Below are 57,374 nucleotides of genomic sequence, written 5' to 3' on the forward strand. Positions count from 1 at the left end.
TCTCGCGTCATGACGCTGATACGGCACGTGATGCCGAATGCCGCTGCCCCGATCATCGTGACGGCCACGGTGTCGCTGGGGATCTTCATCGTGGCCGAGGCGACACTGTCGTTCCTGGGCATCGGTCTGCCGCCCCAGATCACCTCGTGGGGCGCCGACATCGCGAAGGCGCAGGTCTCGCTCCGCAGCCAGCCCTCCATCCTCTTCTACCCCGCCGGGGCGCTCGCGCTGACGGTGCTCAGCTTCATCATGATGGGCGACGCCGTGCGCGACGCCCTCGACCCGAAGGCGCGCAAGCGATGACCCAGACCTCGAGCACGGCGACCGGCGCCCCGCTACGCCCGAACGGCGACACGCCGCTGCTCCAGATCCGTGACCTCGAGGTCTCGTTCTCGACCTCCACCGGCCTGGTGCCCGCGGTGCGCGGGGCGGACCTGACCATCTATCCGGGCCAGACGGTCGCGATCGTCGGCGAGTCGGGCTCGGGCAAGTCGACGACAGCGCACGCGATCATCGACCTGCTCCCGGGGACCGGGAAGGTCACGGGCGGCTCGATCATGTTCGACGGCACCGAGATCACGTCGGCCGACAAGAAGACGATCGTCGGGCTGCGCGGCAGTCAGATCGGCCTCGTGCCCCAGGACCCGATGTCGAACCTGAACCCTGTGTGGAAGATCGGGTTCCAGGTGAAGGAGGCGCTCAAGGCGAACAACGTCGCCTCGGGCGCGGCCGCCAACGCCCGGGTCGCGGAGCTCCTCGCCGAGGCAGGGCTCCCTGACGCCGAGCGGCGGGCCAAGCAGTACCCGCACGAGTTCTCGGGCGGGATGCGTCAGCGCGCGCTCATCGCGATCGGGCTCGCCGCACGGCCCAAGCTGCTCATCGCCGACGAGCCGACGTCGGCGCTCGACGTCACGGTCCAGCGACAGATCCTCGACCACCTCCAGGGCCTCACCGAGGAGCTCGGCACGGCCGTGCTGTTCATCACGCACGACCTGGGCCTCGCCGCCGAGCGTGCCGAGCACCTGGTGGTCATGTACCGCGGCAAGGTCGTCGAGTCGGGTCCGGCGCGGCAGATCCTCGCGGCACCGCGCCACCCCTACACGCAGCGGCTGGTGGCCTCGGCGCCGTCGCTCGCGTCGCGCCGCATCCAGAGCGCCAAGGAGCGCGGCGTCGAGTCGAGCGAGCTGCTCGCGACGACGCACGGCGACGGCGTCAGCGCCAAGCGGGACGACGTCGTCGTCGTCGAGAACCTGACCAAGGTCTTCAAGCTCCGCGGCAGCCGGCCGGGGGCCTCGACCGCGTTCAAGGCCGTCGACGACGTGTCGTTCTCGATCAAGCGCGGGACGACGATGGCGCTCGTCGGGGAGTCGGGCTCGGGCAAGTCGACGGTCGCGAACGTCATCCTCAACCTGCTCGAGCCGACCGAGGGCACGATCTACTTCGACGGCGTGGACCTCGGCACGCTCGACAAGCGGAAGCTGTTCGAGTTCCGTCGCCGCGTGCAGCCCATCTTCCAGAACCCCTACGGCTCGCTCGACCCGATGTACTCGATCTTCCGCACGATCGAGGAGCCGCTGCGCACGCACCGGATCGGCGACAAGAAGTCGCGCGAGGCACGGGTCCGCGAGCTGCTGGACATGGTCGCGCTGCCGCAGTCGACCATGCGGCGCTACCCGAACGAGCTCTCGGGCGGCCAGCGGCAGCGCATCGCGATCGCCCGGGCGCTCGCGCTCGAGCCCGAGGTGATCGTCTGCGACGAGGCCGTCTCGGCCCTCGACGTGCTGGTCCAGGCGCAGATCCTCACGCTGCTCAACGACCTGCAGGCCGAGCTCGGGCTGAGCTACCTGTTCATCACGCACGACCTCGCCGTCGTCCGCCAGATCGCCGACCAGGTGTGCGTCATGAAGAGCGGCAAGGTCGTCGAGGCGTCCACCACGGACGAGGTGTTCGACAACCCCCGCGAGCCGTACACGCGAGAGCTGCTCGCGGCCATCCCGGGCGCCGACCTCGACGTCGTCCCCGCCGGGCCCGAGGAGGGCCTGACGGCCTGACGACGCTCGTCGCCCGCACGACGACCGGCCCCCGCAGCGTCCAGCCGCGGGGGCCGTTCCCGTGCCCGGCTCGGGTCGGGCTCGACATGCCGTTAAGATGAAGGTCGCGCCCCACGACGGCGCGCCCCCCATCTCCGAAATGAGTTCTTCATGTCTGTGCGCTCCGACCTGCGCAACGTCGCCATCGTCGCCCACGTCGACCACGGCAAGACGACTCTCGTCGACGCGATGCTCAAGCAGTCCGGCGCGTTCGCCGCGCACGACGCCCACGCCGACGAGCGCTCGATGGACTCGGGCGACCTCGAGCGCGAGAAGGGGATCACGATCCTCGCGAAGAACACCGCGGTCCGGTACCACGGGCCGGCGGCGACTGCCGCGGGCGAGCCCGACGGCGTGACGATCAACGTCATCGACACGCCCGGGCACGCCGACTTCGGCGGTGAGGTCGAGCGCGGCCTGTCGATGGTCGACGGCGTCGTGCTGCTGGTCGACGCGAGCGAGGGCCCGCTGCCGCAGACCCGGTTCGTGCTCCGCAAGGCGCTCGAGGCCAAGCTGCCGGTCGTGCTCCTCGTCAACAAGGTGGACCGGCCCGACTCGCGGATCGCCGAGGTGGTCTCCGAGGCGACCGACCTGCTGCTCGGGCTCGCCAGCGACCTGCACGAGGACGTGCCGGACCTCGACCTCGACGCGATCCTCGACGTCCCGGTGGTCTACGCGTCCGCGAAGGCGGGTCGCGCGTCGCTGACCCAGCCGGCCGACGGCCGGCTGCCGGACAGCGAGAACCTCGAGCCGCTGTTCGCGACGATCCTGGAGAAGATCCCGGCCCCCACGTACGACGCCGACGCCCCGCTGCAGGCGCACGTCACCAACCTCGACGCCTCGCCGTTCCTCGGCCGCCTCGCGCTCCTGCGCGTCTTCAACGGCACGATCCGCAAGGGCCAGACGGTCGCGTGGGCGCGGTCGGACGGCTCGCTCCAGAACGTCCGCATCACGGAGCTGCTCGAGACCAAGGCGCTCGACCGCGTGCCCACCGAGTCCGCGGGCCCGGGCGACATCGTCGCCGTGGCCGGCATCGCCGAGATCACCATCGGCGAGACCCTCACCGACCCCGACGACCCGCGCCCGCTGCCGCCCATCACGGTCGACGAGCCCGCGATCTCCATGACGATCGGGATCAACACGTCCCCGCTCGCGGGCAAGGGCGGCAAGGGCCACAAGGTCACCGCCCGGCAGGTCAAGGACCGGCTCGACAAGGAGCTCATCGGCAACGTCTCGCTCCGCGTGCTCCCGACCGAGCGCCCGGACGCGTGGGAGGTCCAGGGCCGCGGCGAGCTGGCCCTGGCGATCCTCGTCGAGCAGATGCGTCGTGAGGGCTTCGAGCTCACCGTCGGCAAGCCGCAGGTCGTCACCAAGGTGATCGACGGCAAGGTGCACGAGCCGATGGAGCGCATGACGATCGACGTGCCCGAGGAGTACCTCGGCAACGTGACCCAGCTCCTCGCTGCGCGCAAGGGCCGCATGGAGACCATGGCCAACCACGGCACCGGCTGGGTCCGCATGGAGTTCAAGATCCCGTCGCGCGGCCTCATCGGCTTCCGGACGCAGTTCCTCACGGACACGCGCGGCACCGGGATCGCGGCGTCGATCGCGGAGGGCTACGAGCCGTGGGCCGGCCCGATCGAGACCCGCGTCAACGGCTCGCTCGTGGCCGACCGTGCCGGCGTCGTGACGCCGTTCGCCATGATCAACCTCCAGGAGCGCGGCTCCTTCTTCGTCGACCCGACGCAGGAGGTCTACGAGGGCATGATCGTCGGCGAGAACTCCCGCAACGAGGACATGGACGTCAACATCACCAAGGAGAAGAAGCTCACGAACATGCGCGCTGCCAGCAGCGACACGTTCGAGAACCTGACGCCTCCGCGGCACCTCACGCTCGAGGAGTCGCTCGAGTTCGCCCGCGAGGACGAGTGCGTCGAGGTGACCCCCGAGAAGGTCCGCATCCGCAAGGTGATCCTCGACCAGTCGGACCGCGCCCGCGCCACCGCCCGGGCCAAGCGCGCCTGACGCCGCGTCCTCGGTGTCCTCCGGCCTCCTGGCGGTTCACGCGCACCCGGACGACGAGACCCTCGCGACCGGTGCCCTCCTCGCGACCTGGGCGGCCGCCGGCCTGCCGGTGACGGTCGTGACATGCACGCGGGGTGAGCTCGGCGAGGTCATCGGCGTCGAGCTCGCGCACCTGGAGGGGGACGGGCCCGCGCTGGCCGCCCGTCGTGAGGGAGAGCTCGCGGCGGCCCTGCGGGCCCTCGGCGTCGCGGACCACGTGTTCCTGGACGCGGTGCCCACGCGGACGTCCCGTGGTCAGGTCGGCGCCGCCGCCGGGAAATTCTCGGACTCGGGCATGGCCTGGGCGACGCCCGGCCGCGCCGGCCGGCTCGACGACCTGCCCGACGGCGCCTTCGTGGGCGTCCCGCTCGACGACGCCGCCGGCCGGCTCGCGCAGGTCGTCCGCGAGCGCCGACCCGCCGTCGTCGTGACCTACGAGCCGGGCGGCGGGTACGGGCACCCCGACCACGTGCGCGCGCACGAGGTGACGACCCGCGCCGTCGAGCTGGCCGCCGACCCGTCCGTGGTGCTCGGCGGGCTCACGCCGCACGAGCCCGCCGAGGTGCTCTGGGCCGCGGTCGCCGCCGAGGACCTGCGCTCCGGCCGAGTGGGGCTGCCCGCGCTCGCGCCGGTCGCCGCCGAGCTGGCGGCCCACCGGGAGCTCACCGTCCCGCGCCCGGAAGGGCCGTTGCCGTCGGTGGCCGTGCCGCGCAGCGCGATCGATCTCGTCGTCGACGTCACCGCGGTGCTGGACCGGGTGGTCGGGGCGCTCCAGGCGCACGCGACGCAGGTCCGCTCGGTGGTGGTCGATGACGCCCGCGCCGCGACGGTGCGCGCGGGGGGTGGTGAGGATGCCGGGGGAGCGGCCGTCGTCGTCGGCTGCTACGCCCTGAGCAACGACGAGCTGGCGCCCCTGCTGTCGAGCGAGGCGTACCGACGCGCACCCGCTTCTCGCGCACCAGCGTCTCGCGCACCCCGCGCCGGCCCGCGTGTGGTCTGGCCCGGCGGGGTGCGCCCGGTACCCTGACCGGCATGGTGACGCGCATGCCCGGGCTGCTCGCTCGGTGCGCCGCCTCCCTCGTGCTCGGCGTGCTCGTCGGTGCCGTCGGGACGGTCATGCAGCGCGCGCTCCCGCCCGTCGGGGTCGCCCTGTGCCTCGCCCTCGTGGTCGCGTCGTGCGCCGTCGCGCGCGCGTGGGCGGGGCTCCTCGGCGTCGCGGCCTACGGCGTCGCGTGGGTCGTCGTCGTGCAGGTCCTGTCGCTCACCGGCCCGGGTGGCGACGTGCTCATCCCCGCCGGGCAGGCGGTCGGGTACGCGTGGATCGTCGGCGGCATGCTCATGGTCGCGGTGGCCGCGTTCCTGCCAGCCCGTTGGTTCCGCGACGAGCGCACCCTCCCGCTCGATACCGCCCCGCTCGACCCACGTCCGGGCGCGGGCCCGACGGCGTGACCCCCGACCCGACGCCCGCCCTCGCGGACCCCGACGACTTCCGGGCCGCGATCGCTCGGCTCGCCGCCGGCGTCACCGTGGTCGCGGTCGAGTGGCGCGGCGTCCAGCACGCGATGACGGCGAGCGCGGTGGCCTCGGTGTCGCTCGACCCCCCGCTGCTGCTCTTCTGCGTCCACGAGGACTCCCGGTTCCGTGAGGCGCTGGACCACGTGGACCGGTGGGCGCTCACCGTGCTGTCCGACACCGCCGCACCGGCCGCCGACTGGCTCGCGTCCCCCGGCCGCCCCGCGGTGGGTCAGCTCGGGCGGGTGCGGCACACGCTCGGGCCGCTCACGGGCGCCGCGCTGGTCGACGACGCCGCCGCGTGGTTCGAGTGCCGGACGTCGACGATCCACCGCGCCGGGGACCATGACATCGTCGTCGGCGAGGTGCTGTCCGCCCGCCAGGGCGAACCCGGGCGGGGCGGGCTCGTTCACCTGCGTGGCCGAATCCGGCCGGTTCGCTGAGCGCGCCCGCGGGAGCCGCGGGTGCTGCACCGTACAATCACCCGCGCGGGGGACCCCGCAGCGTGTCGGCAGCGGTGGAGAGATTCGCAGATGGTGGAGAAGACCGAGCACGACGGCGACGTGCTCGACGACGCCCTCGTGCCCGTGGACGCGGCGCTGCCCGCGGACGGCCCCACGACCCAGGGCCAGAACGGCCACGACGCAGACGCCGGAACGGGTCATCGGGGCGCGGACGGAGCCGCCGAGCCCCCGGTGGACGAGGCGTCGGCTGACGAGACGGTGGCCGACGAGAGCACGGACGACGAAGGCGCCGCGGACGGTGCCGCAGCCGAGACGACAGCAGGCGAGCCCGAGCCCGAGCCCGAGCCCGTGGCAGAGCAGCAGGCAGCAGCTGACGACGCTGCGCGACCTGCGGACGAGCCGCGCCACGACGGCGCGCCGGCCCCGAGCAGCGACCTCGCGGGGGACGCCGCTCCCAGCAGCCGCCCCGCTGACGACGACGCGGCCACTTCGCCCGCTGCCCGATCGCACGACCACACGACCGAGGTCATGCCTCCGGTTCGGCACGACGACGTCCCGGCCCGCCGCGACGACCTCCCGACGCCACCCCCGCCGGCCGAGCCCGCGCCCTCGGCTGCGGCGCCCGCCCCGGGCGTGCCCGTCCGCACCTCGACCGCAGCGGCTGCCCGCACCGCGTCCCTGCCGCCCGTCGCCTCGCGGGACACCGACCCGGACGACGGTCACGACCTGCGGGGCGGGTCGCCGCTCGACGTCTTCGAGGACGACGACCGGCGGCGTCGGTGGCTGCGCCCGCTCCTCACCACCCTGGCGATCGTGGTGGTGCTCGCCGGCGCCTACGTCGGTGCGTCGTGGGCGCTCGCCGACCGTGTCCCGCGCGGTGCGACGGTGGCGGGCGTCGACATCGGCGGGCAGGACGCCGACGCCGCGATCGCGCAGCTCGAGTCGGAGCTGTCCCCCCTCGTGGGCGAGCCGCTCCCGGTGGTCGCGGGCGCCCAGAGCACGGTGATCCGGCCGGAGGACGCCGGGCTCGCCCTCGACGCGGAGGCGACCGTCGACCGGCTCACGGGCTTCGACCTGCAGCCCGGTCGGCTCTGGGGTCAGGTGTTCGGTGTCGCGGAAGCCCCAGCCGTGACGTCGGTCGACGACGAGGCGCTGGACGCAGCCGTCGCCGAGCTCGACAGCAGCCTCGCGACCGCGCCGGTCAACGGCGAGGTCGTCTTCGCCGACGGCGCCCCGCACGGGACACCCGCGGTCGACGGCTCGGAGCTCGACACCGAGGGCGCGGCCGACGTCCTGCGCACCTCGTGGCTCACCGGGTCCCGCCCGCTCGAGCTGCCGACGCGCGTCGTCGAGCCCGACATCACGCAGGAGGAGACCGACCGCGCCCTGAGCGCGGTCGCGCAGCCGCTCGCGCGTGCCCCGATCGCCGTCGCCGTGGCCGACCAGACCGTCGAGCTCCCGGCCGAGGTGGTGACCTCGTTCGCGAGCTTCACCCCGCAGGACTCGGACCTCGTGCTCGAGCTCGACGGGCCGGCGCTCGTCGAGGAGGTCGTCAAGCGCACGACGAACCTCCTCACGCCGTCGGCCGACGCCCGGTTCGAGTTCGTCGACGGCGCCCCGGTCGTCGTGCCCGGAGCCGCAGGCACGACGATCGACCCGGCGGCCCTCGTCGCGGCCGTCGCGGCGGCCGGCACGGGCGACGACCGGACCGCACGCGTCGAGCTCGTGCCGACCGACCCCGTGCAGTCGACCGAGAAGCTCCAGGCCCTCGGCATCACCGAGGTGGTCTCCGAGTTCTCCACCCCGTTGACCAACGAGCCGCTGCGCACCGAGAACCTGCGGATCGGTGCGGCCAAGATCACGGGGGTTCTCGTCGAGCCGGGCGACACGTTCAGCCTGACCGAGTCGCTCGGCCCCGTGACCGCGGCGGCCGGGTTCAGCGAGGGCAACGTCATCGTCAACGGCGAGCACGTGAAGGGCGTGGGCGGCGGGCTCTCCCAGCTGTCGACCACCGTGTTCAACACCGCCTACTTCGCCGGGTTCGAGGACGTCGAGCACACGCCGCACTCCGAGTGGTTCGCCCGCTACCCGGAGGGTCGCGAGGCGACCCTCTACACCGGGTCGATCGACCTCAAGTGGAAGAACACCAGTCCGTACGGCGCCCTGGTCCAGAGCTGGGTCGCGGACGGTCGGCTCTACGTGCGGCTCTGGGGCACCAAGTACTGGACGGTCGAGTCGACCACCAGCGGGCGGTCGAACGTCGTGGCACCCACCACGGTGCGCTCGACCTCGCCGACCTGCGCGCCGCAGAGCGCCGGGAACCCCGGCTTCACCGTGACCGTGACGCGCAAGCTCTTCCTCGGCGGCGAGCTCCAGGACACCTCCAGCCGCACGACGCGGTACAAGCCGCAGAACGCCGTGGTGTGCGACGCGCCGGCGCCGGCGCCGGCGCCGGCCACGCAGGGCTAGCGTCGACGCGGCGGCGCGGGCTAGCGCCGCCGGGGCGCCGCCGGCGGGACGACCTTGCCGAGCGCGATGTCCGCGGCGTCGACGCGGACCGGGCCGCGGCGGGTGGCGACGTCCACGCCGTCGTCGTCGGCCCTGAGCAGCTCGCCCAGCACGTCCGCGTAGCCGCCCTCGGCGAGCCGGCGGCGCACGACGACCCGCACCCCCACCGGCCAGGCCAGCCAGGGGCGGGTGACCGGTCCGCGAGCCGTGCCGGCGGCGTCGCGCGTGGGCGGGGTCACGACGACCGGGTCCGACGGATGGCCTCCACCTGGTGGATACTAGGACGAGCAGCCGACCGAGGTATCCCGTCCCGACGGCTTCAGGAGGACCGACCGTGACGTATGTGATCGCCCAGCCTTGCGTGGACGTCAAGGACAAGGCGTGCATCGAGGAGTGTCCCGTCGACTGCATCTACGAGGGCGAGCGCTCGCTGTACATCCACCCCGACGAGTGCGTCGACTGCGGGGCGTGCGAGCCGGTCTGCCCCGTGGAGGCCATCTACTACGAGGACGACGTCCCGGAGCAGTGGAGCGAGTACTACAAGGCGAACGTCGAGTTCTTCGACGACCTCGGCTCACCCGGGGGGGCGGCCAAGATGGGCATGATCCCCAAGGACCATCCCATCATCGCCACGCTCCCGCTCCAGGTCGTCAGCGAATAGCGGCGGTGCACCGGACGGCGACCGCCGGCTGATGGGCCTGCTGACCGGGGCCCTCCCTGACTTCCCCTGGGACACGCTCACCCCTTACGCCGCCATCGCGCGCGCCCACCCGCGCGGCATCGTGGACCTGTCGGTCGGGACGCCCGTGGACCCGACCCCCGCCGTCGTCCGGGCCGCGCTCGCGGCGGCCGCCGACTCACCGGGCTACCCGACGACGCACGGGACGCCTGCGCTGCGCCAGGCGGTCGTCGACTGGTTCGCGCGGCGGCGCGGCGTCGTGGGCCTCGACCCGGCCGCCGTGCTGCCGACCGTGGGCTCCAAGGAGCTCGTGGCGCTCCTGCCGTCGCTGCTCGGGCTGGGGCCGGGTGACGTCGTCGTGCACCCCGAGACGGCCTACCCGACCTACGACGTCGGGGCGCGCCTCGCCGGGGCCCGGCCGCTGCCCGCGGACGACGTCGCGGCGTGGGTGGGGGCCGACCCGAGCCTGGTCTGGGTCAACTCGCCCGGGAACCCGGACGGCCGGGTCCGCTCGGTCGAGCAGCTGCGCGAGGTGGTCCACGTGGCCCGGGCGCGCGGCGCGGTCGTCGCGTCCGACGAGTGCTACGCCGAGCTCGCGTGGGACGAGCCCTGGGCCGGCTCGGGAGTCCCGAGCGTGCTCGACCCGCGCGTCACCGGGGGCGACGTCGCCGGGCTGCTGGCCGTGTACTCGCTGTCGAAGCAGTCGAACCTGGCGGGGTACCGCGCGGCATTCGTCGCCGGCGACCCGGGGCTCGTGGCGCGGCTCCTCGAGGCGCGCAAGCACATGGGGATGATCGTGCCCGCCCCGGTGCAGGCCGCCATGACCGTGGCGCTGGCCGACGACGCGCACGTCGACTCCCAGCGCGAGCGTTACCGTGCCCGCCGCCGACGGCTCCGGGAGGCGTTGGACGCGGCGGGGCTCGAGGTCGACGGGTCCGAGGCGGGCCTGTACCTCTGGGCGCGACCCGCCGGCCCGCCGCAGGACTGCTGGCGCACGGTGGCCGACCTGGCCGAGCTCGGGATCCTGGTGGCGCCCGGCGCCTTCTACGGCGCCGCCGCGGCGGGGCACGTGCGGATCGCGCTCACGGCACCGGACGAGCGCGTCGCGGAGGGCGCCGCGCGGCTCCTCGGCGCTTGACTGTAGGGTGGCCTCGGTATGACCACGCTTTGATGTGAGCCTTATCACATCGTGACGGGTGGATCGAGACCGTCCCGATTCGTCCCCGCCCGCGCCGCGCGGGTACCGTAACGCCGGGCCGACGACGGCCGTCAGGTCCGACCGACTCCGGTCGCAGCCACACCAGTCGTGCCCGGGCCGCAGGAATCGGCGCAGCCCGGGCGACGCAGGAGGGAACCGCATGTCCGACGCCGTCAAGGCCTCCGCCAAGCTCACCGTCGGGGACTCCGCCCTCGAGCTGCCGCGGATCAACGCCACCGAGGGCAACGACGGCATCGTCGTCTCCTCGCTGCTCAAGGAGACGGGCGTCGTCACGGTGGACCCCGGGTTCATGAACACGGCGTCGTGCGAGTCCGAGATCACCTACATCGACGGTGACGAGGGGATCCTGCGCTACCGCGGCTACCCGATCGAGCAGCTCGCGCAGAGGTCGAGCTTCCTCGAGGTCGCCTACCTGCTGATCCACGGCGAGCTGCCGTCGCCGACCGAGCTCGACGCGTTCGTCGAGCGGGTCAACCGCCACACGCTGGTGCACGAGGACTTCCGGACGTTCATGGGGACGTTCCCGCGGAACGCGCACCCGATGGCGGTGATGTCCTCGGCCGTCAACGCGCTGTCGACCTTCTACCCCGAGTCGCTGGACCCGTTCGACCCCGAGACGGTCGAGCTCGCCACGGTCCTGATCCTCGCGAAGACCCGGACCATCACGTCCTACCTGCACCGCACGGCGGTGGGGGAGCCCCTGCTCTACCCGGACTACTCGCGCGGCTACGTCGAGGACTTCCTCCGCATGACGTTCGCCAAGCCCTACGAGCAGTACGAGTCGGACCCGACGACGGTGGCCGCCCTGGACAAGCTGCTCATCCTGCACGCCGACCACGAGCAGAACTGCTCGACGTCGACCGTCCGGATCGTCGGGTCGAGCCACGCGAACCTGTACGCGTCGGTCGCGGCCGGCATCAACGCGCTCTCGGGCCCCCTGCACGGCGGTGCCAACGAGGCCGTGCTCAAGATGCTCACCGAGATCCAGGCGCAGGGTGGCGACGCGTCCGACTTCATGCGGCGCGTGAAGAACAAGGAGCAGGGCGTCCGCCTCATGGGCTTCGGTCACCGGGTCTACAAGAACTACGACCCGCGCGCCGCCATCGTGAAGAAGAGCGCCGACGCCGTGCTCCAGCAGCTCGGCAAGCACGACCCGCTGCTCGACCTCGCGATGAACCTCGAGGAGATCGCGCTCAGCGACGAGTACTTCATCGAGCGCAAGCTCTACCCGAACGTCGACTTCTACACGGGTCTCATCTACAAGGCGATGGGCTTCTCGGAGCAGATGTTCACGCCGCTCTTCGCGCTCGGCCGGATGCCCGGCTGGATCGCGCAGTGGCGCGAGATGATGAGCGACCCGACCACCAAGATCGGCCGCCCGCGGCAGGTCTACACGGGCGCCGTCGAGCGGGACTACGTGGGCGTCGACGCCCGCTGAGCCACCACCGCAGCGTCCGCACCCCGTCGGGGCATCACCCCCACGAGTGCGGACGCTGCCGTCTTCCCCACCGTGGCGCGAGCCCGGTCAGCCGGGTGCCAGGGTCAGGCGCACGTCGCCCGGTGGGAGGGGGGCGGTGCCCGACGGCGCCCACGCGGCCTCGGCGCGGGTCCACACCTGGTCGGCCGTCGCGACGGCGTCGAGCTCGAGCTCGCCCGCCACGGCGACCGACCACTGTGCCAGCGCCCAGCCCAGCCGCGCGTCGTCGTCGGCGTCGCCGTCGCTGAGCGCGCCCGCCGCGACGACCACGGTGCCGTCCGGGCCGACGCTCGTCGGCACCTCCCCGTAGTCGCGCTGGAGGCGCGCCTGCACGGCGTCGGCCCCGCCGGCGCTCTCGGCCGGGCCGAGCTCGCACGTCAGTGCCGCGGGGGAGTTCCCGGTCAGTGCGGACGCCCACGCGCGCGAGCGCGCCTCGTGCTGGGCGTACGCGTCCGGGAACCCGGAGCGCTGCACGCGCTGCGCGGCGACCGTGATCTCGAGCTCCTCGTACCCCGCCACCTTCACGAGACCGTCGTAGAAGGCGTTGGTCGAGTACACGGGGTCCATGATCTGCTCGACCGTGCCCCAGCCCTGGGACGGACGCTGCTGGAAGAGCCCGACGGAGTCCCGGTCGCCGTAGTCGATGTTGAGGAGCTTGGACTCCTGGAGCGCCGTGGCGATCCCGATCGTGACGGCCCGCGCCGGCAGCCCGCGTCGCTCCGCGGTCCCGGCCAGCAGCGCCGCGTTGCCCGCCTGCGCCGGGCTCAGGAACCAGCTCGTGCCGTCGTTGATCGCGGCACACCGCGCCGTCAGCGTGGACCCGCCCGTGACCCGGTCGAGCGCGACCACGACCCCGACGACCCCGATCACCAGGACCACGAGGAGGGTGACCGAACGGCGCCAGGCGCGGCGTCGACGCAGCCGCGAGGGCGTGCCGGACCTGCTCACCCGCGTCACCGGGCTCAGTGGTGGTGCAGCGCGGCGTTGAGCTGGACCCCGGCACCCGCGCGGGAGAGCGCCTCGACCGCACCGGTCACCGAGTTGCGCCGGAACAGGAGGTTGTCCAGGCCGGACAGGTCGCGCGCCCTGACGGTGCGATCCGCGGCCCTCCCCGCCGGACCCGTGACCCCGTCCGGGTCGGTCGCGTCGAGCACCGTGACACGGGTGCCGCCCGTGACGTAGAGCCCGGCCTCGACCACGCAGTCGTCGCCCAGCGAGATACCGATCCCGGCGTTCGCGCCCAGCAGCGAGCGCCGACCGATCGAGATCACCTCGCGGCCGCCGCCCGAGAGCGTGCCCATGATCGAGGCGCCGCCGCCGATGTCGCTGCCGTCGCCCACGACCACCCCGGCGGAGATGCGTCCCTCGACCATCGAGGCCCCGAGGGTGCCGGCGTTGAAGTTCACGAACCCCTCGTGCATGACCGTCGTGCCGGGGGCCAGGTGGGCGCCGAGCCGCACGCGGTCGGCGTCGGCGACCCGGACGCCTGCGGGGAGCACGTAGTCGACCATCCGTGGGAACTTGTCGACCCCGTGGACGGTCACGGGGGTGCCGGTCCGGGCGCGGAGCCGCAGCCGGGTGGCCTCGAAGTCCTCGACCGCGCACGGCCCGCGGTCGGTCCAGACGACGTTCGCGAGCCGTCCGAAGATCCCGTCGAGGTTCTGGCCGTTCGGGGCGACGAGGCGGTGCGAGAGGAGGTGCAGCCGCAGGTAGGCGTCGGCGGCGTCGGTCGGCGGGGCGTCGAGGTCCACGACGGTGCGCACGACGACGGTCCGCACCCCACGCGCGGGGTCCTCCGTCTCGAGGGCTGTGAGCCGCGCGAGCTCCCCGGCCGTGGCGGCGTCGTCGGCCGGAGGTGCCCCCAGCCGCGGCGCGGGATACCAGACGTCGAGCGTCGCCTGCCCGGTGCCAGATCCGGTCGCTGAGCCGGCCGCGGTGGTCGTGGTGGCCAGGCCGAGTCCCCAGGCGGTGCGCGTGCTCATGGCGTCAACCCTAGACGTGCGGACCGACGGCCCGGCCCTTGCGGGGACGCTCGCCGCACAGGTCGGCTCGCCGCACAGGTCGGCTCGCCGCGTAGGGTCGGGGCGTGACCGCGCCGTCGACCCCCGCCACCGTCCTCGACCCCGCCGGTGACCTGATCGCCCTCACCCGCGCGATCTGCGACCTCGAGTCCGTGAGCGGTGGCGAGACGGCGCTCGCCGACGCGATCGAGGCGGCCCTCACGCCCTGCCCGCACCTCGAGGTCCTGCGCGACGGCGACGCCCTGGTCGCGCGGACCCACCTGGGCCGCCCGGCCCGGGTGGTGGTCGCGGGCCACCTCGACACCGTCCCGGTCGCGGCCAACCTCCCGACCCGCCTCGAGGGCGAGGGGGACGACGCCGTGCTGTGGGGGCGCGGGACCGTCGACATGAAGGGGGGTGTGGCGGTCCAGGTCGCGCTGGCGGCCGCGCTGCAGGCGCCGACGCGCGACGTCACCTGGGTGTTCTACGACCACGAGGAGGTCGAGGCGGAGCACAACGGGCTCGGCCGGGTCGTCCGGAACCACCCCGAATGGCTGACGGCCGACTTCGCGGTGCTCGGCGAGCCGACCGCGGCGGGCGTCGAGGGCGGCTGCAACGGCACGATGCGGGCCGAGGTGCGGGTCCCGGGCGTCACGGCGCACTCCGCGCGGTCCTGGACGGGGACCAACGCGATCCACGGCACGGCCGAGGTGCTGCGCCGGCTCGCCGGGTACCGGGCGGCCGAGCTCGACGTCGACGGTCTCGTCTACCGCGAGGGGATGAACGCGGTCGGGATCCGGGGCGGCGTCGCCGGCAACGTGATCCCGGACGAGTGCGTGGTGACGGTCAACTACCGCTTCGCCCCGGCGCGCTCGGTGGCCGACGCCGAGGCGCACGTCCGCGAGCTGTTCACCGGCTACGACGTCACGATCACCGACGCGGCCCCGGGCGCGCGCCCCGGGCTCGACCACCCGGCCGCGGCCGACTTCGCGGCGGCGGTGCTCGCGTTCACGGGCGGCGCGCCCGCCCCCAAGCTGGGGTGGACGGACGTCGCGCGGTTCGCCGAGCTCGGGATCCCCGCGGTGAACTTCGGGCCGGGCGACCCGCTGCTCGCCCACAAGGACGACGAGCGCTGCGCCGTGGGGCAGATCCGCCTCTGCCATGACGCGCTGCGCGCCTGGCTCACAACTTAGAGTCGGGGCATGAGCGACGACGGAGTGCCCGCCCCGGGGAACGGCTACCGCAAGGGCCCGGTGCTGCTGCGCCGCGGGCAGATCCCGACGACGACCACGGACCAGCGCCTCCTCGCCGACAAGGACGACTCGAGCTGGCTGCACAGCGACCCGTGGCGGGTGATGCGGATCCAGAGCGAGTTCGTCGAGGGGTTCGGCGCGCTCGCAGAGGTCGGGCCGGCGATGAGCGTCTTCGGCTCGGCACGCGTGAAGCCCGGCTCGCCGGAGTACACGCTCGCGGAGCAGGTCGGACGCGGTCTCGCCCGCGCGGGCTACGCGGTCATCACCGGGGGTGGGCCGGGGGCGATGGAGGCCGCGAACAAGGGTGCCCAGGAGGCCGGCGGGCTGTCGGTGGGCCTGGGGATCGAGCTGCCGTTCGAGCAGGGCATGAACCAGTGGGTCGACCTCGGCGTCAACTTCCGCTACTTCTTCGCCCGCAAGACGATGTTCGTCAAGTACGCGAAGGGGTTCGTCGTGCTGCCGGGCGGCTTCGGCACGTTGGACGAGCTGTTCGAGGCGCTCACCCTCGTCCAGACCCACAAGGTCACGGAGTTCCCGATCGTCCTGATCGGCACCGACTACTGGCAGGGCCTGCTCGACTGGCTCCGCGGGCCGGTCCGCGACCGCGGCATGATCGGTGCGCACGACGTCGACCTGATGAAGGTCGTCGACGACCCGGACGAGGCCGTCGCCCACGTCGTGGAACGGGACGCGCAGCTGCGCGCGGAGGAGCAGGCCGCCGCTGCCGAGGCCGCCGCCGCGCAGCAGGCGGCCGCGCGCGCGCCCGAGCCGGCGTGAGACCCGAGGGTCCGCCGAGCACCGCGCCCGCCTCGGCACCCACCCGAGCACCCGCGGTGCCGACCGGCGCGGCATCGTTGCGGCTGCGCGACCGCACCTTCGGCGCGGACCACCCCGTGGTCATGGCCATCGTCAACCTCACGCCCGACTCGTTCTACGCGCCCGCCCGGCACGCGTCGGGATCCGCGGCCCTCGACGCCGTCGCGCGCGCGGTCGCGGACGGCGCGGACATCGTCGACCTCGGCGGCATCCGCGCGGGGAGGGGCCCCGAGGTCGACGCGACCGAGGAGGCCCGCCGCGTCGTCCCGGTGGTCGAGGAGGTCCGCGTCCGGCACCCCGAGGTGCTCGTGAGCGTGGACACGTGGCGCGCCGACGTCGCGCGCCACGTGGCACGCGCGGGCGCCGACCTCCTCAACGACACGTGGGCCGGCCACGACCCGCGCCTGGTCGAGGTCGCGGGCGCCGAGGGCGTCGGCGTCGTGTGCTCGCACACGGGCGGGGCCCTGCCTCGCACCGACCCGTTCCGGGTGGCCTACCCGGGCCGCCCGGGCCGTATCGCGGGCGCGGACCCCCGCGACGGAGTGGTCGACGACGTCGTGGTGACGCTGGCGGCGGCCGCCTCGCGCGCGGTGTCCCGCGGCGTCGACCCGGCGAGCGTGCTCGTCGACCCGACCCACGACTTCGGCAAGAACACCTGGCACTCCCTGCACCTCGTGCGCCGGACGGCCGCGCTCGTCGAGCTCGGGTACCCCGTCCTCATGGCGCTCTCGCGCAAGGACTTCGTGGGCGAGACCCTCGACCTCCCCGTGGACGAGCGGCTCGAGGGGACGCTCGCGGCCACCGCGGTCGCGGCGTGGCAGGGCGCGCGCGTGTTCCGCACGCACGACGTGGCCGCCACTCGCCGCACGCTCGACATGGTCGCGGCGATCCGCGGCGACGCGGCCCCGGCCCGGGCCGTGCGCGGACTGGCGTGAGCGCGCCCGGGCCCGGGTCGGCGGTGGGCACCACGGCAGCACGGGGACCGGCCGCACCGGCGCCCGACGTGCCGCGCCGCCCGTGGCCCAGGTCCGGCACGTGGCCGTGGTGGGCACGGGTGCTCGCGGTCTACGTCCTCGCCCGCGCCTGGAGCGTCGCCGTGCTGCTGGTCGTCGCGCAGTCCCAGGAGGAGAACCTCTGGACCCCCGCTGCGCCGTCGTACGGCGAGTTCGTCGGGCTCATGTGGGACGCGAGCTGGTACCGGCAGATCGCCACCGAGGGCTACCCCGCCAGCCTGCCGGTCGGCGCGGACGGCGCGGTCCAGCAGAACGTGTGGGCCTTCTTCCCGTTGTTCCCGGCGCTCGCGCGCGCCGCGATGCTCCTCACGGGCGCGCCCTGGCACGTCGCGGCACCCACGCTCGCGCTCGTGCTCGGCGCCGCGGCGGTGCTCGTCGTCCACCGGGTCGTCGAGGCCGGCGCGCCGCGCGCGGTGGCGGCTCGTCCCGGGCTGCCGCTCGCGACGGCCACCGTGGTCGCCTGGTTCCCGACGGCGGTCGTCCTGCAGGTGGCCTACACCGAGTCGCTCGCCCTGCTGCTGATCGCGACGGTGCTCCTGCTGCTCGTCCGGCGGCGGTACGGGCTCGCGGCGGTCGCCGTGCTGGCGCTCGGGTTCACGCGCGCGGTGGCCCTGCCGCTGGCGCTCGTGGTGCTGGTGCACGCGGTGACCCGTTGGCGTGCGGCGCGGCGGGACGCCGCGACGGTGAGCCGACGGGACGTGGTCGGGATGGGCGTGCTGCTGGCGGCGAGCGTGGTGGCGGGGTTCGCGTGGCAGGTCGTGAACGCGGTCGTGACGGGCCGCACCGACGCCTACCTCGTGACGCAGGCGGCGTGGCGCGCCCGCCCCGACGTCGTGCCGCTGCTGCCGTGGCTGGACGTCGCGCGCTGGCGGTTCGGCGAGTGGGGGCCGGCAGTCCTCGTCGCCGCGATCGCCCTGATCGTGACGTTGCTCCTCGTGCCGGCCGCCCGGCGCCTCGGCCCGGAGCTGCGTGCGTGGCCGGCCGCCTACCTCGCGTACCTCGTCGCGGTGGTCGAGCCCGGAACGAGCCTCGCGCGGTTCCTCCTGCTGGCCTTCCCGCTCGGCGCCGTGACGGTCGGGCTCGTGACCGGCCCGGCCGTCCGACGCCGCGCCTGGGTCGCGCTGCTGGTGGTCGCGTTCGCGGCGCTGCAGGTCGGCTGGGTGTGGCAGCTGTGGCGGCTGACGCCTCCGTCCGGATGGCCTCCGTGACGCGCGACCAGCCCAGACCGCCGGTGACCTAGAATGATCCTGGACATCCGCCCCGAACGCCCGTGCACGCCGCTCGACGCGACCGTGCCGCGGCCCTGCTCGGGCCGGCAGCGACAACCGAAGGAGAGCCACGCATGGCCGCCATGAAGCCGCGTACTGGCGACGGCCCGCTCGAGGTCACCAAGGAGGGCCGCGGGATCGTCATGCGCGTGCCGCTCGAAGGTGGCGGTCGGCTCGTCGTCGAGCTCAACGCGACCGAGGCGCGTGAGCTCGGCGAGGCGCTCACCTCCGTCGTCAGCTGACCCGTTGGCCGCTCGTGGCAGCGCGTCGCGTGTGAGCACGCCCAGCGCGCGCCCCTTCCCGGTGGTCGTCGCCCTCCGCGGCGACGTGGCGTCCGCGACCCTCGCGACGGACGACGTCGCGGCCCTCGCCGTGCCGATCGCCCCGCCCGTGGAGGGCGAGTCCGAGGTGCAGCCACGCGCCGGCACGGCCGACGCGGCGGCCCGCTACGGGATCGACCTCGGGGACCTCGCCGAGCGCGCAGGTCTCGGCGGTACGGCCGGGGAGGCCTGGACCCTGCACCTGCCGCGGCGGCTGGTCGCCGCGGGGGCGGAGCTGCCGTGGGGCGGCCTCCCGTCCCGGCTGGTGCTCGTCGGCACGGGGGCGGGCACGCCCGACGACCTGCGCCGGGCCGGGGCGGCGCTCGCGCGCGAGACCCGCGGCCTGACGCGCGTGGTGACCACGCTCGGCTCGGGCGGCGGCCCGCAGTCCACGGCGGTGGTGCGTGCGCTCGTCGAGGGGTTCCTCCTGGCGGCGTACCGCATCCCCACCCAGGCCACCGGGACGCCACCCAAGGACGCCCCGCAGGAGCTCGTGCTGCTGGGGCACCACGACGGCGCGGTCGACGAGCTGATCCGGCGCGCGGCGGTCACCGTCCGCGGCACCTGGCTCGCCCGCGACCTCGCCAACACGCCGTCGAGCACCAAGAACCCCGCCTGGCTCGCGCAGCGGGCCCGCGAGCTCGCCGACGACCAGCGCCTCGACGTCCGTGAGCTCGGCGTGCCCGAGCTCACGGAGCAGGGCTTCGGCGGGATCCTGGCCGTCGGTGGAGGCTCCGCGAGCCCGCCACGCCTCGTCACCGTCTCGTACACCCCTGCCGACGTCGTCGCGCCGCGCCACGTCGTCGTCGTGGGCAAGGGCATCACCTTCGACACCGGCGGGCTCTCGATCAAGCCCCGTGAGTCGATGGTCACGATGAAGACCGACATGGCGGGCGCGGCCGTCGCGCTCGCGACGGTGCTGGCCGCGGCCGAGCTCGGGCTCGGGCACCGCGTCACCGCCGTGCTGCCGCTCGCGGAGAACCACGTCGGCGCGGACTCCTACCGGCCCGGCGACGTCGTCCGGATGTTCGGCGGGCGGACGGTCGAGGTCGCGAACACGGACGCCGAGGGGCGGATGGTCCTCGCCGACTCGCTCGCCTACGCCGACGCCGAGCTCGACCCGGACCTCATGATCGACGTCGCGACCCTCACCGGTGCCGCCACCGTCGGCCTGGGCAAGCAGTACGCGGCGCTCTACACCGAGGACGCGGACCTCCGCGCCGGGCTCGAGGCGGCGGCCACAGCGTCGGGCGAGCGGGTCTGGCACATGCCGCTGGTCGCGGAGTACGCGGAGGCGATCCGGTCGGACCTGGCGGACCTCCGCCAGGTCCCGCGCACGTCCCCGGGCGGCGGGTCCATCACCGCCGCGCTGCTGCTGCGCGAGTTCACCGGCGCGCGCCGCTGGGCGCACCTCGACATCGCGGGTCCGGGCAGGTCGACGTCCGACAAGCACGAGCTCACCGAGGGCGCGACGGGGTACGGGGTCCGGCTGCTCGTGCAGTACCTCGAGACGCTCGCCTGACGCGACGCGCGCAGGCCTGACGCGGCGCTGGGCCGGTGCGGCGCTCGCCGCAGGCACGCGCACCCCGCGCCGCGGCAGCTCCGTCCCTACCGGCGCGCCCCGAGGAGCAGGCCGTCACCCGTCGGCAGCATCGCCGGGAGGACGCGCTCGTCGTCGCGCAGGGTCCGGCCCACCTCGCGCAGCACCGTGGTGACCTCGTCCCGGCGCGCCGGGTCCGCGACCCGGTCGTGCCAGAGCGCGTTGTCGAGCGCGACGACGCCCCCCGGCCGCAGCAGGCGCAGCGCCTGCTCGACGTAGCCCGGGTAGCTCTCCTTGTCGGCGTCGACGAAGACGAGGTCGTAGGCGCCGTCGGTCAGCCGGGGCAGGACGTCGAGCGCGCGGCCCGAGATGGTCCGCGTCCGGGTGCTCCGGATCCCCGCTTCCGCGAACGCCTCCTTGGCGGCCCGCTGGTGCTCGACCTCGACGTCGATGGTGGTGAGCACGCCGTCGGCCGGCATGCCACGCAGCAGGTAGAGGGACCCGACGCCTGCCCCGGTCCCGATCTCGACCACCGCGCGCGCCTGCACCGCGGCCGCGAGCACGCTGAGCACCGCGCCGGAGCCGGGCAGCACGGGCGCACAGCCGAGCTGTCCCGCCCGCTCGCGTGCGCGGAGCAGCACGTCGTCCTCGGGCAGGAACTCCTCGGCGTAGACCCAGCTCTGCGTCTTGTCGGTGGAGATGGTGGCCTCCCAGGGCGGCGGTGCAGCGGGACGGGCGTCGGACGGTGCGCCGATGCTACCGCCGCGGGAAGTTCGGCGAACGCCGGGGCGTTGCCCAGGTCGTGGAGCCCGGTCGAGGGAATCCCTCGCGCCTGGGAGGATGGACCACGGTCGGCTGCATCGTTCGGTGGAGCTGACGCCGTCGACGCCGAGGAGCTGATCCACGAATGCACGTGGCCATGCCGGGTCCGGCACGCCGCTCCTCCGCGCCCGCTGCTGCGGCACAGGGCGTCGAGCCGCACGGTGCTGGGCCCGAGCCGTGGACCGCCCCCACCTGGGAGCAGATCGTGCGGGAGCACTCCGCCCGCGTGTACCGCCTCGCGTACCGCCTGACCGGCAACCAGCACGACGCGGAGGACCTGACGCAGGACGTGTTCGTCCGCGTCTTCCGTTCGATCTCCGGCTACACACCCGGCACGTTCGAGGGCTGGCTGCACCGCATCACGACCAACCTCTTCCTCGACCAGGTCCGCCGCAAGAAGCGGATCCGCATGGACGCGATCGGCGAGGACGCGGAGCGGTACGCGGCGACGGGTGAGCTGCACAGCCCCGAGCGCCGGTTCGAGCACGCGAACCTCGACAACGACGTGCAGCGAGCGCTCGACGAGCTGTCGCCCGAGTACCGTGCCGCCGTCGTGCTGTGCGACATCGAGGGGCTCTCGTACGAGGAGATCGCGGTGACGCTGGGGATCAAGCTCGGCACGGTGCGCTCGCGCATCCACCGTGCCCGTGCGCAGCTTCGTCGCTCGCTCGCGCACCGGGCTCCCGGTGCGCTGGTGGCGGCCGAGGAGATCGACGCCCCCGGTGGGATCGGTCTGCCCGACGCCGCGGGGGTGGGCGAGCGATGAACCACCACCTCGGGAGCTGGGTCAGCGCGCTGGTCGACGGACAGCTGCCGCCGGCGGAGGCCGAACGCGCCCTCGCGCACGCCGCCGCCTGCCCGCTGTGCGCCGAGGAGGTCGCGGCCGCCCGGCAGGCGCGTCGTGCGCTGTCGGTCGCGCGCGACGTCGAGCCGGCGCCCGACCTCACCGCGCGACTGCTCGCGCTCGCGGCCACGGCCGATCCCCAGGACGTCGGACGGCAGGAGGTGCGCGGGCGTGGGGCGCGCGTGCTGCCGCTCGGCTCGTCGGCCTACGCGGTCCCGGCTCGTGCCCTCACCGGGGAGCTGGCCTCGCGCCGGCTCCCGCGGATGCGCCTCGCGGCGGGCTCGCTCGTGGGCGTGGGGGTCGTGACGGCTGGGCTCTTCCTGCTCGGCGAGCAGCCGCGCGTGGTGCCGTCGACGGACCCGGCCGAGGCGCTGTCGCAGCTGGCCCGCGCGCAGGGGCCCGGCACCGGCAGCGCGTCGGTGGTCGAGGTCGAGGTCGAGGTCGAGGTCGAGCAGACGCCCGGGACGACCTCGCCGTCGACCGGGGCCGCGTTCGGGAGCGCGCACGACGAGGCCGTCCTCGCATGGCTGCGCCGCGAGGGCTGGACCGGTCCGGCGGCGCTGCCGGAGGGGTACGAGGTGACCAGTGCGCGGTTGACGCACGGCGCCACGGGGAGCGTCGGCCTCGAGCTCGACCTCGACGGGCCGGACGGCCGCGTCGTGGTGACCGAGGAGCACGGTCGGCTCGACGTCTCCGGTCTCGACGGCGCCACCGCGAGGACGATGGCCGGGTACGAGGTCTACGAGCTGTCACGACAGCCGTGGCACGTCGTGTGGCAGTCGCAGGACACCGTGGTCTCGCTCGTCGCGGGTGCCCCTGCCGACAGCCTGACCGATCTCGTGGCGGGCTTCCCTGCCGACGGCTACGACGACCGCTTCCCGGCGCGGATCACGCGCGGCTGGGACACCGTGACAGGAGCTCTCGCCCGCCCATGACGCCATTCGACCAGCCGGACCGCGCCGACCAGCACCCGCCTGCGGGGAACCCCTTCGCGCCCCCCGTGGACAACCCGTTCGCCCCGCCGTCGTCGCGACCCGTCGCCGCGCCGGGGGCGGCGGCGCCGTCAGGGGCGCCGGCCGCGCCGGAGACCTCGATCTCGCGCGCGCCCGGTGCCCCGTTCGGCCCGCCCGCGCCGGCACCGGCGGGCTGGGGTGCCGCGCCCACCCCTTGGCCCGAGCGGCAGGTGCCGCAGCCCGCGCCGCTGCCCTCGGGTGCCCCGGGGCGTCGGGGTGCTCGCGGCCGGCTGCGCGCTGTCTGGGTGGCGCCGCTGCTCGTGCTGGCAGTACTCGCCGGTGCGCTCGGGGGAGCCCTCGCGGAGCGTGCGCTGGACCAGGGCGACCGCCTGGTCGACGCGGGGCTGCCCGTCACGGCGCAGCCCGGCGGCGCCGCCCGCCCGCCCGAGTCGGTCGCCGGGATCGCCGCTGCGGTGCTGCCGAGCGTCGTCTCGATCCAGGTCGAGAGCGCCCAGGGTTCGTCGAGCGGCTCCGGGTTCGTGCTCCGGCAGGACGGGTACCTCCTGACGAACAACCACGTGATCGCCGCGGGCACCGCCGACGGGGCCCGGATCGACGTCCTGTTCGCGGACGGGTCGGAGGAGCCCGCGACCGTCGTCGGCTCGACGCGCGACTACGACCTGGCCGTGCTCAAGGTCGACCGCGCCGGGCTCGTGCCGCTCGTGCTGGGTGTCTCCTCCGAGGTCGCGGTCGGTGACCCGGTCGTCGCGGTCGGCGCCCCGCTCGGGCTCGAGGGCACCGTCACCACCGGCATCATCAGCGCTCTCAACCGGCCGGTGTCGGCCGGGGGCCAGGAGGGGCCCGCGTTCATCAACGCGATCCAGACGGACGCGGCGATCAACCCCGGCAACTCGGGCGGCCCCCTCGTGAACACCGCCGGCGAGGTGATCGGCATCAACTCGGCGATCGCCCAGCCGCCAGGGATCCCCGGGGCGGCCCCCGGCAGCATCGGCCTCGGGTTCGCGATCCCGTCCGACCAGGCGCGACGCACCGCGGAGCAGCTCATCGAGACCGGTGCGGCGACCTACCCGATCGTCGGCGTGCTGCTCGACCAGAGCTACCGCGGCGAGGGGGTCCAGGTCTCGTCCGAGTCCCAGAACGGCCAGCAACCGGTGAGCCCCGACGGTCCGGCCGCCGATGCCGGCATCCGCGCCGGCGACGTGATCGTGACGATCGACGGACGGCCGGTCACCGAGCCCGACGAGCTCATCGTGGCGATCCGGGCCAAGGCGCCCGGCGACACGGTCACGCTCGGGGTCCGGACCGGGGACGAGGGCACGCGCGAGGTGCGGATCGTGCTCGACGAGCGGACCAGCGAGTAGCGGGCCGCCGGCTCAGGAGCGCCGGGTAGCCTGACGCCGTGTTCGACATCAACGGGGGCGAGTTCCTGCTGATCCTCGTGGTCGCCATCGTCGTCGTCGGCCCTGAGCGGCTGCCGAGGTACGCGGAGCAGCTCGGCGGCTGGGTGCGGACGCTGCGGCGCTTCCTGCGGACCGCCAAGCAGCGCGTCGACACCGAGCTCGGGGACCAGGCGGGTGACGTCGACTGGGCCGCTCTGGACCCCCGCCGGTACGACCCCCGCCGGATCGTCCGCGAGGCGCTCCTGGACGACGACTCCCCGCCGGCCACGACCACGACGGCGGCTCCGGGACGCGCGGCGTGGCCCGCCGCGGCCGCGCCCGGCGCCGGAGGGGCGGGCACCGGCGCGGCCGGCACAGGCGGCGCGGCGCCGGCGGCGCCGTACGACGACGAGGCGACCTGACGGTTTCGGTCGGCGTCGACCCACCTGCCAGAATGGCGCGATGTCCACCGTGCCGAGCCTCGTGCGCCCTGCCCAGCGACCCCGCATCTTCTCCGGGATGCAGCCGACCTCGGGGTCGCTGCACCTGGGGAACTACCTCGGTGCGCTGACGCAGTGGGTACGGCTTCAGGAGGACCACGACGCCATCTACTGCGTCGTGGACCTGCACGCCCTCACCGTGTCGCCCGACCCCGCCGACCTGCGCGCGCGCACGCGGCGGACGGCGGCGCAGTACCTGGCGGCCGGCGTCGACCCGGCCCGCTCGATCCTGTTCGTCCAGTCGCACGTGCCCGAGCACGCCGAGCTCGCCTGGATCCTGAGCTGTCAGACCGGCTTCGGCGAGGCCGGCCGCATGACCCAGTTCAAGGACAAGTCGGCCCGGCACGGCAGCGAGGGCACGACTGTCGGCCTGTTCACGTACCCGGTGCTCATGGCCGCCGACATCCTGCTGTACGACACGAACCTGGTGCCGGTCGGCGAGGACCAGCGCCAGCACCTCGAGCTCTCCCGCAACCTGGCGCAGCGGCTCAACGCGCGGTTCGGTGCGGGCACCGCCGTCGTCCCCGAGCCGTACATCGTCAAGGAGACCGCGAAGATCTACGACCTGCAGGACCCGACGGCGAAGATGAGCAAGTCGGCCGCGAGCCCGAACGGCATCATCGAGCTGCTCGACGACCCGACGGTCGTGGCGAAGCGGATCCGCTCGGCCGTCACGGACGCCGGACGTGAGGTGCGGTTCGACGTCGACGCCAAGCCGGGCGTCTCGAACCTCCTCACGATCTTCGCCGCCCTCACCGGTCGCCCGCTGCCGTCGATCGAGGCCGACTACGAGGGCAAGGGCTACGGCGACCTCAAGAAGGACCTGGCCGAGGTCGTCGTCGACCTCCTGGTGCCGTTCCAGGAGCGGTTCGCGGGCCACCTGGAGTCACCCGAGGCGCTCGACGACCTGCTGGCCGAGGGGGCGGAGCGGGCGCGCGCGCTGGCGAGGCCGGTCCTGGCCCGGGCGTACGACCGCTTCGGGCTGCTGCCCGCCCGCGGCGCGCGGTCGTGAGGCTTCCGGAGCGGACCGGCGACCAGCTCAGGATCGGGGTCGCGATCACGGTCCCCGAGCCCTACGGGACCGCGCTCCAGCAGGCGCGCGCCCGGTTCGGCGACCCGCTCGCACGGGAGATCCCGCCGCACATCACGCTGCTCGGGCCCACCGTCATCGACCCCGAGGACCTCGACGACGTGTCGGCGCACCTCGCGCGCGTCTCGACCACCGCGCGGCCGTTCGTCGTGCACCTGCGCGGTACCGGCTCCTTCCGGCCGGTCTCCCCGGTGGTCTTCGTGCAGGTGGTGCAGGGCATCGCGGAGTGCGAACGGCTCGAGTCGGCCGTCCGCTCGGGCCCGCTCGCGCAGGAGCTCCGCTTCAACTACCACCCGCACGTGACCGTCGCGCACGAGGTTTCCGAGCCGGCCCTCGACCGGGCCTTCGACGAGCTCACCACGTTCGAGGCACGGTTCGTGGTGAGCCGCTTCGAGTTCTACGAGCACGGGGACGACAGCGTCTGGCGACCCGTGCGTGACTACCTCCTCACCGGCTCGGGTGCCCGTGCCCGCACGACCGCTCCGGATGCCCGCGCGGACGTCCGCTCGTAGGGTCACGGCATGGGCCGTGCGCGCGGGCGTGACCAGGTGCCCGGCGCCGGCGCCCCGATCGGCGCCGGCGCCGCGCACGTCGCCTCGGCGTCGACCGCCGACGTCGCAGCGAGCCGGCCGCGGCGGTACCCGCCCGGCGTCGCGGGCCTCGTCGCCCGCGCCAAGGCGCTCTTCACCTGGTGGCAGGAGACCCGGCCGGCACGGGCGTTGGCTCGGTTCGGCTCCGTCGGTGGCGGCGTGCTCACCGGCGGCATCGCCTACAGCGCGCTGTTCTCGGTGTTCGCCGCCGTGACCCTCGGCTACACCGCGTTCATGACCGTGCTCGGCGGGAACGAGGCGTTGCGCGCAGAGGTGCTCGCGACCGCGGACAGCTACCTCCCGGGGCTCATCGGCGGCGAGGGCAAGCGCGGGCTCATCGACCCCCGCGACCTCGTGGTCGGCTCGGGGCTGAGCCTCGCCGGGATCGCCGCCGTCGTGGTGCTGGTCTACAGCGCGACCGTGGCGATGGCGGCCCTGCGGACGGCGGTCCGTGCCGTGTCCGGGGTGGGCGCCGTCGGCACGAACCTGCTGCTCGGCAAGGCGCGGGAGCTGGCGGGGATGGTGGGGGTCGGGCTCGCTGTCCTGCTCTCGACGATCGTCACCCTGGCCGTCACCGCCGCGTCGGACTGGTTGCTGCGGCTGCTCGGGCTCGAGGCCGTCAGGGGAGCGGTGTCCTGGGCGGTCGGGGCCGGTGTGGCCCTCGCGGTCGACGCCGGCATGTTCGTGCTCGTCGTGGTGGTGCTCGCCGGGGTCCACCCGGGCCGTCGCGACCTGCTCGAAGGGGCGGTGCTCGCCGGCGTCGGGATCGGCGTCGTGCGGCTGCTCGGCACCAGCGTCGTCGCGGGGACCGCCGACCGGAACGCCCTGCTGGCCTCGTTCGCCGTGCTCGTGACGCTCCTGGTGTGGATCAACCTGATCGCGCGCATCGTGCTCCTCGCGGCCGCCTGGACCGCCGACCCGCCGCGCGTGCGGCCGCCGGGGGAGGACGGCGCGACGCGGGAGGCAGGGGAGAGCACCGGCTGACGGGCTCGCCTCGGCTCCTCACCGGAGTCCTTCTCGCGCCTCACGTCCGCGAGCCTGGTGGTCGATCAGAAGGCGCGCCGGATCATCGCGCGCTTGACCTCCTGGATCGCCTTGGTGACCTCGATGCCGCGGGGGCACGCCTCGGTGCAGTTGAAGGTCGTCCGGCAGCGCCAGACCCCCTCCTTGTCGTTGAGGATCTCGAGGCGCTGGGTCGCCCCCTCGTCGCGGCTGTCGAAGATGAAGCGGTGCGCGTTGACGATCGCTGCCGGGCCGAAGTACTGCCCGTCGGTCCAGAACACGGGGCACGAGGAGGTGCACGCCGCGCAGAGGATGCACTTGGTCGTGTCGTCGAACCGCTCGCGCTGCTCGGCCGACTGCAGGCGCTCCTTCGTCGGCTCGTTCCCGGTCGTGATGAGGAACGGCATGATCTCGCGGTAGGAGGCGAAGAACGGCTCCATGTCGACCACGAGGTCCTTGATCACGGGCAGGCCCTTGATCGGCTCGACCGTGATCGGCTTGTCGGGGTTGAGGTCCTTGAGCAGCGTCTTGCACGCGAGCCGGTTGCGGCCGTTGATCCGCATCGCGTCCGAGCCGCACACGCCGTGCGCGCACGAGCGGCGGAACGTGACGGACCCGTCGAGCTCCCACTTGATCTTGTGGAGGGCGTCGAGGAGCCGGTCGGTGCCGTGCGCCGTGACGGTGTACTCCTGCCAGTACGCCTCCTCGCCGTGCGTCTCGGGCGTGAAGCGGCGGACCCGCAGGGTGACGTCGAAGCTCGGGACGACGCCGAGGGCCGAGCCCTCCTGCGCGCCGGTGGCCTGGTCGAGGGTGGCGGTCATCAGTACTTGCGCTCCATCGGCTCGTAGCGGGTCATGACGACGGGCTTGTAGTCCAGGACGATGTCGAACACGCCGGGGGCGGTCGCACCGGGCCCACCGGCCACCGCCGTCGTCGCGGTGGGCACCTCGGGCGCCGGCTCGGGGTGCGTGAGCCCGTCGGGCTCGACCGACGACGTCGCCACGGCCTTGAGGGCGGCTGCGGCGGCGGCCGCCTTGGACTGCCGTGGCTTGCGGGCGGGCTTGGGCGGCCCGGTCACCCCCGGCCGACGGCGGTACGCCATCGTGTGCTTCATCCAGGCGGCGTCGTTCCGGTCGGGGAAGTCCTCGCGGAAGTGGCCCCCGCGCGACTCCTCGCGGTTGAGGGCGCCGACGACGACGACCTCCGCGATGTCGAGCAGGAACCCGAGCTCGAGCGCCTCGAGGAGGTCGAGGTTGTACGAGCGGCCCTTGTCCTGGACGCTGACGTCCCGGTACCGCTCCTGCAGGGCGCGCACGTCCGCGAGCGCCTGACGGAGCGAGTCACCGGTGCGGAACACCTGCGCGTTGGCGTCCATGGTGTTCTGCAGGTCGCGGCGGATGTCCGAGACGCGTTCGCCTGTCGGGCTGGTGCGCATCCGCTCGAGCTCGGTCACGACACCGACCTCGGGCTCCGACGGCATCTCGACCCAGTCGGCGCCGACCGCGTACTCGGCCGCGGCGATCCCCGCGCGCTTGCCGAACACGTTGATGTCGAGCAGCGAGTTCGTCCCGAGCCGGTTCGAGCCGTGGACGCTGACGCACGCGACCTCGCCCGCGGCGTAGAGGCCCTGCACGATGTCGGTGTTGTTGCGGAGCACCTGCGCGGTGATGTTCGTCGGGATGCCGCCCATCGCGTAGTGCGCGGTCGGGTAGACCGGGACCGGCTCCGTGTACGGCTCGATCCCCAGGTACGTGCGGGCGAACTCGGTGATGTCCGGGAGCTTCGCGTCGATGTGCGCCGGCTCGAGGTGCGTCAGGTCGAGGAGCACGTAGTCCTTGTTGGGTCCCGCGCCACGACCCTCGCGGACCTCGTTGGCCATGGAGCGCGCGACGATGTCGCGCGGCGCGAGGTCCTTGATGGTGGGGGCGTAGCGCTCCATGAAGCGCTCACCCTCGCTGTTGCGCAGGATGCCGCCCTCGCCCCGCGCGGCCTCCGACAGGAGGATGCCCAGGCCTGCGAGCCCCGTCGGGTGGAACTGGAAGAACTCCATGTCCTCGAGCGGGATGCCGCGGCGGTAGGCCAGGGCCATGCCGTCGCCGGTCAGGGTGTGCGCGTTCGAGGTGGTCTTGAAGATCTTGCCCGCGCCACCGGTCGCGAAGACGACCGACTTCGCGCGGAAGAGGTGGATCTCCCCGGTCGCGAGCTCGTAGGCGACGACGCCCGAGACGCGGACCTCCTCGCCCGCCTCGACCGAGCCGGACGTGAGGTCGTGCGAGAGGAGCACGTCGAGCACGTAGAACTCGTTGTAGAACTCCACGTCCTGCTTCACGCACTGCTGGTAGAGGGTCTGCAGGATCATGTGGCCGGTGCGGTCCGCGGCGTAGCACGAGCGGCGCACGGCGGCCTCGCCGTGGTTGCGCGTGTGGCCGCCGAAGCGCCGCTGGTCGATCTTGCCCTCGGGGGTGCGGTTGAACGGCAGCCCCATCTTCTCGAGGTCGAGAACGGCGTCGATCGCCTCCTTGGCCATGACCTCCGCGGCGTCCTGGTCGACCAGGTAGTCACCGCCCTTGACGGTGTCGAAGGTGTGCCACTCCCAGTTGTCCTCCTCGACGTTCGCGAGGGCGGCGCACATGCCGCCCTGCGCCGCACCGGTGTGCGAACGCGTCGGGTAGAGCTTGGAGATCACCGCGGTGCGCGTGCGCCTGGAGGACTCGAGCGCCGCGCGCATCCCGGCGCCGCCGGCCCCGACGATGACGACGTCGTACTGGTGGGTCTGCATCTGGGGTCGTTGTCTCCTGTGGCGGGTGGGATCGGCCGGTGGTCGGCCCGTGAGAAGAGCGGGGGTCAGGCCGTGCAGAACGAGGGCAGCAGGTTCGCCGGGCTGTTCGGCGGGCACGGGTCGAACGTGAAGATCACGAGGGTCCCGAGGACCACCACGACGACGAACGCCGTGTAGAGCGCCAGCTTGAGCACCAGGCGGGTGCCGTCGCGCTCGGCGTAGTCGTTGATGATCGTCCGGACGCCGTTGGTGCCGTGGATCATCGCGAGCCACAGCATGAGCAGGTCCCAGATCTGCCAGAACGGCGACGCCCACTTGCCGGCGACGAAGCCGAAGTCGACCGCCTTGATGCCCTCGCCGGCGACGAGGTTGACGAAGAGGTGCCCGAAGATCAGGAGGACCAGCACGACGCCCGACGCGCGCATGAAGACCCAGCTGTACAGCTCGAAGTTGCCGCGCGTGGTCCGCTTGCGCTGGTACGACGCGCCGGGCTCCTCGATGGGCGAGCGCGCCTCGGCCCGTGCCTGCGTGCTCATGCTCAGCCCCCGAAGACGTTCATCAGGTGACGCGGCAGGAAGCCCGCCATCGTCACGACGAAGAGACCCATGACCACCCAGAGCATGACGCGGTGGTACTTCGTGCCCCGGGACCAGAAGTCGACCAGCACCAGGCGGATGCCGTTGAACGCGTGGAACACGACGGCGGCGACGAGGCCGGCTTCGCCGAGCCCCATGATCGGGTTCTTGTAGGTGCCGATGACGGCGTTGTACGCCTCGGGCGAGACCCGCACCAGCGACGTGTCGAGCACGTGGACCAGCAGGAAGAAGAAGATCGCGACACCGGTGACGCGGTGCGCGACCCACGACCACATGCCTTCACGGCCGCGGTACAGGGTGCCGGCGGGAGCGCTGGGCACGGGGGCCTCCTGGGATGCGAGGTGGGGACGACGGCGTCCGGTTGCTGACCCACTGTAGTGACCCGGACGACGTCGTCGGTCCCCGGCGTCCGCGCGGGCGGCCGGATGCTGACAGTTTGTGACCAAGTCTACACGGCTCACGACGGCGGGCCGGGAGCGTCACCGGTGCGCCGGCGCGGGTCACTACCCTGACGCCATGACGCTCGCCTCGCACAGTGCCGGTGCCGTGCCCGGGTTCCACGCCGTCGTCCCCGCGGGAGGGGCGGGCACCCGGCTCTGGCCGCTGTCGCGCTCGGGCGTGCCGAAGTTCCTGCACGACCTGACCGGGTCCGGCCGGACCCTGCTCCAGGCGACGGTCGACCGCCTCGCGCCGCTCACCGGGCCGGGTGCCGTCCTGGTCGTCACGGGGCAGCGGCACGTCGAGGCGGTCCGGGCGCAGCTGCCCGAGGTGGGACCCGACGCCGTGCTGGCGGAGCCGTCGCCGCGGGACTCGATGGCGGCGATCGGCCTCGCCGCGGCGGTGCTGCTCGAGCGGCACGGCGCCGACGTCGTGCTCGGCTCGTTCGCGGCCGACCAGGTGATCCACGGCGCGACGGCGTTCCAGCGTGCGGTTCGCGAGGGCGTCGAGGCGGCGCGCGCCGGGTACGTCGCGACCGTCGGGATCGCCGCCTCCGGCCCGTCGACCGCGTTCGGCTACGTCCGCTCGGGCGAGCTGCTCGACCTGCCCGTCGCCCCGAGCGCGCGGCACGCGCTCGGGTTCACGGAGAAGCCCGACGCCGCGACGGCCGCCGCCTACCTCGCGACGGGGGAGTACCGGTGGAACGCCGGCATGTTCATCGTGCGGGCTCAGGTGCTGCTCGACCACCTCGCCCAGCAGCGCCCGGCGCTGCACGAGGGCCTCCGGGCGCTCGGGGCGGCATGGGACACCGGCGACCGCGACCGGCTCCTCGCCGACGTCTGGCCCGGCCTCGAGAAGGTCGCGATCGACCACGCGATCGCCGAGCCGGTCGCCGCGGCCGGCGGGGTCGCCGTCGTCCCCGGGGACTTCGGCTGGGACGACATCGGCGACTTCGCGTCGCTCGGCAACCTGCTGACCCCGCTCGAGCACGGGACGGACGACGGCGCGCGCGTCCTGGGCGACGACGCGTCGGTCGTGCGGGTGGACTCGGTGGGCTCGCTCGTGGTGCCCGGGTCGGGACGCCTCGTCACGGTCCTGGGTCTCGACGACGTGGTCGTCGTGGACACCCCCGACGCCCTGCTCGTCACGACGCGGGCGCGTGCCCAGCAGGTCAAGGACGTCGTCGAGGCCGTGCGGGCCCGGGGGCGCGACGACCTGCTGTGAGGCCACGGGGCTAGGCTCGACGACGTGCCTGTCGATGTCGCCCTCGTGACCAAGCTCGCCGACTCCTTCCGTGCGGAGCTCGTCGAGATCCGCCGCGACCTGCACGCCCACCCCGAGCTCGGCCGGACGGAGCAGCGCACCACGCGGGTCGTCGCCGACCGGCTGCGCGCCGCAGGGCTCAGCCCGCGGCTCCTGCCCGGCACCGGGCTCCTGTGCGACATCGGACCCACGCCGACGGAGTCGGGCCGGCGGCGCCTCGCGCTGCGCGCCGACCTCGACGCGCTCCCGGTCCAGGACACGTGCGAGCTGCCGTGGAGCTCGACGGTCCACGGCGTCGCGCACGCGTGCGGCCACGACGTCCACACCACCGTCGTGCTGGGCGCGGGGCTCGTGCTCGCCGAGCTCGCGAACCGCGGCGAGCTGACGACCGGCGTCCGGCTGATCTTCCAGGCGGCCGAGGAGCTGCAGCCCGGGGGGTCGCTCGACGCGATCGCGGCGGGCGCGCTCGACGGCGTCGAGCAGATCTTCGCGCTGCACTGCGACCCCAAGGTCGACGTCGGCCACGTCGGCACGCGGATCGGCCCGATCACCTCGGCGTCGGACGAGGTCACCGTCACCGTGTCGAGCAAGGGCGGCCACACGTCGCGGCCCCACCTGACCGGCGACGTCGTGTTCGCGCTGGGCCAGGTCATCACGCAGGTGCCGGCCGTGCTCGGGCGGCGCCTCGACCCCCGCGCGGGCGTGAACCTGACCTGGGGAGCGGTGCAGGCGGGGTCGGCGCACAACGCGATCCCGTCGTCCGGCACGGTGCGCGGCACGCTGCGGTGCCTCGAGGTCCGCGCCTGGGAGCGCGCCTCGAGCGTGTTCCACGCGGCGGTCGAGCAGGTCGTCGCGCCGTACGACGTCGAGGTCGAGGTCCGGCACGCACGGGGAGTACCGCCGGTGGAGAACGCGGGGCGCTCGACCACCGCGCTCGAGTCAGCGGCCCGCGACATGCTCGGCGAGGGGGCGGTGGTCCTCACCGAGCAGTCGCTCGGCGGGGAGGACTTCGCGTGGTACCTGACCAAGGTGCCCGGCGCGATGGCCCGGCTCGGCACGCGCAAGCCGGGGGGTCGCACGTTCGACATCCACCAGGGCGACTTCCGGGTCGACGAGCGGGCGATCGACGTCGGCGTCCGCATCCTCGCGCGAACGGTCCTGACCGGGACCGAGGTGCCGCCTCCTCCGCTCGGCGTAGCGAACATTCCGAATCCATAACGAAGACGCGACGTTACCGATCAGTAACGCGGGGGTGCCCCGGGTGGCTACTAGGGTGCGGGACTAATCAGCCGGCCAGCTCTGGACCGGCGTCACGCGACGACGCGCGGCTCCTTCCGGGGACGACCTGGACCGGCTCGGCGTCAGTAGAGCAACAGGAGTTCCACGTGAAGAGAATGACGCGGGTCGCAGGTCTGGCGGCAGCGGCCGCCCTGGTTCTGGCAGCGTGCGGGAGCGCGCCCGAGGAGAACGACGGTGGCACGGCCACCGCAGGGGGCGGCGGCGAGGGCGGCACCGACTACACCGCGTGCATGGTCTCGGACGAGGGCGGCTTCGACGACGCCTCGTTCAACCAGTCGGGCTTCGAGGGCCTCACGCAGGCCGAGTCGGAGCTGGGCATCCAGGTGCGGACGGCCGAGTCGACCGACCCGGGCCAGTACACGGCCAACGTCGACTCGATGGTCCAGGAGGGCTGCGACCTCATCATCGGCGTCGGCTTCGCGCTCGAGGACGCCATCCAGGCGGCCGCCGAGGCGAACACCGACCTGAGCTTCGCGCTCGTCGACAGCGCCTTCTCGGCCCCGGACTTCTCGCCGGTCACGCTCGACAACGCCAAGCCGCTGCTCTTCAACACGCAGGAGGCCGCGTACCTCGCCGGCTACCTGGCGGCGGGCCAGAGCCAGAGCAAGACGCTCGCCACCTACGGCGGCATGCCGTTCCCGTCGGTCACGATCTTCATGGACGGCTTCGCCGACGGCGCGGCGCGCTACGCGGAGGACACCGGTACGGCCGTCACCGTGCTCGGCTGGGACAAGGCCGCGCAGAACGGCTCGATGACGGGGAACTTCTCCGACACCGAGGCCGGCCGCACCACGACCGAGCAGTTCATCGCGTCGGGTGCGGACGTCATCCTCCCCGTGGCAGGCCCGGTCGGCGCCGGTTCGCTCAACGCGGCGAGCCAGAACGAGGGCGTCTCGGTCATCTGGGTCGACTCGGACGGCTACCTGCAGCCTTCGAACGAGCAGTACAAGTCGCTGATCCTGACCTCGGTCATGAAGCAGATCGGGACGGCCGTCTTCGACACCATCGCCGCGGCGGTGGACGGTGACTTCAGCGCCGACCCCTACGTCGGCACCCTCGAGAACGGCGGCGTGGACCTCGCGCCCCTGCACGACTTCGAGGGCAAGGTCGACGCCGAGCTCGTCGCGACGGTCGACCAGCTGCGCGAGCAGATCATCTCGGGCGAGCTCGTCGTGGAGTCCCCCTCCGCGACGCCGGTCGAGTGAGCGGTTCCCACCCCGTCGAATGACCGACCGGTGGCCCGGGGCGTGACGCGTCTCGGGCCACCGGCCTGTCCGGTGCGCGCCCGTCCCCGCCCGCCGCGAAGTCACTAAGGTCGGGCGGAGCTATCGAAGTGGAGGCGACGAGTCGTGAAGCTTGAGCTGCGGGGCATCACCAAGAGGTTCGGTCCGCTGGTCGCGAACGACGACATCCACCTGACGTTCGAGTCGGGTGAGATCCACGCGCTGCTCGGCGAGAACGGTGCGGGCAAGTCCACGATGATGAACGTCCTGTACGGGCTGTACGAGCCCGACGGCGGCGAGATCCTCGTCGACGACGCGCCCGTCGTGTTCGCCGGCCCGGCGGACGCGATGAACGCCGGGATCGGCATGGTGCACCAGCACTTCATGCTCGTCCCCGTCTTCACCGTCGCCGAGAACGTCGTCCTGGGTCATGAGCCGACCGCAGCAGGCCTGGGCGGCCTCATCGACCTCACCGAGGCCCGCCGCCGGGTGCGGGAGATCTCGGACCGCTTCGGGTTCGACGTCGACCCCGACGCCCTGGTCGAGGACCTCCCCGTCGGCGTCCAGCAGCGGGTCGAGATCATCAAGGCGCTCAGCCGGGACGCGAAGGTCCTCATCCTCGACGAGCCGACGGCAGTGCTCACCCCGCAGGAGACGGACGAGCTCATCGCGATCATGCGGCAGCTGCGCGAGGCCGGCACGTCGATCGTCTTCATCACGCACAAGCTCCGCGAGGTCCGGGCCGTCGCCGACCGGATCAGCGTGATCCGGCGCGGCAAGGTGGTGGGCACCGCGACGCCCGACGAGTCGGAGCAGCAGCTCGCGTCCCTCATGGTCGGGCGGTCGGTCAACCTCGGCGTCGAGAAGGCCCCGCCCGAGCGCGGCGACGTCACCTTCCGCGTCAGCGACCTCACCGTGATCGACCCCGTGGGGACGCGCGTCATCGACGACCTGTCGTTCGAGGTGCGCCGCGGCGAGATCTTCGCCATCGCCGGTGTCCAGGGCAACGGGCAGTCGGAGCTCGCCGAGGTGATCGTCGGGCTCCTGCGCGCGACCTCGGGATCGATCACGCTGGACGGGAAGGAGCTCCTGGGCCGCAGCGTCGCGGACGTGCTCGACGCCGGGGTCGGGTACGTCCCCGAGGACCGCAGCACGGACGGCCTGATCGCGTCGTTCTCCATCGCGGAGAACCTCGTCCTCGACCTGCACGACGACGCGCCGTTCGCCCGCGCGGGCTCGCTCAGCCCCGCGCGCGTGGCCGAGAACGCGCGTCGGCGGACCGAGGAGTTCGACGTCCGCCTGACCTCGATCCAGGACCCGGTGAGCACGCTGTCGGGCGGGAACCAGCAGAAGGTCGTGCTGGCGCGGGAGATGTCCCGTCCCCTGCGCCTGCTCGTCGCGTCGCAGCCCACGCGGGGGCTCGACGTCGGGTCGATCGAGTTCGTGCACAAGCGGATCGTCACCGAGCGCGACGGCGGCACGCCGGTCGTGATCGTCTCGACCGAGCTCGACGAGGTGCACGCGCTCGCGGACCGGATCGCCGTGATGTACCGCGGCCGGATCGTCGGCGTCGTGCCCGGCGACACGCATCGCGACGTCCTCGGCCTCATGATGGCGGGCGTTCCGCTCGAGGACGCGGAGCGCTCGGCGAACGAGCACCACACGACCCTGGGTGAGGCGGACCTGGAGGCCAGGACCGCACGGAGCGAGGAGATGACCACGTGACGGCAACCGAGAGCCTCGTCGCGCCGTCGGCGGCACCTCCGCCGGCGCCGGCGCCGGGCGAGCGTCGCAGCTACCTCCAGCAGGTGCTCGACTCGTCGTGGGTGACGATCACGTTCGCGATCCTGATGGCGCTCGTCGCGTCGTCGGTGCTCATCGCCGCCGCGAACGCCGAGGTGCAGGCCGCGGCCGGGTACTTCTTCTCGCGGCCGGGCGACCTGCTCGGCGCCGCGTGGAGCTCGGTCTTCGACGCGTACTCGACGCTCTTCCGCGGGGCGGTGTTCGACTACGAGGCGACAGGCCTGCGCCGCGTCCGGCCGATCACCGAGACCATGACGGCGTCCGTGCCGCTGATCTTCGCGGGCCTGGGGCTCGCCGTGGGCTTCCGGTCGGGGCTGTTCAACATCGGTGCGCAGGGCCAGGTCCTCGTGGGCGCGGCCGGCGCGACCTTCGTCGGGATCACGTTCGCGCTGCCACCCGTCGTGCACCTCGTGCTCGCGGTCCTCGCGGCCTTCGTGATCGGTGCCCTGTGGGCCGGGATCGCGGGGTTCCTCAAGGCCCGGACGGGTGCCAACGAGGTGATCGTCACGATCATGCTCAACTCGATCGCGTTCTACCTCGTCTCCTACCTCCTGACGACGAGCCTCCTGCGCCAGGGCGGCAGCCGCCCGATCTCGCCCGCGGTCGCGCAGACCGCGACGTACCCCCTGCTGCTCGGGCCGGGCTTCCGGCTGCACCTCGGTTTCGTCGTGGCGCTGCTGGCCGCGGTCGCGGTCTGGTGGCTGATGGAACGGTCCGTGCTGGGGTTCCGGTTCCGGGCGGTCGGCGCGAACCAGAGCGCGGCGCGCACCGCGGGGATCAAGGTCAACCTGGTGTTCGTCCTCGTGATGCTCGTCGCCGGCGGGCTCGCGGGGCTGGGCGGTGCGGCGCAGGTGCTCGGCACCGACAAGTCGCTCCAGGCATCGACCGCCGGCTCGATCGGCTTCGACGCGATCACCGTCGCCCTGCTGGGCCGCTCCACGCCGCTCGGGACGGTCCTGGCCGCGCTGCTGTTCGGCGCGCTCCGCGCGGGCTCGCCCCTCATGCAGACGTCGGCGGGCACCCCGATCGACATCGTCCAGGTGATCCAGGCGACGATCGTGCTGCTGATCGCCGCGCCGCCGCTGGTCCGTGAGCTGTCGCTCGTCCACCGCCTGGCCGCGCTCTTCGGCTACAAGTCCCAGGAGGCCCGCTCATGAGCACGGTGACCGCTCCCCAGCCGGCGCCCACGGCCCAGGCACCCGTCGGACCCGCGGTCCAGGCGCGGATCGCGTGGCGCGGCCCGGTCCTCTACCTCGTCGTCGCGCTCATCTCGCTGGTCTTCTTCTCCCTGCTGACCCCGGGCGAGGACACCACGCGCTTCATGGTCTCCACACGCGACGACTTCGTGGAGATCGCGCCGTTCGCCGTGCCGTCGCGCGCGACGGCGCTCGTGCTGTCCGTCGTCGCGCTCGCGCTCGCGCTGTGGGCGACGCGGTTGACGACGCAGCGGCGCAAGGTCCCGACGTGGGTCCCGATCCTCTTCGGCGGACTCGTGCTGCTCGCGTTCCTGGTGTGGGTCATGGCGGGGAACACGAACGCGCTGCCCCTGACGATCCTCCTCACGGGCGCTCTCACGCTGTCCGTGCCCCTGATCTTCGGGTCGCTGGCCGGTCTGCTGTGCGAGCGGTCGGGGATCATCAACATCGCGATCGAGGGTCAGCTGCTGGGCGGGGCGTTCCTCGCGGTGGTCGTCGCGAGCCTCACGGACAACCCGTACGCCGGGCTCGTCGCGGCCCCCGTGGCCGGGGCGCTCGTGGGCGCGGTCCTCGTGCTGTTCGCGGTCCGCTACCGCATCGACCAGATCATCGTCGGCGTCGTGCTCAACGTCCTCGTCGTCGGCGTCACGAACTACCTGTTCTCGACGGTGCTCACGCAGAACCCGCAGTCGCTGAACTCCCCGCCGCGCCTGCCGACCCTGCCGATCCCGGTGCTCTCCCAGATCCCCGTGATCGGGCCGGTCCTGTTCGACCACTCGCTCATCGTCTACCTCATGTACGTTGCGGTCGCGGTGCTCCAGGTGATGGTGTTCCGCAGCCGGTGGGGCCTGCGGATGCGCGCGGTGGGCGAGCACCCGAAGGCGGCCGACACGGTGGGGATCAAGGTCAACCTGACGCGCGTCCGCAACTCGATCCTCGGGGGTGCCGTGGCCGGCCTGGGGGGTGCCGCGCTGGTCTCGGCGGGGCTCGCCTTCACGAAGGAGCTCACCTCCGGCAAGGGGTACATCGCCCTGGCCGCCATGATCCTGGGACGGTGGAGCCCCAAGGGCGCGCTGGCGGCGTCGCTGCTGTTCGGCTTCGCCGACTCGCTGCGCCAGGTCCTCAACAACCTCGGGTCGCCCGTGCCGAGCCAGTTCCTCGCGATGCTGCCGTACCTCGCGACGATCTTCGCCGTCGCGGGGCTGGTCGGCCGCGTGCGCGCGCCGGCCGCCGAGGGCATCCCGTACGTCAAGTGACCAGCCCGTACGTCAGATGAGCATCCCGTACGACAGATGAGCGAGGACGAGCCCATGGCTGAAGCGCCGGACGCATCCGCACCCGCACCAGGGTCGCCGGAGCGCGAGATCGACTGGGACGCGCTGCGTGCCGCCGCCACGGAGGTGATGCACCGCGCCTACGTGCCGTACTCGAACTTCCCGGTCGGGGTGGCGGCGCTGGTCGACGACGGCCGCGTCGTCGTCGGCTGCAACGTCGAGAACGCGTCGTACGGGCTGGGCCTCTGCGCCGAGTGCGCCCTGGTCTCGGGGCTGCACGTGTCCGGGGGCGGGCGCCTCGTCGCGTTCGCCTGCGTGGACCGGCACGGCAACGCGCTCATGCCGTGCGGCCGGTGCCGCCAGCTGCTGTGGGAGCACGGCGGCCCGGACCTGCTGGTCGACACGGTGAGCGGCGTCCGGCCCATGACCGAGGTGCTCCCCGACGCGTTCGGGCCCGCGGACCTGGTGGAGCGGGCATGAGCGCCGCCGAGCCGTTCGACGCCGTCGACGTCATCCGCACCAAGCGCGACCGCGGCCGCCTGAACGACGCCCAGATCGACTGGGTCGTCGACGCGTACACGCGCGGCGTCGTCGCCGAGGAGCAGATGTCGGCGCTCACCATGGCGATCCTGCTCAACGGCATGGAGCGCGCGGAGATCGCCCGGTGGACCGCCGCGATGATCGCCTCGGGCGAGCGCATGGACTTCTCCGCGCTGTCCCGACCGACCTCAGACAAGCACTCGACCGGCGGGGTGGGAGACAAGATCACGCTCCCGCTCGCGCCGCTCGTCGCGGTGTTCGGCGTCGCGGTGCCGCAGCTCTCGGGGCGCGGGCTCGGGCACACGGGCGGCACCCTCGACAAGCTCGAGTCGATCCCCGGCTGGCGGGCCGCGCTGAGCAACGACGAGATGCTCGCCCAGCTCGAGGACGTCGGTGCGGTCATCTGCCAGGCGGGCTCGGGGCTCGCCCCGGCCGACCGCAAGCTCTACGCGCTGCGCGACGTGACGGGGACGGTCGAGGCCATCCCGCTCATCGCGTCGTCGATCATGAGCAAGAAGATCGCCGAGGGCACGGGGGCGCTCGTGCTCGACGTCAAGGTCGGCTCGGGTGCGTTCATGAAGGACCAGGCGCAGGCCACGGAGCTCGCCCGCACGATGGTCGAGCTCGGCACCGACGCGGGCGTCCGGACCGTCGCGCTGCTGACCGACATGTCGACGCCCCTCGGCCTGACCGCGGGCAACGCGCTCGAGGTCCGCGAGTCGGTCGAGGTCCTCGCCGGCGGCGGGCCGCCCGACGTCGTCGAGCTCACCGTCGTCCTGGCGCGCGAGATGCTCGAGGCGGCCGGCGTGACGGGGGTCGACCCGGCCGACGCGCTCCGGGACGGACGTGCCATGGACGTGTGGCGGCGCATGATCGCCGCGCAGGGCGGAGACGCCGACGCGGAGCTCCCGGTGGCCCGCGAGCGCGAGGTCGTGCTCGCGCCGGCGGACGGCGTGCTGGTGGGGCTCGACGCCCTCGCCGTCGGGGTCGCGGCGTGGCGGCTCGGGGCCGGCCGGGCTCGCAAGGAGGACCCGGTGCAGGCCGGCGCAGGCGTCGAGCTGCACGCAAAGCCGGGGGCGCTGGTGCGCGCGGGCGAGCCGCTCATGACCCTCCACACCGACACCCCGGACCGGATCGCGCGCGCCCGTGAGGCGCTCGAGGGGGCGGTCGTCGTCGCACCCGACGGGTCGGCGCCGGCAACGGGTCCGCTCGTCCTCGACCGCATCGCGGCGGACTGAGGCCGATCGTGGCCGGGCGGGTCGGGGCAGCGGGCGGGGCCGGCGTGCTCGGCCCGTTCGCACACCTGCAGGGGACGACCCTGGCCCTGCGCGCCCGCCGCGCGCTCGGCGTCGGCCCCGAGGCCCGACGCGGTGCACGGCGCGCGCGCTGGTGGCCGCCGGTGCCGGTCGCCGACGTCGCCGCGCGTCGTCGTGCGTCGCTGCCGGTCGACCAGCAGGACCGCTACGACGCTGCGTTGCTGAGCGGGTCGGCCCCTGCGCCGGTGCTCGAGCGGGCGTTCGCGGCAGGGGCGCCGCTCGACGCGGTCGAGGCGCTGGGCGGGTTCTGGGCAGAGCTGACCCCACGAGAGCGCGCGCAGGTGGCTGCCCCGCTGACGCCCGCCCGCGGCACCCGGTACCTCCGGTGGGGTGCGGCCACGGCGACGCAGGTCGACCAGACGACGTGCGGCTCGGCGGTGCTCGCGATGCTGGCCGCGGCGTCGGACCCGCTGCTGGCGCTGTGGCTCGCGACGGGTCGCACGGCGGCCGGCCACCTGCCGCGCGAGGTCGCGGCGCTCCGTCCGGACCAGCGCGGGGCTGCGGCGGCTGCGGCGGCGACCGGGGCGGCGGCGACTGGGGCGGCGGCTCGGTTCGGGATGCTGCAGCTCACCGTCAAGGAGCGGTCGAGCCGGGCGGCGCTGGGCCCGCTGCCATGGCCTGCCCGCCTCGGGACGCCACCCTGGGGAGCCGCGAGGGTCGCGAGGCACGTCGGTGCGGCGTTCGCGTCGACGATGGTCGACGACACCGACGCGGGGACATTCGGCGGGGCCCTCGATCGCGCGGGGCGCTCGCTCGCCACGGGGGTGCCCGTACCGCTGTTCACGGGGGGCGACCTCTCCTCGGGGCTCTGGACGGCCGTGCCGCGCCACGTCGTCCTCCTCGTGCCGCGACCGTCCGTCGCCCGGGCGCCCGACGCCGCCGGCTGGGCGGTGTACGAGCCGTCGCGAGGAGTGGTGGTCGACATCACGCGGGAGGAGCTGCTCGCGCCTGCCGGGCCACGGGCGGCGTACGGGGGCTGGTCGCACGTCTGCTGGATGGTGCTCCCGCAGCGTCCCGGGTGAGGACGCCGCGGATGTCGGACGTCGACCGTCGGGTGCGGGTTGCCGGGCGTCGCGCGCGATGACGGGGGAGCGAGTGGCGGGCCCCGCGGGTCCGGGCGACGATGGGACGCGCCAGCACCTGCACGCCGAAGGAGGAGCCATGAGCACCGTCCCCGGGCACGAGACGTGGCGTGACGCCGGCCTCGTCGAGGTCGACCCCGCCGGCGCGGTCGAGGTGGAGCCCGAGCCCGACCTTCTCGCGGACACCCCGGAGGCCCGCGACGTCCCGGACGTCGAGGAGTACGAGCCGCCGGAGCCCAGGCCCGACCTGATCGGCGAGGCCGAGGTCACGGACGTGACCGAGCAGGCCGCCGTCGTGCCGTCCGACGAGCGCGAGGAGTACCCGTGACGGTGCGCCCGGTGGGGTGACCGTCGCCGTCGGTCGAGCACCCCGCCACGCGCGACGTGGCCCGGGTCGTCCGTGCCGGTCCGGTTCGGGGCGGCCGGTTCGGTACGGGGCCCGGTTCGGTACGAGAGCGCCCCGGCCGCTACGGTGTCGGGCATGACGATCGACGACGCCGCAGTCGCGGCACTGCCCAAGGTGGTGCTGCACGACCACCTCGACGGCGGCCTCCGTCCGGCGACCATCGTGGAGCTCGCGGCCGAGGTCGGCCACGAGCTGCCGAGCACCGATCCGACCGAGCTGGGCGAGTGGTTCCTGCGCGCCGCCAGCTCCGGCACGCTCGAGCTGTACCTGGAGACGTTCGACCACACGGTCGCGGTCATGCAGACCGAGGAGGGCCTGCGCCGCGTCGCACGCGAGTCGGTCGTCGACCTCGCGGCCGACGGCGTGGTGTACGCCGAGCAGCGCTACGCCCCCGAGCAGCACCTGAGCAAGGGCCTGTCGCTGCAGCAGGTCGTCGACGCCGTGCAGCAGGGGATCGAGGAAGGCGTCGCCGAGGCGGCCGCCGCCGGACGGACCATCCGGGTCGGCACGCTCGTGACGGCGATGCGGCACGCGGACCGCGGCGACGAGATCGCTGCGCTGGCCCTCGCCAACCGCGGGCGTGGCGTGGTCGGCTTCGACATCGCGGGCGCGGAGGACGGGTTCCCGCCGTCCCGGCACGCGTCCGCGTTCCGGGCGCTCGCCGAGGCGTTCTTCCCGGTGACGATCCACGCGGGCGAGGCGGCCGGGCTGGAGTCGATCGCCGAGGCGATCCACGTGGGTCACGCGAGCCGGATCGGTCACGGCGTGCGCATCGCCGACGACATCGAGGTCGTGCAGGAGGGCTCGGACGCGGGCGAGGAGCGCGAGGCCCGGCTGGGCCACCTGGCGCACTGGGTGCGCGACCACCAGGTGCCGCTCGAGCTCTGCCCGACGTCGAACGTCCAGACCGGCGCCGCGCCCTCCGTCGCCGACCACCCGATCACGCTGCTCAAGGACCTCGGCTTCGCCGTCACCGTGAACACCGACAACCGGCTCCAGTCGGGCACGACCATGACGCGCGAGATGACCCGGCTGGTCACCGAGGCGGGCTGGACGCTCGCCGACCTCCGCGACGCGACCGTCACCGCGGCCTGGAACGCGTTCATCCACCACGACGAGCGTGAGCAGCTGGTCGAGGAGCTGATCCTCCCGGGCTACGTCGAGCTCAACTCGGGCCGCCACCGCGCCTGACCCTCTCACCCCAGAAACGCCAACGTCCGCACTCCGTGGGGCTATGACCCCACGGAGTGCGGACGTTCCGCCGGGGAGGGGCGGGCAGGGGTCAGACGCCCTTCGGGTGCCAGACCGTCTTGGTCTCGGTGAACGCCAGGACGCGGCGCAGCCCCGGGGAGCGGGTCCAGTCCTCCTCGGCCTCGTCGAGCTCGGGGCGCAGGACGCGCTTGACGTTGTCCGCGGCGATCGCCTCGAGCTCGCCCCACGTGACGCCGTCGGCCCCGACCGCGCCCGTCAGGTCGATCGCGTTGACGTCCATGTGGCCCGCGAGGTGCGGCGCGATCTCGGCCGTCCGGCCGGTCAGGACGTTGACGACGCCCTTCGGGACGTCCGACGTCGCCAGGACCTCGGCGAGCGTGATCGCGGGGAGCGGACGACGCTCGCTGCTCACGAGCACGACGGCGTTCCCGGTGACGAGGGCCGGCGCGAGCACGCTGACGAGGCCGAGGAGCGACGACTGCTGCGGCGCGAGGAGCGCGACGACCCCGGTCGGCTCGGGTGCGGAGATGTTGAAGTAGGGCCCCGCCACGGGGTTCGCCGACCCGGCGACCTGCGCCACCTTGTCGGTCCAGCCGGCGTACCAGACCCAGCGGTCGACGGCGTCGGACACGACGGCGTGCGCCGCGTCGGTCGAGAGGCCCTCACCGGCCGAGACCTCGGCGACGAACTGCTCGCGGCGGCCCTCGAGCAGCTCGGCGACCCGGTAGAGCACCTGCCCCCGGTTGTACGCGGTCGCCCCCGCCCACCCGGGCTGCGCGGCGCGCGCGGCGACGACCGCCTCGCGCGCGTCCTTGCGCGAGCCCTGCGCCGCGTTCGCCGCGAACGAGCCCGTGGCCGTCGTGACCTCGTAGGTCCGGCCCGACTCGCTGCGCGGGAAGGCGCCGCCGATGAACAGCTTGTACGTCTTGCGCACGTCGATGCGCGCCGGCGCCGGGGACTGCGCCGACGACGAGGACGCGCGGGCGGTGGTCGCCTCGACGACCACGTCGTCCTCCGCCGCGCCGTCGCCCTGGGGCGCCGTCCGCTTCACGGCACTGGCCTTCGCAGCCGCCATCAGTGAGCTCCCTCGATCAGGTAGGGGGCGAGCCCGTGCCGACCGCCCTCGCGGCCGTGGCCGGACTCCTTGTACCCGCCGAACGGGCTGGTCGGGTCGAACCGGTTGAACGTGTTGGCCCAGACGACGCCGGCCCGGAGCTGGTCCGCCATCCACAGGATGCGCGAGCCCTTCTCCGTCCAGACCCCCGCGGAGAGCCCGTACGGCGTGTTGTTCGCCTTGGCGACGGCCTCCTGAGGCGTCCGGAACGTCATGACGCTCAGGACCGGGCCGAAGATCTCCTCCCGCGCGATCTGGTGCGCCGCACTGACGTCCGTGAAGACGGTGGGCGCGAACCAGTAGCCGGTCGCCGGGATCTCGCACGCGGCGGTCCAGCGGGTCGCGCCCTCGGCGGTCCCGGCGTCGGCCAGGCGCGTGATGCGCTCGAGCTGCTGCGGCGAGTTGATCGCCCCGACGTCGGTGTTCTTGTCCATCGGGTCGCCGAGCCGCAGCGTGCCGAGCCGTGACTTGAGCCGCTCGACCACCTCCTCGGCCACCGACTCCTGCACGAGCAGCCGTGACCCGGCGCAGCACACCTGGCCCTGGTTGAAGTAGATGCCGTTGACGATGCCCTCGATGGCCTGGTCGACCGGGGCGTCGTCGAACACGATGTTCGCGGCCTTGCCGCCGAGCTCGAGCGTGGCGTGCTTGCGGGTACCCGCGAGCTCACGGGCGATCCGCTTGCCCACGGCGGTCGAGCCGGTGAACGCGATCTTGTCCACGCCGCGGTGCGTGACGAGCATCGAGCCGGTCTCGCGCGCGCCCGTGACGATGTTGACGACGCCCGGCGGCAGGTCGGCCTGGAGCAGAAGGTCGGCGAACAGCAGCGCGCTGAGCGGTGTCGTCTCGGCCGGCTTGAGCACCACGGTGTTGCCGGCGGCCAGTGCCGGGGCGATCTTCCACGCGAGCATCAGCAGCGGGAAGTTCCACGGGATGACCTGGGCCGCGACGCCGTGCGGGCGCGGGTTCGGGCCGTAGCCCGCGTGGTCGAGCTTGTCGGCCCAGCCCGCGTAGTAGAAGAAGTGCGCGGCCGCCGTCGGGACGTCGACGTCGCGCGACTCGCGGATCGGCTTGCCGTTGTCGAGCGTCTCGAGCACGGCGAACTCGCGCGAGCGCTCGGCCAGCAGGCGAGCGATCCGGAACAGGTACTTCGCGCGCTCCCGGCCAGGCATCGGGCCCCACACCTCGGTGTGCGCGCGGCGGGCGGCCGCGACGGCGCGGTCGATGTCCGCCTGCCCCGCCTCGGAGACCTCGGCGAGGACCTCCTCGGTCGCGGGGTTGACGGTCTTGAACGTCGAGCCGTCGACGGGCTCGGTGAACTCGCCGTCGATGAACAGCCCGTACGAGGAGGCGATGTCGACGACCGCCCGGGACTCCGGGGCGGGCGCGTACTCGAAGGAAGGCATCAGCTGGCTCTCTGCTCGGATCGGCTCGTCGGGGGCGGCTGGGGCGTCGGAGGCACGGTGGGGGGAGTCAGTCGACCGTCACGTAGTCCGGGCCGGAGTACCAGCCCGTGCGCATCTTCTCGCGCTGCAGCAGGACGTCGTTGAGCAGGCTCGACGCGCCGAACCGGAACCAGTCCGGGTCGAGCCAGTCCTCGCCCGCGACCTCGTTGACCGCGACCAGGTACTTGAGCGCGTCCTTGGCGGTCTTGATCCCGCCGGCCGGCTTGACGCCGACCTGGACGCCGGTGTCGCGGCGGAAGTCGCGGACCGCCTCGAGCATCACGACCGTCACGGGCAGCGTCGCCGCGGGGGCCACCTTGCCGGTGCTCGTCTTGATGAAGTCGGCGCCCGCGAGCATCGCGAGCCACGACGCCCGGCGCACGTTGTCGTAGGTCACGAGCTCGCCGGTCTCGAGGATGACCTTGAGGTGGGCGTCGCGCCCGCCGGCGTGGCACGCCTCGCGCGTCGCGACGATGTCCTCGTAGACCTTCGCGTAGCGCCCGGACAGGAACGCCCCGCGGTCGATCACCATGTCGATCTCGTCGGCGCCCGCGGCGACGGCGTCGGCCGTGTCGAGGAGACGGACGGCGCTGCTGGCACGCCCGGACGGGAACGCCGTCGAGACGGCGGCGACCTTGATGCCGGTGCCTGCCACCGCCTCCTTCGCCACGCCGACCATGTCGTTGTAGACGCAGACGGCCGCGACCGGCGGGCACGTCGGGTCGCCCGGGACCGGCTGACGCGCCTTCGCGGCGAGCGCCCGGACCTTGCCCGGGGTGTCGGCGCCCTCGAGGGTCGTGAGGTCGATCATCCGGATCGCGAGGTCGAGCCCCCACGCCTTGGCGGTCGTCTTGATGGACCGCGTGCCGAGCTGCGCAGCGCGACCGTCCGCGCCGACCTTGTCGACGCCGGGGAGCCCGTGCAGGTAGCGGCGCAGCGACGCGTCGTCGAGCGTGGCGGCCCCGGTCACCGTGCGGGCGAGGTCGGCGATCTGCGCGCTGCCGCGGCCGGCAGGGACGAGGGCGTCGGCGTCGTGCGACGGGGCCGTGGTGGTCATCAGACGATCCTAACGCCGTGGGGGAGAACCGTTACTGGTCGGTAGCACCGAGGCCGAGCGCCGTGCGGACGTCCGCCTTGACCGCCTCGAGGCGGCGCTTGGCGACGGTCCGCGCGTGGTCCACCGCGGCGTCGTCGGCGCCCGGCTCGAGCGGGACCACCACCTCGAGGTAGCACTTGACCTTCGGCTCGGTGCCGCTCGGGCGGATGATCACGCGGGTGTCGTCGGCGGTCAGCAGGCGCAGCCCGTCGGTGGGCGGCAGGCCGTCGACGCCGTCGGCCAGGTCGACCACCTGGCTCACCGGGGAGCCGGCGAGGGTCGAAGGCGGGTCCTGCCGGGCGCGTGCCATCGTCGCGGGGATCTGGCCCAGGTCGGTGAAGCGGGCCGAGAGCTGGTCGGTCAGGTGCAGCCCGTGCTCGCGCGCGAGGTCGTCGAGGGCGTCGATCAGCGTGCGACCCGCGGACTTCAGCCCCGCTGCCAGCTCGGCGACGCGGAGCGCGGCCGTCATGCCGTCCTTGTCCCGCACGTGCCCCGGGTCGACGCAGTAGCCGAGCGCCTCCTCGTAGCCGTACAGCAGGCCGTCGACGCGCGAGATCCACTTGAAGCCCGTGAGGGTCGTCGCGTGGTCGAGCCCGTGGGCGGCGGCGATCCGGCCGAGCAGCCGGGACGAGACGACCGAGCTCGCGAGCACCGGGGCGCCGCCCGGGCCCGCCGCCGCGGGTCGCGCGTGCTCCGCGAGGTAGGCACCGAGCAGCGCCCCGACCTCGTCGCCGTGCAGCATGCGCCAGCCCTCGGCGCCCGCGGTGTCCGGGCCGCGGTGCGAGCGCGCGCGCAGGTCCTTGACGGCGACGGCGCAGCGGTCGGCATCGGGGTCGTTCGCGATGACGAGGTCCGCGCCCGTGTCCGCGGCGAGGCCCAGGGCGAGGTCCATCGCGCCCGGCTCCTCGGGGTTCGGGAAGGCGACGCTCGGGAAGTCGGGGTCGGGGTCCGCCTGCTCGGGCACCGCGTACACGTCCGTGAAGCCGGCCTCCCGCAGCACGCGCTCGGCGACCACGCCGCCGACGCCGTGCAGCGACGTGAGGACGATCCGCAGGTCGCGCGGACCGGCCGGGTCCGCCAGCCCGACAGCCGTCGCGACGTAGTCGTCGACGACCTCCTGGCCGAGCATCGTCCACCCCGCCGTCACCCGGGGGACCGAGGCCACCGAGCGCACGGCGGCGATCGACGCCGCGATCTCGGCGTCGGCGGGTGGCACGATCTGGGCGCCCTGGCCCGCGCCCGTCACGACCCGGCCGCCGAGGTAGACCTTGTAGCCGTTGTCCTGCGGCGGGTTGTGGCTCGCGGTGACCATGACGCCCGCGTCGGCGTCGAGCCGCCGGACCGCGAAGGCCAGCACCGGCGTCGGCAGCGGGCCGGGCAGCACGAGCGCCTCGATGCCGGCGCCCACCAGGACCGCCGCCGTGTCCTGCGCGAACGCCGCCGAGTTGTGCCGGGCGTCGTAGCCGACGACGACGCGCGGGATCGCCTCTCCCAGCGCGCCGCGCAGATGGGCGGCCAGGCCGGCGGCGGCCCGGATGACCACCGCGCGGTTCATCCGGTGCGGGCCGCCGCCGAGGGCGCCGCGCAGGCCCGCGGTGCCGAACTCGAGCGGGCCCTGGAAGCGGTCTGCGAGCTCCCGGCGGGCCGACGCCACGCGGGTGCGCTCGGCACGCGCGGCCGGGGCGTCGCCGTCGGGCACCGAGTCCTCCGCGTCGGCGAGGAGGCGCTCGAGCTCCGCGGCCGTCACGGGATCGGGGTCGTCCGCGATCCAGGCGCGGACCTCGTCGGCGAGCGCGAACGGCCCGGCAGTGGGGTGCGCGGTCATCGGATCCTCCGGATGATGTCGGCGAGCAGGGCGCTGATCCGCGGGCCGGCCGCCTGGCCGGCCTCGAGCACCTCGGCGTGCGAGAGCGGCTCGGCGCTGATCCCGGCAGCGAGGTTGGTCACGAGCGAGATCCCGAGCACCTCGAGACCCGCGTGCCGCGCGGCGATCGCCTCGAGCGTCGTCGACATGCCCACGAGGTCGCCACCCAGACGCCCGGCCATGCGGACCTCGGCCGGCGTCTCGTAGTGCGGTCCCCGGAACTGGACGTACACGCCCTCGTCGAGCGTCGGGTCCACCTCGCGCGCGAGGCTCCGCAGGCGGCTCGAGTAGAGGTCGGTGAGGTCGACGAACGTCGCGCCCTCGAGCGGCGACGTCGCCGTGAGGTTGAGGTGGTCGCTGATCAGGACGGGCGTGCCCGGGCCCCACGCCGGGTCGAGGCCCCCGCAGCCGTTGGTGAGGACGACGGCGGTCGCCCCGGCGGCGGCCGCTGTGCGCACCCCGTGGACGACCCGCCGGACCCCGCGGCCCTCGTACAGGTGCGTGCGCGAGCCGAGCACGAGCGCGTGCCGGTCGGTCCCGGTGATGCGGACGGACCTCGTCAGGGCGCTGTGACCCGCGACCGCGGGGGCGAAGAACCCGGGGATCTCGTGGGTCGGGACCTCGGCGACCGTCTCGCCGACCAGGTCGGCCGCACCGCCCCAGCCCGAGCCCAGGACGAGCAGGACGTCGTGGCGGGGGATGCCCGTGACCTCGGCCAGGTGGGCGGCGGCGCTGCGGGCGACGTCGAACGGATCCACCGCCGGGTCGTCGAGCGAGAGGGTGGCGTGGTCCGTCGTCGGGCTCATGGCAGGAGGCTATCGGCCGAGGTGGGGCAGGGGCAGGCGGGCGGGCAGGCGGGCGGGCAGGCGGGGCGCGGGCAGGCCGGGCATGGGCAGGGCGCAGCGGGGCACCTCCCGTGGCGTGCGGGCATGATGGTCGCCGTGAGCACCGAGGCGCAGGACCTGCAGCAGACCCGTGTCGTCGTCGTCGGCGGGGGCCCGGGCGGCTACGAGGCGGCACTCGTGGCGCGGCGCCGCGGGGCCGACGTGACGGTCGTCGAGCGGGCCGGGATGGGCGGGGCCGCGGTCCTCACGGACGTCGTGCCGTCCAAGACGCTCATCGCGACGGCCGAGTGGATGACGTTGTTCGAGCACGCGCCCGAGCTCGGCATCCGGCCGGCGGGTGACGCGCGGACCATGGTCGAGGGCGAGTCGGCGGCCGTCCAGGTCGACCTCGACGTCGTCAACGCGCGCGTGCTGTCGCTCGCGGCCGCGCAGTCGGCCGACATCCGCGCGCGGATCGAGCGCGAGGACATCACGATCCTCGTCGGCACCGGCCGTCTCGACGGCCCGCAGCGTGTCGTCGTCGAGGACGAGGACGGCGGCACGACGACGCTCGACGCCGACGTCGTCCTCGTCGCCACGGGCGCGACCCCGCGCGTGCTCCCCGACGCCCAGCCCGACGGCGAGCGCATCCTCACCTGGACCCAGCTGTACGGGCTCAAGGAGCTGCCCGAGCGGCTGGTCGTCGTGGGCTCCGGGGTCACGGGCGCCGAGTTCGCGAACGCGTACAACGCCCTGGGCGCCGAGGTCGTGCTGGTGTCGAGCCGCGACCGTGTGCTGCCCGGCGAGGACCCGGATGCGGCCGCCCTCATCGAGGACGTGTTCCGCGCGCGCGGAATGACGGTCCTGTCGCGCTCGCGGGCGCAGGCGGCCGTCCGGACCGAGGACGGCGTGGAGGTCACCCTCGCCGACGGCCGTGTCGTCAGCGGCTCGCACGTGCTCATGGCGGTCGGGTCCACCCCCAGCACGGCCGGGCTCGGGCTCGAGGAGGCCGGGGTGCGGCTCGGGCCGAGCGGGCACATCAAGGTCGACAAGGTCTCCCGGACGTCGGCGCGCGGTGTGTACGCGGCGGGCGACTGCACGGGCGTGCTGCCGCTCGCGTCCGTCGCGGCGATGCAGGGGCGGATCGCGATGGCGCACGCGCTCGGCGACGCGGTCATCCCGCTCGACCCCAAGGCGGTGTCGGCGACCATCTTCACGGCGCCCGAGATCGCGACGGTCGGGTACGACGAGGACCAGCTCAAGGCCGTCGGCACGGCGTACCTCGTGCGGACCCTCCCGCTGCGGGGCAACCCGCGCGCCAAGATGCTCGGCCTGCGGGAGGGGTTCGTGAAGCTCTACGCGCACTCGGTGACCGGGGTGCTGCTGGGCGGGGTCGTGGTGTCGCACCGGGCGAGCGAGCTGATCTTCCCGATCACGCTCGCGTTCGCGCGCCGGCTGACCGCCGACGAGGTGGCCGAGTCGTTCACCGTCTACCCCTCGATGTCGGGGACGGTCGCCGAGGTCGCGCGGATGCTGCACCAGAACCGCGCCTGACGGCGGCGGCCGGGCGGCGGGCGCTCGGTATCAGCGGGCCGCGCGCAGCGTCGCGAGGATCGGCAGGTGGTCCGAGAACGGGACGTCGAGCACCTCGACGTCGGCCGGCTCGAGGCCGCGCGTGAACACCCAGTCGATGCGGCGGTCGGGCGCGCGGCTCGGGAACGTCAGGGCGCCCGGGTCACCCGCGACGTCGACGGCGCTCTCGAAGCCGGCGTCCTGCATGCGGGCGATCTCGGGCCACCCGGGCTCGGCGTTGTAGTCGCCCGCGACGACGGCGGGGACGTCGACCGCGCGGGGCCCGGCGGCCGCCGACGCCCGGAGCAGCACGTCGAGCTGCTCGAGCCGGGTGGGTGTGTTGCTGTCGCGGTGCTGCAGGTGGACGGACGTGAGGCGGACCGGCGAGCCGTCGTCGAGCTCGACCGTCGCCGAGACCGCCGAGCGCCACTGGGGACCGTCGCCGTACGGCAGCCGCTGCGCCACGACGTCGTCGAGCGCGTAGCGCGACAGGATCGCGTTGCCGAACTGGCGGTCGGCCGCCGGGGCGAACACGTACGGCATGCCGAGCCGCTCCGACAGCCACGTCGCCATCTCCGCCCCGCCCCCCATGACCCAGCCGCGCGACACCTCCTGGAGCGCGACGACGTCCGCCTCGCTCGCCTCGATGACGCGCGCGACCTCCTCGAGCTCGACGGCCGGGTCGCCCGAGACCCCGTAGTGCAGGTTCCAGCTGAGCAGCCGCAGGCTCGTCCCGGGCGCCCGCTCGGCAGCGCGCGGCGTGGCGTCCGGCGCGACGAGGCCGGGGACGGCCCAGACCAGCACGACGAGCGCGGCGACGGGTCCGACGACGTCGCGGGAGCTCGCGGGGAGCCGCTCGGCCGCCTCCGGTGACCGGTGCACGCCCCCCGCGACCCCGAGCGCCGCGGCGGCCGCGACCATCACGAGCGCGTTCGGGAAGCCCAGCGGGACGTCGTAGTCGAGCTGGTAGGCGAGCAGCGGCAGGATCACCGCGAGCCCGGTGACGGACGCGGTCAGGGCCGTCCGTCCGACCGGGGGCGCGGGCGCGGACCCGTGGTCGGCGTCGGGCCGGGACGTGGCGCGCGCCGCGTCCACCGCGACGGCGTCGCCCGTCGGGCGCGGGGACCGCAGCGCCGTCGCGAGCACCACCGGCGCGCTCGCGAGCGCGACGAGCAGCGAGACGACCCGCAGCGGCTGCGCGCCCCAGAACACGCCGCCGACCGCGACCGGGAGGAGGAGCGCGGGCACCCACGCCCGCCGTAGCAGCGCGTCGGCCGCGCGCGGGACCAGGGCCACCACGGCCGCGGCGGCGATCCCGAGCAGCAGCCACAGGACGGTGAGGTCCGCCTGCGCCGCCTGGGACGTCGCGAAGGCGTGGTTGCCGAGCGCCATGGCGGCGAGCGACAGGAAGGGCCCGAGCGCCCAGAGCCGGGCGGGTCGGCCCGCCGCGTCCGGAGCAGCCGGGTCGGGCTCGACCTGGCGGGCGGCCGTGGCCGCGAGGAGCGCGAGCGCGACCGCGGCGCCGACCAGCACCACCGTGACGCCCCACCCGACGACGTCGCGGCGCCACACGGCGTCCCACGTGCCGAGCGCGCTCTGGAGCGCCACCTGCAGCCCGACGCCGATCGTCACGCCCGTCGCGGCGAGCAACCCGCCGGTGCCGCCGCCCGAGGCGGGTCGACGAAGGACAGCCGCGCACGCGAGCACCAGGACGGCGATCGCGGCCGCGACCCCGACCAGGCCCGCCACGACCCGGGCACCGCCGTCGAGCGCCTGGACGGCCACCCGCACCACGGCGAGCACACCGACCCCGATCGGTGTGACGCTGCCGAGCAGCACGTCCGGGGCGCGGCCCGTGGGTCCCGGCTCCGACCGGCTCCCCCGTCGGGCCACCACGACGAGCGCGGCGGCGACGAGGCCGGGCAGGGCGTACGTGACCAGGGCCGTGACGGCGGCGCTCACGACCCCGGCGCTGAACGCGCGGTCGAGGAGCGGCCCGCTCGCCCGCACGAGCTCGAGGGTGAGAGCCGTGAGCAGCGTCAGGAGCGCGACCTGCACGGTCGCGGCCCGCGCGTAGGGCGCACGGGTCCGCGGTGTGCGGCCGCCGCGGCGGCTCCGCCGGTCAGCCGGTGCGGCGGGGGCGGGCGGGAACGGGTGCGGCGTCGTCGGCACGCACGTCAACCTACCGGCGGCGGGGGCGGCGGTACCGGGGTCGCGGCTGCGCGGCGGAGCCGGACGTCACGCACGGCCGCCTCGACCTCGATCGTCGCGTCGTGGAGGACGAAGCCGGCCACCGTGACGCCCTGGACCCGCAGGTCCGCGGCGGCCTGGAGGTCCACGACGGCGACCGGGTCGCCATCGGGGCCGGACTGCACGAGGAGGAGCCCGGGCGGGATGTCACGCGCGCGCAGCGTCGAGTTGATGAGGCCGGTGAGGTGGTTGATCAGCCGGTGGACCGGCAAGGACCCGGCGTGGACGGCGAGCTCGAACGTCGCGCGGCCCTCGCGGAAGCCCGCGAACGTCGCGTCGACGGTGACCACCGGCGTGATCGCCGCGATCGCGCGGACGGCGAAGGGGGCCGCCGGCACGTCGCGGAGGTCCACGTCGACGCGCACCCGCGCACCCGTGCAGCTGACACCCCGGACGGGCGGTGGCGGGGGAGCACCCTGCAGCGCGAGCTCGAGGGCCTCCGGGAACGGCAGGGTCAGGTGCACGGCACTCCTCAGGTCACGGTCGGGGCGGCAGGACCGCTCGCGTCCGACGGGTCGGGTCGACCCTCGAGCAACCGTCTCAGGTGCGGCCACGCCTCGCCGAACGCGGGGAGCAGCGACCGGCGCTCGACGTCGTCGAGGTCCACCCACGCGACCTCGACGCTCTCGGCGTCGGTCGCCGCGGGCTCGAGGTCGGTCAGCGCCTCGGCGAGCACGGTCGTGTAGGTCCAGCCGCCGTGGTCCACCACCGAGGCTCCCAGGACCCGCACCGCGCCCGGCGGTACGCCGGCCTCCTCGGCGGCCTCACGCAGCGCGCCCTGCTCGGCCGGCTCGCCCGGCGACAGCGCGCCGCCCGGGAACGCCCACGTGCCGCCCTGGTCGCTCCAGAGCGCGCGGTGCTGGAGCACGACGGCGTCGACGTCCCCGGACCCGTCGCGCCGCGCGAGCAGCAGCCCCGCCGCGCCGAACCGACCCCAGTGGCGGTGTCCCTGCGCGCACTCGACCCAGCCGTCACCGGCGTGCCGGTGGTGCAGCCGGTCCACAGGGTCCACGCGGTCCACGCGGTCCACCGGGTCCACGGCGAGGCCCGGTCAGCCCACGATGTCGCAGATCTGGGTGCCCGCGGTGACGCTCGCGCCGACCCCGGCCACCAGCCCGGTGATGCGTCCCGCGCGGTGGGCGAGCAGCGGCTGCTCCATCTTCATCGCCTCGAGCACGACGACGAGATCGCCCTCCGCGACCTCGGCGCCGTCCGCGACGGCCACCTTGACGATCGTTCCCTGCATGGGCGAGCACAGCGTGGTGCCGGTCGCGCTCGACGACGTCCGGGCAGGTGCGCGGCGTACGGGCCTGCGGGCCCCGGGGGACCGCCCGTTGCGGCTGCCTCCGAGCGAGAAGCCTGCGGGGATGACGACCTCGAGCCGCTTGCCGCCCACCTCGACCACGACCCGCTCCGTCGGGGCCGGCTCCTCGTCCGTGGGCGCGGCCGGGATCGCCGGCGCGGGGCCGCCGAGCGAGGGCAGACGCTCGGCGAACTCCGTCTCGATCCAGCGCGTGTGGACCGAGAAGGCCTGCTCGGGGTCGCTCGGCACGAACGCCGGCTCGTCGAGCACCGCACGGTGGAACGGGACGACCGTCGGGATCCCGACGATCTCGAGCTCGCTCAGGGCGCGTCGGGCCCGCTCCACCGCCTGGGTGCGGGTCGCTCCGGTCACGATGAGCTTGGCGAGCATCGAGTCGAACCCGCCCGAGATCGTGTCGCCCTCGACCACCCCGCTGTCCACCCGGACGCCCGGGCCGGACGGCAGCCGCAGCGTCGTGATGCGACCCGGGGCGGGGAGGAAGCCGGCGGCCGGGTCCTCGCCGTTGATCCGGAACTCGATCGAGTGGCCGCGCGTGACGACCTGGTCGTAGCCGAGCGGCTCACCCGCGGCGATCCGCAGCTGCTCGCGGACGAGGTCGATGCCGGCGACCTCCTCGGTCACCGGGTGCTCGACCTGCAGCCGGGTGTTGACCTCGAGGAACGAGATCGTGCCGTCGGCGCCGACGAGGAACTCGCACGTGCCGGCGCCGACGTAGCCCGCCTCCCGGAGGATCGCGATCGACGAGTCGACGAGCTGGGCGTTCTGCTCGGGCGAGAGGAACGGCGCCGGCGCCTCCTCGACGAGCTTCTGGTGCCGGCGCTGGAGCGAGCAGTCGCGCGTCGAGACGACGACGACGGTGCCGTGCATGTCGGCCAGGCACTGGGTCTCGACGTGCCGCGGCTTGTCGAGGTACCGCTCGACGAAGCACTCACCGCGCCCGAAGGCGGCGGTCGCCTCACGGACGGCCGACTCGAGCTGCTCGTCGATCTCCTCGGCGACGCGGGCGACCTTGAGCCCCCGGCCGCCGCCGCCGAACGCCGCCTTGATCGCGACGGGCAGGCCGTGCTCCGCGGCGAACGCGTGGATCTCCGCGGCGCCCTCGACGGGGTCCGAGGTGCCGGCCACGAGAGGGGCGCCGGCTCGCTCGGCGATGTGCCGCGCGCTCACCTTGTCGCCGAGCGCCTCGATGGCTGACGGCGGAGGGCCGATCCACACCAGCCCCGCCTCGGTCACCGCGCGCGCGAAGTCGGCGTTCTCGGCGAGGAAGCCGTAGCCGGGGTGCACGGCGTCGGCCCCGGCGCGACGGGCCACGTCGAGCAGCTTGGCGGCGTCGAGGTAGGTCTCGGCGGCGCGGACGCCGCCGAGCGCGAACGCCTCGTCCGCGAGCCGCACGTGCAGGGACTCACGGTCGGGGTCGGCGTAGACGGCCACGGAGGCGATGCCGGCGTCGCGGCAGGCCCGGACGATGCGGACGGCGATCTCGGCACGGTTGGCGACGAGGACCTTCGTGATGGCGGGCACGGCTCACCGTAACGCCCGTGGTGACCGGCACACCTCGCCGCGCGCACGCTGCGGGAAGATTGCCGGTTCCTGCCAACCGTCTGGCATGCGATTTGTAGGATTCCCACCGAGACGGTCGCCGTCGGCGGCCTCACGATGGCCGATGTTGTGCTCAGTCCACAACGTCGGCCGTACCGGCTACCCCACGCCAGAGGTCGGGGACCGCCACCCCGACCTCCGCGAGCAGCTCGCGGAGCAGCGGCAGGCTCACCCCGACGACGCCGTGGTAGTCGCCGTCGACGCCCGTCACGAACGCGCCGCCCAGCCCGTCGACGGTGAACGCGCCGGCCACGGCGAGCGGCTCTCCCGTCGCGACGTACGCGTCGATCTCGGCGTCGGTGAGGTCGGCGAAGTGCACGACCGTCGACGACGTCGCGCCGAACGTCCCGCCCGTGCCGCCCGCCTCGGGCTCGCGGTCGTCGATGAGCCAGTGGCCGGTGTGGAGGACGCCCGAGCGACCACGCATCCGGCGCC

53 protein-coding genes (2 of these 53 running past the window's edge) are annotated in these 57,374 nt (G+C 74.0%); 35 read left to right on the plus strand and 18 right to left on the minus strand.

From position 1 onward, the window contains the following. The 7 genes from HIR71_RS06485 to HIR71_RS06515 all read left to right on the plus strand — a co-directional run. Positions 1-303, plus strand: partial view of an ABC transporter permease gene (locus HIR71_RS06485; protein ID WP_169324244.1) — the end only. 651 nt of this gene lie to the left of the window's left edge; 303 of the gene's 954 nt are visible here — the last part of the coding sequence; its start codon lies beyond the left edge, outside the window; the stop codon is at positions 301-303. After that, positions 300-2,051 (plus strand): ABC transporter ATP-binding protein, encoded by a 1,752-nt coding sequence (locus tag HIR71_RS06490; protein ID WP_169324245.1) that lies wholly within the window; start codon positions 300-302, stop codon positions 2,049-2,051. The genes HIR71_RS06485 and HIR71_RS06490 overlap by 4 nt, the downstream gene beginning before the upstream one ends. A 150-nt stretch (positions 2,052-2,201) precedes the next feature. After that, positions 2,202-4,115 (plus strand): translational GTPase TypA, encoded by a 1,914-nt coding sequence (gene typA / locus HIR71_RS06495; RefSeq protein WP_169324246.1) that lies wholly within the window; start codon positions 2,202-2,204, stop codon positions 4,113-4,115. Positions 4,116-4,128: 13 nt separating this feature from the next. Further along, positions 4,129-5,181, plus strand: coding sequence for a PIG-L family deacetylase (locus tag HIR71_RS06500; RefSeq protein WP_169324247.1), 1,053 nt, complete (start codon positions 4,129-4,131; stop codon positions 5,179-5,181). A gap of 5 nt (positions 5,182-5,186) precedes the next feature. Continuing rightward, positions 5,187-5,603: a DUF6113 family protein gene (locus HIR71_RS06505; RefSeq protein ID WP_169324248.1), complete on the plus strand. Its 417-nt coding sequence runs from the start codon at positions 5,187-5,189 to the stop codon at positions 5,601-5,603. Then, positions 5,600-6,109 (plus strand): flavin reductase family protein, encoded by a 510-nt coding sequence (locus HIR71_RS06510; RefSeq protein WP_169324249.1) that lies wholly within the window; start codon positions 5,600-5,602, stop codon positions 6,107-6,109. The genes HIR71_RS06505 and HIR71_RS06510 overlap by 4 nt, the downstream gene beginning before the upstream one ends. Positions 6,110-6,199: 90 nt before the next feature. Then, positions 6,200-8,599 carry a VanW family protein gene (locus tag HIR71_RS06515; protein WP_169324250.1) on the plus strand — a complete coding sequence of 800 codons (2,400 nt, stop codon included), beginning with the start codon at positions 6,200-6,202 and terminating at the stop codon, positions 8,597-8,599. 20 nt (positions 8,600-8,619) lie between these two features. On the opposite strand, the gene HIR71_RS06520 is transcribed toward HIR71_RS06515, so the two are convergent. Then, the gene (locus tag HIR71_RS06520) at positions 8,620-8,877 is read right to left on the minus strand and encodes a hypothetical protein (protein WP_311836139.1); all 258 of its coding nucleotides are present in this window, start codon (positions 8,875-8,877) and stop codon (positions 8,620-8,622) included. A 95-nt stretch (positions 8,878-8,972) separates the two neighbouring features. Here HIR71_RS06520 and fdxA point away from each other — a divergent pair, with 95 nt between their 5' ends. The 3 genes from fdxA (at position 8,973) to HIR71_RS06535 (ending at position 11,974) form a co-directional block, all read left to right on the plus strand. Continuing rightward, complete coding sequence (fdxA, locus tag HIR71_RS06525) at positions 8,973-9,299, plus strand: ferredoxin (RefSeq protein ID WP_169324251.1); 327 nt, start codon at positions 8,973-8,975, stop codon at positions 9,297-9,299. A gap of 31 nt (positions 9,300-9,330) precedes the next feature. After that, complete coding sequence (gene dapC / locus HIR71_RS06530; protein WP_169324252.1) at positions 9,331-10,455, plus strand: succinyldiaminopimelate transaminase; 1,125 nt, start codon at positions 9,331-9,333, stop codon at positions 10,453-10,455. A 220-nt stretch (positions 10,456-10,675) separates the two neighbouring features. After that, positions 10,676-11,974, plus strand: a complete 1,299-nt coding sequence (locus HIR71_RS06535; RefSeq protein WP_169324253.1) for a citrate synthase — start codon at positions 10,676-10,678, stop codon at positions 11,972-11,974. 87 nt (positions 11,975-12,061) lie between these two features. Here HIR71_RS06535 and HIR71_RS06540 read toward each other — a convergent pair whose 3' ends face one another. Both HIR71_RS06540 and dapD read right to left on the minus strand, forming a co-directional pair. Further along, positions 12,062-12,934 carry a hypothetical protein gene (locus HIR71_RS06540; RefSeq protein WP_169324339.1) on the minus strand — a complete coding sequence of 291 codons (873 nt, stop codon included), beginning with the start codon at positions 12,932-12,934 and terminating at the stop codon, positions 12,062-12,064. A gap of 41 nt (positions 12,935-12,975) precedes the next feature. After that, on the minus strand, positions 12,976-13,995 hold the full coding sequence (dapD, locus tag HIR71_RS06545; RefSeq protein WP_169324254.1) for a 2,3,4,5-tetrahydropyridine-2,6-dicarboxylate N-succinyltransferase: 1,020 nt from the start codon (positions 13,993-13,995) through the stop codon (positions 12,976-12,978). A 104-nt stretch (positions 13,996-14,099) separates the two neighbouring features. On the opposite strand from dapD, the gene dapE reads away from it, so the two are divergent. The 6 genes from dapE (at position 14,100) to HIR71_RS06575 (ending at position 20,205) form a co-directional block, all read left to right on the plus strand. Then, positions 14,100-15,206 carry a succinyl-diaminopimelate desuccinylase gene (dapE, locus tag HIR71_RS06550; protein ID WP_169324255.1) on the plus strand — a complete coding sequence of 369 codons (1,107 nt, stop codon included), beginning with the start codon at positions 14,100-14,102 and terminating at the stop codon, positions 15,204-15,206. 9 nt (positions 15,207-15,215) lie between these two features. Next, positions 15,216-16,043 (plus strand): LOG family protein, encoded by an 828-nt coding sequence (locus HIR71_RS06555; RefSeq protein ID WP_169324256.1) that lies wholly within the window; start codon positions 15,216-15,218, stop codon positions 16,041-16,043. 56 nt (positions 16,044-16,099) lie between these two features. Continuing rightward, a complete protein-coding gene (folP, locus tag HIR71_RS06560; protein WP_311836141.1) occupies positions 16,100-17,017 on the plus strand; it encodes a dihydropteroate synthase in 918 nt (305 codons plus the stop codon). Beyond that, positions 17,014-18,303 carry a hypothetical protein gene (locus HIR71_RS06565; protein WP_169324257.1) on the plus strand — a complete coding sequence of 430 codons (1,290 nt, stop codon included), beginning with the start codon at positions 17,014-17,016 and terminating at the stop codon, positions 18,301-18,303. Before folP ends, HIR71_RS06565 begins: the two co-directional genes overlap by 4 nt. A gap of 134 nt (positions 18,304-18,437) precedes the next feature. Then, the gene (locus HIR71_RS06570; protein ID WP_081784823.1) at positions 18,438-18,605 is read left to right on the plus strand and encodes a DUF3117 domain-containing protein; all 168 of its coding nucleotides are present in this window, start codon (positions 18,438-18,440) and stop codon (positions 18,603-18,605) included. 31 nt (positions 18,606-18,636) lie between these two features. Continuing rightward, complete coding sequence (locus tag HIR71_RS06575) at positions 18,637-20,205, plus strand: leucyl aminopeptidase family protein (protein ID WP_169324258.1); 1,569 nt, start codon at positions 18,637-18,639, stop codon at positions 20,203-20,205. An 86-nt stretch (positions 20,206-20,291) separates the two neighbouring features. On the opposite strand, the gene HIR71_RS06580 is transcribed toward HIR71_RS06575, so the two are convergent. Continuing rightward, positions 20,292-20,924 carry an O-methyltransferase gene (locus tag HIR71_RS06580; RefSeq protein WP_169324341.1) on the minus strand — a complete coding sequence of 211 codons (633 nt, stop codon included), beginning with the start codon at positions 20,922-20,924 and terminating at the stop codon, positions 20,292-20,294. A gap of 206 nt (positions 20,925-21,130) precedes the next feature. Here HIR71_RS06580 and sigE point away from each other — a divergent pair, with 206 nt between their 5' ends. The 7 genes from sigE to HIR71_RS06615 are packed head-to-tail and all read left to right on the plus strand — an operon-like array spanning position 21,131 to position 27,406. Beyond that, a complete protein-coding gene (gene sigE, locus HIR71_RS06585; protein WP_249051635.1) occupies positions 21,131-21,811 on the plus strand; it encodes an RNA polymerase sigma factor SigE in 681 nt (226 codons plus the stop codon). Beyond that, the gene (locus tag HIR71_RS06590; RefSeq protein ID WP_169324259.1) at positions 21,808-22,824 is read left to right on the plus strand and encodes a zf-HC2 domain-containing protein; all 1,017 of its coding nucleotides are present in this window, start codon (positions 21,808-21,810) and stop codon (positions 22,822-22,824) included. The genes sigE and HIR71_RS06590 overlap by 4 nt, the downstream gene beginning before the upstream one ends. After that, positions 22,821-24,224: a S1C family serine protease gene (locus tag HIR71_RS06595; RefSeq protein ID WP_169324260.1), complete on the plus strand. Its 1,404-nt coding sequence runs from the start codon at positions 22,821-22,823 to the stop codon at positions 24,222-24,224. The genes HIR71_RS06590 and HIR71_RS06595 overlap by 4 nt, the downstream gene beginning before the upstream one ends. Before the next feature lie 38 nt (positions 24,225-24,262). Continuing rightward, positions 24,263-24,664, plus strand: coding sequence for a Sec-independent protein translocase protein TatB (gene tatB / locus HIR71_RS06600; RefSeq protein WP_169324261.1), 402 nt, complete (start codon positions 24,263-24,265; stop codon positions 24,662-24,664). A gap of 40 nt (positions 24,665-24,704) precedes the next feature. Next, entirely contained in the window at positions 24,705-25,754 is a 1,050-nt protein-coding gene (gene trpS / locus HIR71_RS06605; protein WP_169324262.1) for a tryptophan--tRNA ligase, read from the plus strand. Then, the gene (locus tag HIR71_RS06610; protein WP_169324263.1) at positions 25,751-26,344 is read left to right on the plus strand and encodes a 2'-5' RNA ligase family protein; all 594 of its coding nucleotides are present in this window, start codon (positions 25,751-25,753) and stop codon (positions 26,342-26,344) included. The genes trpS and HIR71_RS06610 overlap by 4 nt, the downstream gene beginning before the upstream one ends. Before the next feature lie 9 nt (positions 26,345-26,353). After that, positions 26,354-27,406, plus strand: coding sequence for a YihY/virulence factor BrkB family protein (locus HIR71_RS06615; protein WP_169324264.1), 1,053 nt, complete (start codon positions 26,354-26,356; stop codon positions 27,404-27,406). Positions 27,407-27,471: 65 nt separating this feature from the next. Here the strand turns inward: HIR71_RS06615 and HIR71_RS06620 are convergent, their stop codons facing one another. The 4 genes from HIR71_RS06620 to sdhC all read right to left on the minus strand — a co-directional run bounded on the left by HIR71_RS06620 (position 27,472) and on the right by sdhC (position 31,119). Continuing rightward, on the minus strand, positions 27,472-28,245 hold the full coding sequence (locus tag HIR71_RS06620) for a succinate dehydrogenase iron-sulfur subunit (RefSeq protein ID WP_169324265.1): 774 nt from the start codon (positions 28,243-28,245) through the stop codon (positions 27,472-27,474). After that, the gene (sdhA, locus tag HIR71_RS06625; protein WP_249051636.1) at positions 28,245-30,203 is read right to left on the minus strand and encodes a succinate dehydrogenase flavoprotein subunit; all 1,959 of its coding nucleotides are present in this window, start codon (positions 30,201-30,203) and stop codon (positions 28,245-28,247) included. Before sdhA ends, HIR71_RS06620 begins: the two co-directional genes overlap by 1 nt. A gap of 65 nt (positions 30,204-30,268) precedes the next feature. After that, entirely contained in the window at positions 30,269-30,739 is a 471-nt protein-coding gene (gene sdhD, locus HIR71_RS06630; protein ID WP_169324266.1) for a succinate dehydrogenase, hydrophobic membrane anchor protein, read from the minus strand. A gap of 2 nt (positions 30,740-30,741) precedes the next feature. Further along, a complete protein-coding gene (sdhC, locus tag HIR71_RS06635) occupies positions 30,742-31,119 on the minus strand; it encodes a succinate dehydrogenase, cytochrome b556 subunit (protein ID WP_169324267.1) in 378 nt (125 codons plus the stop codon). A gap of 196 nt (positions 31,120-31,315) precedes the next feature. Here sdhC and HIR71_RS06640 point away from each other — a divergent pair, with 196 nt between their 5' ends. The 11 genes from HIR71_RS06640 to HIR71_RS06690 all read left to right on the plus strand — a co-directional run bounded on the left by HIR71_RS06640 (position 31,316) and on the right by HIR71_RS06690 (position 43,830). Then, entirely contained in the window at positions 31,316-32,461 is a 1,146-nt protein-coding gene (locus HIR71_RS06640; protein ID WP_169324268.1) for a mannose-1-phosphate guanylyltransferase, read from the plus strand. Positions 32,462-32,485: 24 nt separating this feature from the next. After that, positions 32,486-33,718: an amidohydrolase gene (locus HIR71_RS06645; protein ID WP_169324269.1), complete on the plus strand. Its 1,233-nt coding sequence runs from the start codon at positions 32,486-32,488 to the stop codon at positions 33,716-33,718. A gap of 167 nt (positions 33,719-33,885) precedes the next feature. Next, the gene (locus HIR71_RS06650) at positions 33,886-35,004 is read left to right on the plus strand and encodes a BMP family lipoprotein (protein WP_169324270.1); all 1,119 of its coding nucleotides are present in this window, start codon (positions 33,886-33,888) and stop codon (positions 35,002-35,004) included. A 144-nt stretch (positions 35,005-35,148) separates the two neighbouring features. Next, the gene (locus HIR71_RS06655; protein ID WP_169324271.1) at positions 35,149-36,747 is read left to right on the plus strand and encodes an ABC transporter ATP-binding protein; all 1,599 of its coding nucleotides are present in this window, start codon (positions 35,149-35,151) and stop codon (positions 36,745-36,747) included. Then, a complete protein-coding gene (locus tag HIR71_RS06660) occupies positions 36,744-37,982 on the plus strand; it encodes an ABC transporter permease (protein ID WP_169324272.1) in 1,239 nt (412 codons plus the stop codon). Before HIR71_RS06655 ends, HIR71_RS06660 begins: the two co-directional genes overlap by 4 nt. Next, positions 37,979-39,277, plus strand: coding sequence for an ABC transporter permease (locus HIR71_RS06665; protein WP_169324273.1), 1,299 nt, complete (start codon positions 37,979-37,981; stop codon positions 39,275-39,277). Before HIR71_RS06660 ends, HIR71_RS06665 begins: the two co-directional genes overlap by 4 nt. Before the next feature lie 54 nt (positions 39,278-39,331). After that, positions 39,332-39,775, plus strand: a complete 444-nt coding sequence (locus HIR71_RS06670; protein WP_169324274.1) for a cytidine deaminase — start codon at positions 39,332-39,334, stop codon at positions 39,773-39,775. Further along, positions 39,772-41,073 carry a thymidine phosphorylase gene (locus HIR71_RS06675; RefSeq protein ID WP_169324275.1) on the plus strand — a complete coding sequence of 434 codons (1,302 nt, stop codon included), beginning with the start codon at positions 39,772-39,774 and terminating at the stop codon, positions 41,071-41,073. The genes HIR71_RS06670 and HIR71_RS06675 overlap by 4 nt, the downstream gene beginning before the upstream one ends. Before the next feature lie 8 nt (positions 41,074-41,081). Further along, positions 41,082-42,173 carry a hypothetical protein gene (locus HIR71_RS06680; protein ID WP_169324276.1) on the plus strand — a complete coding sequence of 364 codons (1,092 nt, stop codon included), beginning with the start codon at positions 41,082-41,084 and terminating at the stop codon, positions 42,171-42,173. Between the two features lie 139 nt (positions 42,174-42,312). Further along, complete coding sequence (locus HIR71_RS06685) at positions 42,313-42,561, plus strand: hypothetical protein (protein ID WP_169324277.1); 249 nt, start codon at positions 42,313-42,315, stop codon at positions 42,559-42,561. A 153-nt stretch (positions 42,562-42,714) separates the two neighbouring features. Further along, positions 42,715-43,830, plus strand: a complete 1,116-nt coding sequence (locus HIR71_RS06690; RefSeq protein ID WP_169324278.1) for an adenosine deaminase — start codon at positions 42,715-42,717, stop codon at positions 43,828-43,830. Positions 43,831-43,921: 91 nt separating this feature from the next. On the opposite strand, the gene HIR71_RS06695 is transcribed toward HIR71_RS06690, so the two are convergent. The 5 genes from HIR71_RS06695 to HIR71_RS06715 all read right to left on the minus strand — a co-directional run bounded on the left by HIR71_RS06695 (position 43,922) and on the right by HIR71_RS06715 (position 50,176). Further along, the gene (locus tag HIR71_RS06695; RefSeq protein ID WP_169324279.1) at positions 43,922-44,926 is read right to left on the minus strand and encodes an aldehyde dehydrogenase family protein; all 1,005 of its coding nucleotides are present in this window, start codon (positions 44,924-44,926) and stop codon (positions 43,922-43,924) included. Next, positions 44,926-46,371: an aldehyde dehydrogenase family protein gene (locus HIR71_RS06700; RefSeq protein WP_169324280.1), complete on the minus strand. Its 1,446-nt coding sequence runs from the start codon at positions 46,369-46,371 to the stop codon at positions 44,926-44,928. The genes HIR71_RS06695 and HIR71_RS06700 overlap by 1 nt, the downstream gene beginning before the upstream one ends. Positions 46,372-46,438: 67 nt before the next feature. Then, on the minus strand, positions 46,439-47,467 hold the full coding sequence (gene deoC, locus HIR71_RS06705; protein ID WP_169324281.1) for a deoxyribose-phosphate aldolase: 1,029 nt from the start codon (positions 47,465-47,467) through the stop codon (positions 46,439-46,441). A 31-nt stretch (positions 47,468-47,498) separates the two neighbouring features. Next, positions 47,499-49,331, minus strand: coding sequence for a phospho-sugar mutase (locus HIR71_RS06710; protein ID WP_169324282.1), 1,833 nt, complete (start codon positions 49,329-49,331; stop codon positions 47,499-47,501). Then, complete coding sequence (locus tag HIR71_RS06715) at positions 49,328-50,176, minus strand: purine-nucleoside phosphorylase (protein WP_169324283.1); 849 nt, start codon at positions 50,174-50,176, stop codon at positions 49,328-49,330. Before HIR71_RS06715 ends, HIR71_RS06710 begins: the two co-directional genes overlap by 4 nt. Before the next feature lie 126 nt (positions 50,177-50,302). Between HIR71_RS06715 and HIR71_RS06720 the strand changes: the two genes are divergently transcribed. Beyond that, positions 50,303-51,748 carry an NAD(P)H-quinone dehydrogenase gene (locus HIR71_RS06720; protein WP_396031146.1) on the plus strand — a complete coding sequence of 482 codons (1,446 nt, stop codon included), beginning with the start codon at positions 50,303-50,305 and terminating at the stop codon, positions 51,746-51,748. Positions 51,749-51,778: 30 nt separating this feature from the next. Here the strand turns inward: HIR71_RS06720 and HIR71_RS17395 are convergent, their stop codons facing one another. The 5 genes from HIR71_RS17395 to HIR71_RS06745 form a co-directional block, all read right to left on the minus strand. Beyond that, positions 51,779-53,938, minus strand: coding sequence for an endonuclease/exonuclease/phosphatase family protein (locus tag HIR71_RS17395; protein ID WP_169324285.1), 2,160 nt, complete (start codon positions 53,936-53,938; stop codon positions 51,779-51,781). Positions 53,939-53,943: 5 nt separating this feature from the next. Then, positions 53,944-54,480, minus strand: coding sequence for a hypothetical protein (locus HIR71_RS06730; RefSeq protein ID WP_169324286.1), 537 nt, complete (start codon positions 54,478-54,480; stop codon positions 53,944-53,946). Between the two features lie 8 nt (positions 54,481-54,488). Then, positions 54,489-55,037, minus strand: a complete 549-nt coding sequence (locus HIR71_RS06735; protein ID WP_311836143.1) for an NUDIX hydrolase — start codon at positions 55,035-55,037, stop codon at positions 54,489-54,491. Between the two features lie 30 nt (positions 55,038-55,067). After that, on the minus strand, positions 55,068-56,861 hold the full coding sequence (locus HIR71_RS06740; RefSeq protein ID WP_311836144.1) for an ATP-binding protein: 1,794 nt from the start codon (positions 56,859-56,861) through the stop codon (positions 55,068-55,070). A gap of 151 nt (positions 56,862-57,012) precedes the next feature. Then, positions 57,013-57,374, minus strand: the 3' portion of a protein-coding gene (locus HIR71_RS06745) for a Maf family protein (RefSeq protein WP_169324287.1). It continues 313 nt past the right edge of the window; only the last 362 of its 675 coding nucleotides appear in the window; its start codon lies beyond the right edge, outside the window; the stop codon is at positions 57,013-57,015.

Source organism: Cellulomonas fimi, assembly GCF_012952065.1.
In the GTDB taxonomy this organism is placed as follows: Bacteria; Actinomycetota; Actinomycetes; order Actinomycetales; family Cellulomonadaceae; genus Pengzhenrongella; species Pengzhenrongella fimi_A.

Bases quoted from the DNA above. Each gene is read 5' to 3' on its own strand.
- sigE (WP_249051635.1), top strand. From the start codon at position 21,131: ATGCACGTGGCCATGCCGGGTCCGGCACGCCGCTCCTCCGCGCCCGCT.
- dapD (WP_169324254.1), bottom strand. From the start codon at position 13,995: ATGAGCACGCGCACCGCCTGGGGACTCGGCCTGGCCACCACGACCACC.
- sdhA (WP_249051636.1), bottom strand. From the start codon at position 30,203: ATGCAGACCCACCAGTACGACGTCGTCATCGTCGGGGCCGGCGGCGCC.
- HIR71_RS06490 (WP_169324245.1), top strand. From the start codon at position 300: ATGACCCAGACCTCGAGCACGGCGACCGGCGCCCCGCTACGCCCGAAC.
- HIR71_RS06595 (WP_169324260.1), top strand. From the start codon at position 22,821: ATGACGCCATTCGACCAGCCGGACCGCGCCGACCAGCACCCGCCTGCG.
- trpS (WP_169324262.1), top strand. From the start codon at position 24,705: ATGTCCACCGTGCCGAGCCTCGTGCGCCCTGCCCAGCGACCCCGCATC.
- typA (WP_169324246.1), top strand. From the start codon at position 2,202: ATGTCTGTGCGCTCCGACCTGCGCAACGTCGCCATCGTCGCCCACGTC.
- HIR71_RS06535 (WP_169324253.1), top strand. From the start codon at position 10,676: ATGTCCGACGCCGTCAAGGCCTCCGCCAAGCTCACCGTCGGGGACTCC.
- HIR71_RS06700 (WP_169324280.1), bottom strand. From the start codon at position 46,371: ATGCCTTCCTTCGAGTACGCGCCCGCCCCGGAGTCCCGGGCGGTCGTC.
- HIR71_RS06590 (WP_169324259.1), top strand. From the start codon at position 21,808: ATGAACCACCACCTCGGGAGCTGGGTCAGCGCGCTGGTCGACGGACAG.
- HIR71_RS06685 (WP_169324277.1), top strand. From the start codon at position 42,313: ATGAGCACCGTCCCCGGGCACGAGACGTGGCGTGACGCCGGCCTCGTC.
- dapC (WP_169324252.1), top strand. From the start codon at position 9,331: ATGGGCCTGCTGACCGGGGCCCTCCCTGACTTCCCCTGGGACACGCTC.
- HIR71_RS06695 (WP_169324279.1), bottom strand. From the start codon at position 44,926: ATGGCGGCTGCGAAGGCCAGTGCCGTGAAGCGGACGGCGCCCCAGGGC.
- HIR71_RS06665 (WP_169324273.1), top strand. From the start codon at position 37,979: ATGAGCACGGTGACCGCTCCCCAGCCGGCGCCCACGGCCCAGGCACCC.
- HIR71_RS06710 (WP_169324282.1), bottom strand. From the start codon at position 49,331: ATGACCGCGCACCCCACTGCCGGGCCGTTCGCGCTCGCCGACGAGGTC.
- HIR71_RS06570 (WP_081784823.1), top strand. From the start codon at position 18,438: ATGGCCGCCATGAAGCCGCGTACTGGCGACGGCCCGCTCGAGGTCACC.
- HIR71_RS06715 (WP_169324283.1), bottom strand. From the start codon at position 50,176: ATGAGCCCGACGACGGACCACGCCACCCTCTCGCTCGACGACCCGGCG.
- HIR71_RS06615 (WP_169324264.1), top strand. From the start codon at position 26,354: ATGGGCCGTGCGCGCGGGCGTGACCAGGTGCCCGGCGCCGGCGCCCCG.
- HIR71_RS06640 (WP_169324268.1), top strand. From the start codon at position 31,316: ATGACGCTCGCCTCGCACAGTGCCGGTGCCGTGCCCGGGTTCCACGCC.
- HIR71_RS06720 (WP_396031146.1), top strand. From the start codon at position 50,303: ATGGTCGCCGTGAGCACCGAGGCGCAGGACCTGCAGCAGACCCGTGTC.
- HIR71_RS06670 (WP_169324274.1), top strand. From the start codon at position 39,332: ATGGCTGAAGCGCCGGACGCATCCGCACCCGCACCAGGGTCGCCGGAG.
- HIR71_RS06675 (WP_169324275.1), top strand. From the start codon at position 39,772: ATGAGCGCCGCCGAGCCGTTCGACGCCGTCGACGTCATCCGCACCAAG.
- HIR71_RS06555 (WP_169324256.1), top strand. From the start codon at position 15,216: ATGAGCGACGACGGAGTGCCCGCCCCGGGGAACGGCTACCGCAAGGGC.
- deoC (WP_169324281.1), bottom strand. From the start codon at position 47,467: ATGACCACCACGGCCCCGTCGCACGACGCCGACGCCCTCGTCCCTGCC.
- sdhD (WP_169324266.1), bottom strand. From the start codon at position 30,739: ATGAGCACGCAGGCACGGGCCGAGGCGCGCTCGCCCATCGAGGAGCCC.
- HIR71_RS06515 (WP_169324250.1), top strand. From the start codon at position 6,200: ATGGTGGAGAAGACCGAGCACGACGGCGACGTGCTCGACGACGCCCTC.
- HIR71_RS06505 (WP_169324248.1), top strand. From the start codon at position 5,187: ATGGTGACGCGCATGCCCGGGCTGCTCGCTCGGTGCGCCGCCTCCCTC.
- HIR71_RS06690 (WP_169324278.1), top strand. From the start codon at position 42,715: ATGACGATCGACGACGCCGCAGTCGCGGCACTGCCCAAGGTGGTGCTG.
- HIR71_RS06620 (WP_169324265.1), bottom strand. From the start codon at position 28,245: ATGACCGCCACCCTCGACCAGGCCACCGGCGCGCAGGAGGGCTCGGCC.